The sequence below is a fragment of the Streptomyces sp. NTD91 genome (genome assembly GCF_059510455.1).
Genome location: NZ_JCAJZW010000033.1, coordinates 1 through 55,033 on the forward strand (window position 1 = coordinate 1; position 55,033 = coordinate 55,033).

At 73.0% G+C, this 55,033-nt stretch carries 51 protein-coding genes and 4 pseudogenes (1 of these 55 cut by a window edge); 26 read left to right on the forward strand and 29 right to left on the reverse strand.

All coding sequences use genetic code 11. The features are described from left to right. Window positions 1-304: 304 nt before the first annotated feature. From AC5WRT_RS27850 to AC5WRT_RS27865, 4 genes are all read right to left on the reverse strand, one after another. Complete coding sequence (locus tag AC5WRT_RS27850) at window positions 305-724, reverse strand: CBS domain-containing protein (protein WP_496097047.1); 420 nt, start codon at window positions 722-724, stop codon at window positions 305-307. A gap of 51 nt (window positions 725-775) precedes the next feature. Continuing rightward, on the reverse strand, window positions 776-1,036 hold the full coding sequence (locus tag AC5WRT_RS27855) for a DUF5133 domain-containing protein (RefSeq protein WP_496097046.1): 261 nt from the start codon (window positions 1,034-1,036) through the stop codon (window positions 776-778). 232 nt (window positions 1,037-1,268) lie between these two features. Continuing rightward, complete coding sequence (locus tag AC5WRT_RS27860; protein WP_496100716.1) at window positions 1,269-1,556, reverse strand: hypothetical protein; 288 nt, start codon at window positions 1,554-1,556, stop codon at window positions 1,269-1,271. 108 nt (window positions 1,557-1,664) lie between these two features. Continuing rightward, entirely contained in the window at window positions 1,665-2,786 is a 1,122-nt protein-coding gene (locus AC5WRT_RS27865) for a CapA family protein (protein ID WP_496097044.1), read from the reverse strand. A 241-nt stretch (window positions 2,787-3,027) separates the two neighbouring features. Here AC5WRT_RS27865 and AC5WRT_RS27870 point away from each other — a divergent pair, with 241 nt between their 5' ends. Then, window positions 3,028-4,062: a sphingomyelin phosphodiesterase gene (locus AC5WRT_RS27870; RefSeq protein WP_496100717.1), complete on the forward strand. Its 1,035-nt coding sequence runs from the start codon at window positions 3,028-3,030 to the stop codon at window positions 4,060-4,062. Between the two features lie 119 nt (window positions 4,063-4,181). Here the strand turns inward: AC5WRT_RS27870 and AC5WRT_RS27875 are convergent, their stop codons facing one another. Beyond that, window positions 4,182-5,009 carry a ZIP family metal transporter gene (locus AC5WRT_RS27875; protein WP_496097042.1) on the reverse strand — a complete coding sequence of 276 codons (828 nt, stop codon included), beginning with the start codon at window positions 5,007-5,009 and terminating at the stop codon, window positions 4,182-4,184. A 282-nt stretch (window positions 5,010-5,291) separates the two neighbouring features. Between AC5WRT_RS27875 and AC5WRT_RS27880 the strand changes: the two are divergent. Continuing rightward, window positions 5,292-5,479: pseudogene (locus tag AC5WRT_RS27880) on the forward strand (SAM-dependent methyltransferase); the annotation flags it as partial. Between the two features lie 101 nt (window positions 5,480-5,580). Here the strand turns inward: AC5WRT_RS27880 and AC5WRT_RS27885 are convergent. Then, window positions 5,581-6,258 (reverse strand): ArsR/SmtB family transcription factor, encoded by a 678-nt coding sequence (locus AC5WRT_RS27885; protein ID WP_496097041.1) that lies wholly within the window; start codon window positions 6,256-6,258, stop codon window positions 5,581-5,583. Window positions 6,259-6,336: 78 nt separating this feature from the next. Between AC5WRT_RS27885 and AC5WRT_RS27890 the strand changes: the two genes are divergently transcribed. Beyond that, window positions 6,337-6,573: a hypothetical protein gene (locus AC5WRT_RS27890; protein ID WP_496097040.1), complete on the forward strand. Its 237-nt coding sequence runs from the start codon at window positions 6,337-6,339 to the stop codon at window positions 6,571-6,573. Beyond that, complete coding sequence (locus tag AC5WRT_RS27895; protein WP_496097039.1) at window positions 6,570-7,955, forward strand: MFS transporter; 1,386 nt, start codon at window positions 6,570-6,572, stop codon at window positions 7,953-7,955. Before AC5WRT_RS27890 ends, AC5WRT_RS27895 begins: the two co-directional genes overlap by 4 nt. On the opposite strand, the gene AC5WRT_RS27900 is transcribed toward AC5WRT_RS27895, so the two are convergent. The 4 genes from AC5WRT_RS27900 to AC5WRT_RS27915 all read right to left on the reverse strand — a co-directional run bounded on the left by AC5WRT_RS27900 (window position 7,925) and on the right by AC5WRT_RS27915 (window position 14,275). Next, window positions 7,925-10,672 (reverse strand): bifunctional YncE family protein/alkaline phosphatase family protein, encoded by a 2,748-nt coding sequence (locus tag AC5WRT_RS27900; protein ID WP_496100718.1) that lies wholly within the window; start codon window positions 10,670-10,672, stop codon window positions 7,925-7,927. The two genes, AC5WRT_RS27895 and AC5WRT_RS27900, sit on opposite strands and share 31 nt — an antisense overlap. Window positions 10,673-10,679: 7 nt before the next feature. Then, on the reverse strand, window positions 10,680-12,038 hold the full coding sequence (locus tag AC5WRT_RS27905; protein ID WP_496097037.1) for an ABC-2 transporter permease family protein: 1,359 nt from the start codon (window positions 12,036-12,038) through the stop codon (window positions 10,680-10,682). Then, a complete protein-coding gene (locus AC5WRT_RS27910; protein ID WP_496097036.1) occupies window positions 12,035-13,102 on the reverse strand; it encodes an ABC transporter ATP-binding protein in 1,068 nt (355 codons plus the stop codon). Before AC5WRT_RS27910 ends, AC5WRT_RS27905 begins: the two co-directional genes overlap by 4 nt. A gap of 195 nt (window positions 13,103-13,297) precedes the next feature. Next, window positions 13,298-14,275, reverse strand: a complete 978-nt coding sequence (locus AC5WRT_RS27915; RefSeq protein ID WP_496100719.1) for an asparaginase — start codon at window positions 14,273-14,275, stop codon at window positions 13,298-13,300. A 421-nt stretch (window positions 14,276-14,696) separates the two neighbouring features. Between AC5WRT_RS27915 and AC5WRT_RS27920 the strand changes: the two genes are divergently transcribed. Continuing rightward, window positions 14,697-15,605 carry a TolB-like translocation protein gene (locus tag AC5WRT_RS27920; protein WP_496097034.1) on the forward strand — a complete coding sequence of 303 codons (909 nt, stop codon included), beginning with the start codon at window positions 14,697-14,699 and terminating at the stop codon, window positions 15,603-15,605. Between the two features lie 48 nt (window positions 15,606-15,653). Here the strand turns inward: AC5WRT_RS27920 and AC5WRT_RS27925 are convergent, their stop codons facing one another. The 4 genes from AC5WRT_RS27925 to AC5WRT_RS27940 all read right to left on the reverse strand — a co-directional run bounded on the left by AC5WRT_RS27925 (window position 15,654) and on the right by AC5WRT_RS27940 (window position 19,139). Beyond that, on the reverse strand, window positions 15,654-16,217 hold the full coding sequence (locus tag AC5WRT_RS27925; RefSeq protein ID WP_496097033.1) for a hypothetical protein: 564 nt from the start codon (window positions 16,215-16,217) through the stop codon (window positions 15,654-15,656). 671 nt (window positions 16,218-16,888) lie between these two features. Then, entirely contained in the window at window positions 16,889-17,746 is an 858-nt protein-coding gene (locus tag AC5WRT_RS27930; RefSeq protein ID WP_496097032.1) for a 5-oxoprolinase subunit C family protein, read from the reverse strand. Further along, on the reverse strand, window positions 17,743-18,390 hold the full coding sequence (locus AC5WRT_RS27935; RefSeq protein WP_496100720.1) for a 5-oxoprolinase subunit B family protein: 648 nt from the start codon (window positions 18,388-18,390) through the stop codon (window positions 17,743-17,745). The genes AC5WRT_RS27930 and AC5WRT_RS27935 overlap by 4 nt, the downstream gene beginning before the upstream one ends. Beyond that, window positions 18,387-19,139: a LamB/YcsF family protein gene (locus tag AC5WRT_RS27940; protein WP_496097030.1), complete on the reverse strand. Its 753-nt coding sequence runs from the start codon at window positions 19,137-19,139 to the stop codon at window positions 18,387-18,389. Before AC5WRT_RS27940 ends, AC5WRT_RS27935 begins: the two co-directional genes overlap by 4 nt. Before the next feature lie 168 nt (window positions 19,140-19,307). Between AC5WRT_RS27940 and AC5WRT_RS27945 the strand changes: the two genes are divergently transcribed. The 4 genes and pseudogenes from AC5WRT_RS27945 to AC5WRT_RS27960 form a co-directional block, all read left to right on the forward strand. Continuing rightward, a complete protein-coding gene (locus AC5WRT_RS27945; protein WP_496097029.1) occupies window positions 19,308-20,024 on the forward strand; it encodes a DUF969 domain-containing protein in 717 nt (238 codons plus the stop codon). After that, window positions 20,021-20,995, forward strand: coding sequence for a DUF979 domain-containing protein (locus AC5WRT_RS27950; protein WP_496100721.1), 975 nt, complete (start codon window positions 20,021-20,023; stop codon window positions 20,993-20,995). The genes AC5WRT_RS27945 and AC5WRT_RS27950 overlap by 4 nt, the downstream gene beginning before the upstream one ends. Before the next feature lie 36 nt (window positions 20,996-21,031). Next, on the forward strand, window positions 21,032-21,682 hold the full coding sequence (gene pcp / locus AC5WRT_RS27955; protein ID WP_496097027.1) for a pyroglutamyl-peptidase I: 651 nt from the start codon (window positions 21,032-21,034) through the stop codon (window positions 21,680-21,682). After that, window positions 21,682-22,530, forward strand: a pseudogene (locus tag AC5WRT_RS27960) (DUF2891 domain-containing protein); the annotation flags it as partial. The gene pcp and the pseudogene AC5WRT_RS27960, both read left to right, overlap by 1 nt. Before the next feature lie 135 nt (window positions 22,531-22,665). Here the strand turns inward: AC5WRT_RS27960 and AC5WRT_RS27965 are convergent. Then, on the reverse strand, window positions 22,666-23,658 hold the full coding sequence (locus AC5WRT_RS27965; RefSeq protein ID WP_496097026.1) for an NADPH:quinone reductase: 993 nt from the start codon (window positions 23,656-23,658) through the stop codon (window positions 22,666-22,668). Between the two features lie 131 nt (window positions 23,659-23,789). Further along, window positions 23,790-24,992, reverse strand: a complete 1,203-nt coding sequence (locus AC5WRT_RS27970) for an acyl-CoA dehydrogenase family protein (RefSeq protein WP_496097025.1) — start codon at window positions 24,990-24,992, stop codon at window positions 23,790-23,792. 290 nt (window positions 24,993-25,282) lie between these two features. On the opposite strand from AC5WRT_RS27970, the gene AC5WRT_RS27975 reads away from it, so the two are divergent. Beyond that, the gene (locus AC5WRT_RS27975) at window positions 25,283-25,669 is read left to right on the forward strand and encodes a DUF2267 domain-containing protein (protein ID WP_496097024.1); all 387 of its coding nucleotides are present in this window, start codon (window positions 25,283-25,285) and stop codon (window positions 25,667-25,669) included. 31 nt (window positions 25,670-25,700) lie between these two features. Here the strand turns inward: AC5WRT_RS27975 and AC5WRT_RS27980 are convergent, their stop codons facing one another. Further along, window positions 25,701-26,366, reverse strand: coding sequence for a dienelactone hydrolase family protein (locus AC5WRT_RS27980; protein ID WP_496097023.1), 666 nt, complete (start codon window positions 26,364-26,366; stop codon window positions 25,701-25,703). Between the two features lie 169 nt (window positions 26,367-26,535). Here AC5WRT_RS27980 and AC5WRT_RS27985 point away from each other — a divergent pair, with 169 nt between their 5' ends. Then, window positions 26,536-26,997, forward strand: a complete 462-nt coding sequence (locus AC5WRT_RS27985; RefSeq protein WP_496097022.1) for a MarR family winged helix-turn-helix transcriptional regulator — start codon at window positions 26,536-26,538, stop codon at window positions 26,995-26,997. A gap of 52 nt (window positions 26,998-27,049) precedes the next feature. Further along, entirely contained in the window at window positions 27,050-28,771 is a 1,722-nt protein-coding gene (locus AC5WRT_RS27990) for an MFS transporter (protein ID WP_496100722.1), read from the forward strand. A 181-nt stretch (window positions 28,772-28,952) separates the two neighbouring features. Here the strand turns inward: AC5WRT_RS27990 and AC5WRT_RS27995 are convergent. Then, a pseudogene (locus AC5WRT_RS27995) lies at window positions 28,953-29,042 on the reverse strand (alpha/beta hydrolase); the annotation flags it as partial. Window positions 29,043-29,165: 123 nt separating this feature from the next. Here AC5WRT_RS27995 and AC5WRT_RS28000 point away from each other — a divergent pair. Next, window positions 29,166-30,347, forward strand: a complete 1,182-nt coding sequence (locus AC5WRT_RS28000) for a putative hexosyltransferase (protein WP_496097049.1) — start codon at window positions 29,166-29,168, stop codon at window positions 30,345-30,347. Between the two features lie 638 nt (window positions 30,348-30,985). Here AC5WRT_RS28000 and AC5WRT_RS28005 read toward each other — a convergent pair. The 3 genes from AC5WRT_RS28005 to AC5WRT_RS28015 all read right to left on the reverse strand — a co-directional run bounded on the left by AC5WRT_RS28005 (window position 30,986) and on the right by AC5WRT_RS28015 (window position 34,803). Continuing rightward, the gene (locus AC5WRT_RS28005; RefSeq protein ID WP_496100723.1) at window positions 30,986-33,166 is read right to left on the reverse strand and encodes an MMPL family transporter; all 2,181 of its coding nucleotides are present in this window, start codon (window positions 33,164-33,166) and stop codon (window positions 30,986-30,988) included. Window positions 33,167-33,410: 244 nt separating this feature from the next. Continuing rightward, a complete protein-coding gene (locus AC5WRT_RS28010; protein WP_496097020.1) occupies window positions 33,411-33,776 on the reverse strand; it encodes a 5-carboxymethyl-2-hydroxymuconate Delta-isomerase in 366 nt (121 codons plus the stop codon). A 175-nt stretch (window positions 33,777-33,951) separates the two neighbouring features. Beyond that, entirely contained in the window at window positions 33,952-34,803 is an 852-nt protein-coding gene (locus tag AC5WRT_RS28015) for a helix-turn-helix transcriptional regulator (protein ID WP_496097019.1), read from the reverse strand. Window positions 34,804-34,889: 86 nt separating this feature from the next. Here AC5WRT_RS28015 and AC5WRT_RS28020 point away from each other — a divergent pair, with 86 nt between their 5' ends. Then, the gene (locus tag AC5WRT_RS28020; protein ID WP_496097018.1) at window positions 34,890-35,681 is read left to right on the forward strand and encodes an SDR family NAD(P)-dependent oxidoreductase; all 792 of its coding nucleotides are present in this window, start codon (window positions 34,890-34,892) and stop codon (window positions 35,679-35,681) included. Between the two features lie 14 nt (window positions 35,682-35,695). On the opposite strand, the pseudogene AC5WRT_RS28025 reads toward AC5WRT_RS28020, so the two are convergent. Continuing rightward, a pseudogene (locus AC5WRT_RS28025) lies at window positions 35,696-36,566 on the reverse strand (SGNH/GDSL hydrolase family protein). A 399-nt stretch (window positions 36,567-36,965) separates the two neighbouring features. On the opposite strand from AC5WRT_RS28025, the gene AC5WRT_RS28030 reads away from it, so the two are divergent. The 3 genes from AC5WRT_RS28030 (at window position 36,966) to AC5WRT_RS28040 (ending at window position 39,052) form a co-directional block, all read left to right on the forward strand. Then, on the forward strand, window positions 36,966-37,415 hold the full coding sequence (locus AC5WRT_RS28030) for an SPW repeat protein (protein ID WP_496097017.1): 450 nt from the start codon (window positions 36,966-36,968) through the stop codon (window positions 37,413-37,415). 126 nt (window positions 37,416-37,541) lie between these two features. Further along, window positions 37,542-37,976 (forward strand): hypothetical protein, encoded by a 435-nt coding sequence (locus AC5WRT_RS28035; protein WP_496097016.1) that lies wholly within the window; start codon window positions 37,542-37,544, stop codon window positions 37,974-37,976. A gap of 74 nt (window positions 37,977-38,050) precedes the next feature. Then, complete coding sequence (locus tag AC5WRT_RS28040) at window positions 38,051-39,052, forward strand: NAD-dependent epimerase/dehydratase family protein (RefSeq protein ID WP_496097015.1); 1,002 nt, start codon at window positions 38,051-38,053, stop codon at window positions 39,050-39,052. 139 nt (window positions 39,053-39,191) lie between these two features. On the opposite strand, the gene AC5WRT_RS28045 is transcribed toward AC5WRT_RS28040, so the two are convergent. Both AC5WRT_RS28045 and AC5WRT_RS28050 read right to left on the reverse strand, forming a co-directional pair. Then, window positions 39,192-40,304, reverse strand: coding sequence for a sensor histidine kinase (locus AC5WRT_RS28045; protein WP_496097014.1), 1,113 nt, complete (start codon window positions 40,302-40,304; stop codon window positions 39,192-39,194). Between the two features lie 2 nt (window positions 40,305-40,306). Then, window positions 40,307-41,074 (reverse strand): response regulator transcription factor, encoded by a 768-nt coding sequence (locus tag AC5WRT_RS28050; RefSeq protein ID WP_496097013.1) that lies wholly within the window; start codon window positions 41,072-41,074, stop codon window positions 40,307-40,309. Between the two features lie 111 nt (window positions 41,075-41,185). Here AC5WRT_RS28050 and AC5WRT_RS28055 point away from each other — a divergent pair, with 111 nt between their 5' ends. The 3 genes from AC5WRT_RS28055 to AC5WRT_RS28065 are packed head-to-tail and all read left to right on the forward strand — an operon-like array spanning window position 41,186 to window position 43,244. Next, entirely contained in the window at window positions 41,186-41,878 is a 693-nt protein-coding gene (locus AC5WRT_RS28055) for a glycosyltransferase family 2 protein (protein ID WP_496097012.1), read from the forward strand. Next, on the forward strand, window positions 41,875-42,492 hold the full coding sequence (locus tag AC5WRT_RS28060; RefSeq protein WP_496100724.1) for a TIGR04282 family arsenosugar biosynthesis glycosyltransferase: 618 nt from the start codon (window positions 41,875-41,877) through the stop codon (window positions 42,490-42,492). Before AC5WRT_RS28055 ends, AC5WRT_RS28060 begins: the two co-directional genes overlap by 4 nt. Then, a complete protein-coding gene (locus tag AC5WRT_RS28065; protein WP_496097010.1) occupies window positions 42,489-43,244 on the forward strand; it encodes a class I SAM-dependent methyltransferase in 756 nt (251 codons plus the stop codon). Before AC5WRT_RS28060 ends, AC5WRT_RS28065 begins: the two co-directional genes overlap by 4 nt. Window positions 43,245-43,557: 313 nt before the next feature. On the opposite strand, the gene AC5WRT_RS28070 is transcribed toward AC5WRT_RS28065, so the two are convergent. Next, complete coding sequence (locus tag AC5WRT_RS28070) at window positions 43,558-44,793, reverse strand: molybdopterin-dependent oxidoreductase (RefSeq protein ID WP_496100725.1); 1,236 nt, start codon at window positions 44,791-44,793, stop codon at window positions 43,558-43,560. A gap of 113 nt (window positions 44,794-44,906) precedes the next feature. Here AC5WRT_RS28070 and AC5WRT_RS28075 point away from each other — a divergent pair, with 113 nt between their 5' ends. Next, complete coding sequence (locus AC5WRT_RS28075; RefSeq protein WP_496097008.1) at window positions 44,907-46,241, forward strand: hypothetical protein; 1,335 nt, start codon at window positions 44,907-44,909, stop codon at window positions 46,239-46,241. 523 nt (window positions 46,242-46,764) lie between these two features. On the opposite strand, the gene AC5WRT_RS28080 is transcribed toward AC5WRT_RS28075, so the two are convergent. Beyond that, window positions 46,765-48,252 carry a long-chain-fatty-acid--CoA ligase gene (locus AC5WRT_RS28080; RefSeq protein ID WP_496100726.1) on the reverse strand — a complete coding sequence of 496 codons (1,488 nt, stop codon included), beginning with the start codon at window positions 48,250-48,252 and terminating at the stop codon, window positions 46,765-46,767. A 159-nt stretch (window positions 48,253-48,411) separates the two neighbouring features. Here AC5WRT_RS28080 and AC5WRT_RS28085 point away from each other — a divergent pair, with 159 nt between their 5' ends. Continuing rightward, window positions 48,412-49,578, forward strand: coding sequence for a PucR family transcriptional regulator (locus AC5WRT_RS28085; protein WP_496097006.1), 1,167 nt, complete (start codon window positions 48,412-48,414; stop codon window positions 49,576-49,578). On the opposite strand, the gene AC5WRT_RS28090 is transcribed toward AC5WRT_RS28085, so the two are convergent. Then, the gene (locus AC5WRT_RS28090) at window positions 49,551-50,351 is read right to left on the reverse strand and encodes a class I SAM-dependent methyltransferase (protein WP_496097005.1); all 801 of its coding nucleotides are present in this window, start codon (window positions 50,349-50,351) and stop codon (window positions 49,551-49,553) included. The genes AC5WRT_RS28085 and AC5WRT_RS28090 overlap by 28 nt on opposite strands. 213 nt (window positions 50,352-50,564) lie before the next feature. Next, window positions 50,565-51,413 carry a class I SAM-dependent methyltransferase gene (locus AC5WRT_RS28095; protein ID WP_496097004.1) on the reverse strand — a complete coding sequence of 283 codons (849 nt, stop codon included), beginning with the start codon at window positions 51,411-51,413 and terminating at the stop codon, window positions 50,565-50,567. 93 nt (window positions 51,414-51,506) lie between these two features. Here AC5WRT_RS28095 and AC5WRT_RS28100 point away from each other — a divergent pair, with 93 nt between their 5' ends. The 4 genes from AC5WRT_RS28100 to AC5WRT_RS28115 all read left to right on the forward strand — a co-directional run bounded on the left by AC5WRT_RS28100 (window position 51,507) and on the right by AC5WRT_RS28115 (window position 54,792). Further along, window positions 51,507-52,451, forward strand: coding sequence for a TIGR01777 family oxidoreductase (locus AC5WRT_RS28100; protein ID WP_496100727.1), 945 nt, complete (start codon window positions 51,507-51,509; stop codon window positions 52,449-52,451). Window positions 52,452-52,538: 87 nt separating this feature from the next. Then, window positions 52,539-53,453, forward strand: coding sequence for a TIGR01777 family oxidoreductase (locus tag AC5WRT_RS28105; protein ID WP_496100728.1), 915 nt, complete (start codon window positions 52,539-52,541; stop codon window positions 53,451-53,453). A 152-nt stretch (window positions 53,454-53,605) separates the two neighbouring features. Then, window positions 53,606-54,475, forward strand: a complete 870-nt coding sequence (locus AC5WRT_RS28110; RefSeq protein WP_496097001.1) for a class II glutamine amidotransferase — start codon at window positions 53,606-53,608, stop codon at window positions 54,473-54,475. Window positions 54,476-54,558: 83 nt separating this feature from the next. Continuing rightward, window positions 54,559-54,792, forward strand: coding sequence for a hypothetical protein (locus AC5WRT_RS28115; protein WP_496097000.1), 234 nt, complete (start codon window positions 54,559-54,561; stop codon window positions 54,790-54,792). A gap of 25 nt (window positions 54,793-54,817) precedes the next feature. On the opposite strand, the gene AC5WRT_RS28120 is transcribed toward AC5WRT_RS28115, so the two are convergent. After that, window positions 54,818-55,033, reverse strand: partial view of an LCP family protein gene (locus AC5WRT_RS28120; RefSeq protein ID WP_496100729.1) — the final stretch only. The gene runs 1,497 nt beyond the window's last position; 216 of the gene's 1,713 nt are visible here — the last part of the coding sequence; its start codon lies beyond the right edge, outside the window; the stop codon is at window positions 54,818-54,820.

Below are 55,033 nucleotides of genomic sequence, written 5' to 3' on the forward strand. Positions count from 1 at the left end.
CGATCTTGACCAGCGCCTCGCCCGGACCCGGGTCGGGCACGATGATCGTCTCCAGGCTGACAGGGGCGCCCTTGCTCCGCGCGACGACACCGCGGACCTGCTGAGTCATGGCCACTCCTCGGCTCACAGAGGGGCGAGACGTTGCCTATTACGGCACACCTCTCACGTTTCGCAACACAGCATCGCGGAGCCCGAAGCAGCGGTCAAGGATCCGGCACGAGTGAGCAGCCGGCCTCTTCCGGCAGACACGCAAGGGCAGCGCCGGCCGGAGCTGTCCGGCTCGGGCGCTGCCCCTGAGGCGTGGTCAGGCGTAGACGTGCTGGACGAACTCCGCGAGCTGACCTTCGTTGAGGTGCCGGGCGATGTCGGTCTCGCTGATCATGCCGATCATGCGCTTGTTCTCCACGACAGGGAGGCGCTTGATCTGGTGGCCCTCCATCTCCCGCAGGGCCTCCGAGATGTCGGCGCCGGCATCGATCCAGCGCGGCGTACCCTCGCACAGGTCGGCGCAGGTCATCCGCGCCGGGTCGTGACCCGATGCGACGCACTTCACCACGATGTCGCGGTCGGTGATGATGCCGACCATGCGGTCGCCGTTGTCCGGGTCACTGACCGGAAGCGCGCCGACCCGGTGGTCCCGCATCATCTGCGCGGCGCGGTCCAGCGTCTCGTACCGGGGTATCCACTGGGCGCCGGGGTGCATGATGTCCTTGGCAGTCGTCATCGCTCGTCCTTCCATGTGGAGCGCGCGCAGGTGTCGGGAGCGCGGATGCCGTCAACGTGTCGCGCGCGTACGCCGGTTCCGCTCGCGCAGATAGGTGACCAGATCGGTGCGCAGGTACCGACGGGCGGCTTCGGCCGCCTCCGGCGGGGTGCGTTCGCCCATCAGCACACACAGCGTGTAGCCGCAGTCCTCGAAAGCGGCGCGGGAAGCCAGGTCGGCCGGTGCCGCGACCGCGGCATGCCGGCACACCAGATAGCGTCGCAGCTGACGGAATACTTCGGATCTGGACGGTAGCAGCATGATCCAGGTCACCGCCCCAGGGACTCGGCGGACTCTCCGACAGTGGTGACGCCGCTGCCACGGCGCAACGGCGCGCATCCTCGCCCCGAACAAGGCCCTCCAGCCATGGTGCACGAGCCGAACGCCGATGTCTTGTTGGGCTTTCAATCGACAGTCCGGCGAGCACCGGAGAAGCGCACGAGGCACCGGAGGAGCGCCGCCACGGCCGAGCCGGCCTCCCGGCGCCCGGGGCTCTCGTCCCGGGTCAGGCGGGTCCGAGCGTGCTCGTGTCCCGCGCCCTGCGCCCCCAGGGGCCGCGCGGGCGGCGGTGACGGCGGCGGTGGGCGGCGCTCGTCGTCATCATCGCCAGACCGAGACAGAAGATCAGCGCCAGCGCGAGGCCCGAGCTGAACAGCGCGAGCCCGTTCATGGTGGCGATGTCCTGACCGAGGACGGAAACGGTGTACTCGGGCCCGCCGGACAGGTTGCCGAGGATCGCCAGGGCCGTGAAGGCACCCGTGCCCGCGAGCAGGAGCAGTCCGAGGAACAGCATGCGAGTCATCTCCTCAGGAAACGTATGCCGACGTCTCGGGTACCCGCGGCGCTCCGCCCGTAGCGCAGCGGCGCCACCGGCCGCCCGGCGCGGGGAACGGTCCGGGCCCTACGCCGGCCCGCCCGCGCCGCCTGCCGCGAGAGCGAGGGTGCCGTCGGCCGCCATGCCGATGTGGACGCCGTGGCTGACACGGTCGAGGGTCGAGCGCAGCCAGGCGCGGTCCTGCTCGTCGGCGGGCTCCAGCCGCATCCGCCGCGCCCGCAGCGGGAACATCCGCATCCCGGCCAGGCGGCCCGTGTCCGCCTCCACCGAGACGAGGTATCCGAGCCGCAGGTCGTCGCGGTACTCCTCGTAGCCCGAGATGCCCTCGTAGTCGTCGATGAAGTCCCCGCAGCCGTAGAGGATCAGCCGCCCCCGGTACACCTCGACGGGGCGGACATGGTGCGAGGAATGCCCGTGGACGATGTCGACGCCACCGTCGACGAGCGTGCGCGCGAAGCGGATCTGCTCGCGGGTGACGCCGTAGCCCCAGTTGGATCCCCAGTGCACGGACACCACCGCGAGGTCGCCCGGCTGCCTCGCCCGCCGTACCCGCTGGGCGCAGGCCTCGGCCGCCGCCGCGGACAGGTCACGGACGAAGGCGACGCCCGACCGGTCCGCGGTGGCGGCCCAGCCCGGCGGGATGCCGCTGGACAGGGCGCCCAGGGCGAAGACCAGGACGCGGCGGCCGGGGCCGACGGGGACCGCCGCGGGCGCGAAGGCCTGGTCGGCGTCGCGTCCCGCGCCGGCGGCCCGCAGTCCCGCGCCGGCGAGCGCGTCCAGCGTTTCCTCAAGGCCCGGCCGTCCGAAGTCCAGCACATGGTTGTTGGCCAGCACGCACACGTCGGGCCGGGCGACCGTCAGCGCGGGCAGGTTGGCCGGGTGCATGCGGTAGTGCACCGCCTTGCCCGGCGCGAACGCGTCAGCGCGGGTGACGGCCGTCTCCAGGTTCACGATCCGGGCGTCCGGGTCGGCCTCGTCCAGCAGCCGCAGCGCCTCTCCCCACGGCCAGGCGGGCCCGACCGGTGCGGGGACCGGGCCGTTGACCGCTTCGGCCAGCTCCACGTACCCGCGGGCGTCCGTCACGTAGCCCTCGCACAGCACCGGGTCACCGGGGTGCGGAAGGATCTGGTCGACGCCGCGCCCGAGCATCACATCACCGCACAGAAACAGCGTCAGCACGCCGCCCATGTCCCCACCCTAGACGCTCGGCCGAGAGCCGGGTCCGTGTGAACAGGGGCGAGGGCAGTGGAGCGCGCTCGCAGCAGGATTCGACGTCGACTTCGCGAACTTGTCCAGACACCTTCTCTCCATGAGGGGATCGCAAGAAGTTCCCCCGGCCGTACCGGCGAGCACCCTAGAGTCGAGCTGTCATGTACGCGACTCGTCAACGACGGCGGGTCCGCGGTCACCGGACTCACCAGGAGAGCGCATGGTCTCGCGTCGCACAGCTACCGCCCTCACCTCCGCAGCGGCAGCGATGCTGCTCGGCCTCAGCGGCTACGCGGCCCCCGCCGCGAGCGCGGGCACCGGCACGGAACTCGCCGTGTTCGCCTGGAACGTCGATCTCGGCACGGCGATCGTCGACAGCACCCAGAACGAGAAGGCGGCGCAGCGCACCCCGGTCGTCGAGAACGTCATCCGCGGGCACGACGCGGACGTCGTGGTGCTGGACGAGGACTTCAACAACAGCTCCGCGGCCGACATCGTGGCCGAGCTCGCCGACCTCTACCCGTACCACACCCCGCTCGTCGGCCAGACCTGCTCCGGCGGCGGCTGGACGGGCATCAGCGGGGACTGCTCCAACTCGTTGTTCGTCATCAACGGCGGCACGATGATCCTCTCCAAGTACCCGATCACCGCCCAGTACGCCCACGTCTTCAGCAACTCGACCCGCGGCACCTGGGACTACCACGCCAACAAGGGCGCGGCACTGGTGCGGATCGAGAAGGACGGCGTGCCGAGCTGGGTGGTCGGCACCCATCTGCAGGCCGACGAGTCGGGGACCTCCACGGACACCACACAGACCACCCGGCTCGCACAGCTCGGCGAGATCCGCGACTGGACGGACGGCATCGTCGGCTCCACAGCGCCGGTACTGATCGGCGGGGACATGAACGTGGAGTACTACGGCGGCCGGTCGCGAGGGGACTACGACCACGCCCAGGACGCGGTGAACGGTGTGCTCGGCACCCCGGCCACCGACTCCGGCCAGACCCTGCGGACCATGGACTGCCCGCTCTCCGCCTGGTGCCAGTACATGTCCGACGTCGAGTCCTTCCCGAAGGACTACCGTGACGACCTCGACTACATCGGGTATCTGAATGCGCCGGGCCGCCCGGCGCCGGCCGCCATGTCCACGGTGAAGGTCGACTTGGACCCCCAGCCCGGCTGGACCACCGGACAGCTGGACACCAACGCCCCCAGCGACCACTACCCGGTCGAGGCGACCTTCCGGCTCGGCTGACCCGCCGGGACGGAGGGAGCAGCGAGACAACCCCCGGGCCCCTGGCCCGGGGGTTGGTCTGTGCGGCGCAGGCCGGGGGCGGTGACGGCTCGCCGGCCGCCCGCCGGGCCGAGCACGGATCAGGCGCCCGCGGCCGTGACGACCGCGTCCGTGGCGAAGCCGAGCAGCAGGCCGAGCAGGATGCACCAGGTGGTCAGGGTCTTCGGACCGGTCTTCCGGGCGACGGCCAGCAGTTCGATGACGACATAGAGGATCGAGCCGGCGGCGAGGCCGAGGAAGGCGATGGACAGCGTGTCGTCGACCAGGTGCTGGCCCACGAGCGTGCCGACGAAGGTGGGGCCGCCGCCGATCAGGCCGAGCACGAGCAGCGAGCGCCAGGAGGGGCGCTCGCCCTCGGCGGCCAGCGGGGCGACGATACCGAAGCCCTCGGTGGCGTTGTGCAGGCCGAAGCCGATGATGAGCAGCAGGGCGAGGGAGATCTCGCCGTTGGCGGCGGAGTTGCCGATGGCCAGTCCCTCGGCGAAGTTGTGCAGGCCGATGCCGGTGGCGATCATCAGGGCGAGCGAGCCGGCCTGGCTGCGGGTCCTCGGGGCCAGCTCGGCGGTGGCGGCGGCTCCGGGTCCCGAAGGACGCGCGGCGGCCGCCCGGCGACGGGCCAGCCAGGCGTCGTAGTGCACGAGTCCGGCGAGGCCGATGGCCAGGCCCACGGCCAGCGTGACACCGCCGGAGGCGACCGTCCCCCACGCGTGCTTGCCCAGCGCCTCGTCGACCGGCTCCCAGGCGTGGGCCAGCACGTCCCAGACGAGGAAGACCAGGATGCCGATGGCGACGGCGTTCAGGCCGGCCCTGAGCCGGGGGGTGGGGGTGCGGAGACGGCCGAGGGGAAGGCCGAGGTAGATGGTGAAGCCTGCGATGGCGCCGAGCAGGGCGATATGGCCGCTGGACATGGGGACTCCGGTTGGTCGTGCACAAGAAGCGCATCGACCGTAAGCCAGGCAAGCCTTACCTAACAAGTTGGAAGGGCGATCTTCACCCAGGCTTGAGCAAGTCGTTACCGGGCACGGGGCGCGCCGCGTCGCTCTGCTGACCGCCGTCTCCGCCCGGGCCACGACTGCCGTCCTCCTGCCGTCGGCGACACTCTGCGCGAGGGACGACGGACGGGACATGCGCCTGATCGCGCGACGGCCGGCCACCGGGTCCCCGGCGACCGGGCTCCCGAACTCACCGGCGAGGACGGCTACCACAGCAGCGGCGCCGTCCCGTACCACCTCCGCACCGTCGACGAGATCACCGCGTACTTCGACGGCCTGGAACTCGTCGGTCCCGGCGTCGTCCCGGTCACGCATGGGCGCCCGGACCCGGGTTCCCCCACCCCGGAGATCATCCGGAACACGGAGGCCCCGCCCGGAAGCCGTAGCCGCGAGCGCGCCGACCACGCGCGTTCCGATCGGACGGGACGAGGACGCCTCGGACACCGGCCGCCCCGCCCCGGGCGCGGACTCGAGGAGAGGACGTCGGTCAGGCCGGCTCCACCGTGTCCACGGGCAGCCCCGCCAGGCGCCATTCGAGCATGCCGTCGTTGAGCCGGACGGTCCGGCGCCCGTGGCCGGTCAACAGGCGGACCGCGTCGTGGGCGAGGACGCAGTACTCGCCGCGGCAGTACACGACGATCTCGGTGTCCTCCGGCAACTCATCGATGCGGCCGGCCAGTTCGCCGACCGGGATGGAGATCGCGCCGGGGATGTGCCCGGCCCGGTACTCCTGGGCCGGGCGCACGTCGAGCAGCGTCACCACGCCCGCAGCGACGCGGGCCTGGAGTTCGTCGCGGCCCATCTCCACCGCGCCGTCGTCACGGAGGTAGGCGTCACGGGCGGCCGGGACGGCGGCCTGGTACTTCTCGGTGACCTTGCGGAGCAGCGCGAAGAGCCGGGCGACGTCGTCCCCGGCGAGCCGGTAGTGGATGCGCACACCGTCGCGGCGTGCGGCCACGAATCCGGCCCGCTTCAGTGTCTGCAGGTGCGCCGACGCGGTCGTCAGGTTCAGCCCGGCCGCCTTGGCGAGGGCGTCGACGGTCCGTTCGCCCTGGGCCAGCAGATCCAGCAGTTCCAGACGCTTTCCGCTGGCCAGCGCCTTGCCGCCGACCGCGAACGCGTCGTACAGCCGCGCCTTCGATCCGGCTTCCGTGGTCTGCGTCATATGAATCCTCCATACATCCATGGAATATCGTAGAGGACGGAGCGGGGGATGCGGACACCTGACCTTGGGAGAACTGCGGTGGGCCTCGCCGACGACGATCTGAAGGCGCTGGTCGACGAGGCGGCCGACGGCGTCCGCCTCGTCGACCCGGGCGGCGGCCACGCCCCGGTCGTGGACGCGAGCCGCGATCCGCGCGCCATGACCGCCGCCGGCCTCCTGGAGCGCGCCGGGCACGCCGGCCCGAGTCTGCTGAACGGCTCCGGTGACCACGCCGCCGCGCACGGCCGGCAGCTCATCGGGGGCGGTGCCGGATGACCGCCGCCACCGAGTCCGCGGCCCCGGTCCGGCTGGGGCTGCGCGAGAACTGGGCGCAGTTCACGCTGCTCGTCATCGTGAACATCTGCGTCGGCGGACTGGTCGGCCTGGAACGCACGACCGTGCCCCTCATCGGCGCCCGCACCTTCGGGCTGACCAGTGACCTGGCCGTCTTCTCCTTCATCATCGCCTTCGGCCTGACCAAGGCCCTCACCAACCTCGCCGCCGGCGCGCTCACGGCCCGCTTCCGCCGAAAGCGACTCCTGGTCGCGGGATGGCTCACCGGCATCCCCGTGCCATTCGCCCTCGCCTGGGCGCCGTCCTGGGGCTGGATCGTCGCCGCGAACGTCCTGCTCGGTCTCAACCAGGGTCTGACCTGGTCGATGACCGTGAACATGAAGATCGACCTCGTCGGTCCCGCCCGGCGGGGACTGGCCACCGGACTGAACGAGGCCGCCGGTTACACCGCCGTCGGCACCACCGCCCTCGTCACCGGCTATCTCGCCACCGCGTACGGCCTGCGTCCCGTGCCGGAACTCATCGGTGTCGTGTTCGTCGCCGCCGGTCTCGCACTCGCCCTGACCGTGCGGGACACCGCCGCGCACGTCGCCCTCGAGCTCTCCCGGCACGCCGTGCCCCTGCCGTCCGGTGAGAGCACCGCGCCGGCCGCCGTCTTCGCCCGGACGTCCTGGCGGCACCGGTCCCTGCGCGGGGCCAGCCAGGCCGGCCTGGTCAACAACCTCAACGACGGCCTCACCTGGGGCGTGTTCCCACTGCTCTTCACCGACCACGGTCTCGGCATCGCGGCCGTCGGCCTCATCAAGGGGCTGTACCCGATCCTCTGGGGACTCGGTCAGGTCCCCACCGGCCATCTCTGCGACCGGATCGGCCGCAAGCCGCTCATCGTCACCGGCATGCTCGTCCAGGCCGCCGGATTCGTCCTCGCCCTCGGCCTGCTGGACGTCCCCCTGCTGGCCGGCGTCCTCTCCGCGATCGCGCTCGGGCTGGGCACCGCCATGGTCTATCCGGCCCTGATCGCCTCGGTCTCCGACCACGCGCACCCCGCGTGGCGGGCCAACGCGCTGGGCACCTACCGGTTCTGGCGCGACGTGGGCTATGCCGCGGGCGCCCTGGTCGCCGGCGTCCTCGCCGACACCCTCGGCCTGAACGCCACGGTCATCGCCGCCGCCGCTCTCACGGCCGGCTCCGGCCTGCTCGCCGCCCGCTGGATCAGCGAACCGGACACCGGCGGCCGACCGAGGCGCCGGGCGAGCGCCCGTCGGTGTCGCACCGGCGAGGACCCCCGGCGGCCGGGTGGCCGGGCCAGGGGTCCTCGGCGCATCAGGGTGCGTCAGCCGTCGGACTCCGACGACGGGATGTAGGCACCCGGCACGTCGTTCGGTGCGTAGATCTTCTTCTCACCGGGGTACGGCGTCTTCCAGTTGTGCGTCAGGTACCAGGTGTAGTGGTTCATCTGGGCGGGGTTGGCGAAGTCGGGGATGGCATGGGAGCCGGTCAGGTGCTGCTTCGACTTCCAGCGGTCCCACTCGGAGGCGAGCTTCTGCATGTCCGCCGGGACCTTCGTCGCCGGCACGGCCGCCGCCTTCGGGTCCTGCGCCGCCGGGGTGTCCACACCGCAGGAGGGCGGCGTCTTCAGGCCGTCGGTCAGCGAGGTCCGGTTGGGCAGCGCCGTGAACGGCGTGTAGTCCGGGCGCCGGGTGAAGGCCCCGCGCATCGGAGTGGCCGCGCTGTCCTTCTGGTTCATCGGGTGGATCCCGAGGATCTGCTCGATGGTGCGGATCATCGTGATCTGCGAGTAGTAGTGGCTGTCGACGGTGCGGTGCTGGGCCCAGGGGCTGATGATCTGGATCGGTGCACGGTGGCCGTCGACGTGGTCGAGACCGGCCTGGGAGTCGTCCTCGACGACGAAGATCGCCGAGTCCTTCCAGTACTTGCTGTGCGAGATCTCGTCGACCATCTTGCCGACCGCGAGGTCGTTGTCCGCCACCTCGGCCGCCGGGCTCGCCGGACCACCGGTGTGGTCGTTGGAGAGCCAGAACATGTTGAGGTTCGCCGGACCGTTCTTCTCGAAGTCCTGCTTCCAGATCTGGTACTTGTAGACGTCCGGGACGTCGAGGTCGAACATCGGGAAGCCGGGCACCGACACCGAGTTGAGCGACGGTATCGCCGAACCGGTCTGGATGGGGTAGTCGGTGGGCTGCCCCGTCGCGTCCATGTTCTTGGCGTCGCAGTACAGGTTCTGCCAGGTCGCGCCGGCCGGCTTGCTCTCGGCCGACTGGAACTCGCCGAAGTCCCGCACCGTCTTCCCGGCCGCCTGCGCACCGGTCCAGATGAACCCGGACTTCTGGTGGCCGAGGGCGTCGTTCTCCGTGTCGTAGCTGCGCTGGTACTCACCCGCCGAGGACTCGGTGTACTCCGGGTCGTCGGCCTGCATCAGCCAGTTGTGGCCCTCGGCGGAGTTCGTGCCGATGTCGTACGTGTTGTCGTACAGGCCGAACTGCCTGGCCAGCGCGTGCTGGTTCGGCGTGACGTTCTCGCCGAACTGCGTCACCGACGGATCGCCGTTGCCCTGCGGCATGTCGCCGAGGACCTGGTCGTAGGTCCGGTTCTCCTTGACGATCAGGAAGACGTGCTTGATCGTCGAGGGGTCGCCGAGCCGCTGCGGGACCGGCACCGGCCGCGCCTTGCTCCCGCCCTTGGCGAGCGAGACGGAGTCGCGGGTCCAGCCGTTCTGCTGGAAGACCTTGGCCGTCTCGGACCTGATGACGCTGTCGTCCGGCAGCGTGAACCGCGTCAGGCTCGAGGTCGTGTCGTGCGTACCGTGCCCACCGGCGGTGGTGGGACGACGGGCGTCGATGCCGCGGGTGTTGGAGACCAGCACCTGGTCGCCGACGGTCGTGATCTCCGAGGGGAAGTAGTCCGTCGGGAGCAGGCCGACGTAACTCACCGGCTCCAGCGGGCTCTTGTACCGGTACACGGCGACCGCGTCGGCACGGCCGAGGGTCACCAGCAGGCGGCCGTCGTCGGTGAGGGTCACCGCGTTGGGCTCGTAACCCACCGACGCCTCCGGCCACGGCTGGGTGCTGATGGTCTGCACGACCTTGTCCTTGCCGGTGTCGATGACCGACACGGTGTTGCTGGCCGTGTTGGTGACGAACAGCGCCTTGCCCTTGGCGTACAGGGCCGTCGGGTGCAGGCCGACGTCGATGCTGGACGGGGCCGCGCCCGGGTTCGCCAGGTCGATGACGCTGACCGTGCCGGTGGTGGTGGCACCGGTCCTCGGGTCGGCCGGCACCTGGGTGCCGTACGAGTTGATGGTGGTGTCGCCGGCCTTGGCCGGACGGCCGCCCTCGTTGCTGACGTAGAGCTTGTCGCCGACCTGGACCATGTCGCGCGGGGCGTTGCCCACGCTCCAGCTCTGCTTGACGGCGCCGGTCGCCGTGTCGATGGCGACCACCCGGTTCTGGCCGTTGACCGCCGAGTACACGGTGGAGCCGTCGGCGGAGAACACCGCCTGGCCGACGAGGGCGCGCTTGGAGCCGTCCGCCGGGATCGTGACCGACGTCGGGTTGCCGACGGTGCCGTCGGGGTTGACGGTGAACTTGGTGTAGCCGTCGGTCTGGCCGAACCACAGCTGCTTGCCGTCGGGCGAGTACGTGGGACCTTCCTGGCCCACGGAGTTGCTGCTCAGGCGCGGGGCCGAGGTGGCGGCGGTGCCGACGACCTGCTGGACCTTCCAGTTCTTGACGTCGACGATGGCCAGCGCCGCACCACCGTCGGTGACCGCGGCCGCGAGGTGGGTGCCGTCCGGGCTGGGCGAGGACGACATGATCTTGCCGTTGTCGATGACGAGGCGGTCGCCGTACGGGGCGATGTACTGGTCGCTGGAGATCACCTGGCCCCGGTCGGTCGTCTGGCCGACCTGGTCGGTGCCGAACTGGTGCGTCTGGGCGTAACCGACGCCTGCCGTCACGGCGAGGACCACGGCCGTGGCGCCCACCGTGAGGGCGCCGCGGCGCCCCACTCGTCTGCCGCGGAACTCCGTCTCCACCGGTCGGCGGTTGCGGGTTACCTGCATGGGAAAGTCATCCCTTCGAGGTGCTGAGAAGTTCGACATTGCCGTCGAACTGCCAAAGGGGGTTCGGTGCGTCGCCGGTCGGGGTCCGCACCAGGAAGTAGCCGTTCACTTCCTTCGGCCCGTCGCCGTCGGCGACGTACCGCCCGTCTGAGGTGACGTCGAGTTGGTAGACGGCCGTCCCCGTCGCCTCGACGCCGGGCAGATGCCAGGACACGACGCAGCGCCAGTCGTTGCCGGGGCCCTCGGCGGCGGCCCGGACGCTGCCCTTGTCGCACGCCGCCGTGGCCTCCAGCCGCGCTTCGGTGACATCGGGACGGTTCAGCTCCTTGGTCTGCAGGCGGTAGAGGTGGGCGAACTCCGTGGCCAGGGAGCGCTGCACCTTGTCCTGCGAGATGCCGGAGCCGGTGGCCCCGGTCGACGGGGCGACGACGGCGACGGTCACGCCGGTCAGCGCGAGGAGCGGCAGGAGACCGACGGTGACCGCGCGGCGCCCCGAGCCGTCGGCGGTGAGATCGGTGAAGTCGCGCCGCAGGAACAGCAGGTAGGCCAGCGTTGTCGCCACCAGGGCCCACACCAGGCCGACCGCGACGCCGATCAGGAGCGGGCCGAGCTGTGCCGGGCTGGTGAACAGACCGTTCCAGGCGATGAAGGCGTAGCCGGGCAGGGCGAGGCGTACGGCGACGGGGAGCGGCAGCATCTGGGCGAGCTGCATCGCGAGCGCGACGATCGCGGGCAGTAGCAGCCCCATCGGGGACCGCCCCAGCACGACGGAGCCGAGGAGCCCGATCCCGGCGAGGGCCAGCGCCGGGGCGAGGACGCACAGCCAGGCGAGGGCGACCTTGCCGGCGGCTTCCGAAGGCGCCAGCTGGTGACCGTCGAGGCCGACCAGCGGCCGGTTGCCGACACTCGCCAGGCCTCCGGCCACGCTGGAACAGGCCAGCCCGGCCACGAGCAGCAGGATGACGGTGAGGCTGGCCAGCGCCTTCGCGGCGAAGACCCGCCGGGGCGAGCGGACCGCCACGAGCAGGTGCCGCCAGGTGCCGAGCCGGTCCTCGGAGGCGAACACGTCGCCGGCGACCACCGAGGTCAGCAGCGGAAGTGCCCAGGTGCCCGCGAAGCCGAGCACCACCAGGGGTCCGGCCCATCCGGTGGCGAGCATCCAGCGGCCGAAGAGGGTGTCCGAGGGGAGCGTGCTCTGCCGGCTCACCGCCGCGACGAAGAGCGCCGGGGCGATCCAGCAGGCGAGCACCAGCAGGCGGATCCGCCATTGCGAGACGAGCTTGACCAGTTCGAAGCGATAGCCGCGGGCGACCGGGACCCGTGAGGGGGCCGTGGTCCGGGCGGGTGCGGTCGCGGTGGCGGTCATCGGCCGGCCTCCTGCTGCTGGGCGTGGGTGTCCTGCGGCCGGTCGCCGGCTTCCTGTCGCGGTACGACGGCGGATGCGGGCCGGCTCGTGCCGGGCTCCGGTTGCCCGGAGCCGGAGCCCGCCTGTTCCGTGTCGGGTCCCTGATGCTCGGTCAGGGCCAGGAAGGCGGCCTCCAGCGGGGAGACGACGGGGGCGAGTCCACGCACGGCCACGCCCGACCGGACGAGCCCCGCCACCAGTGCGTCGAGGGCCGGCACCAGGCCCCGCACGACGAGCACCTCGTCCCCACCGGGGCGTCCGTCGTCGGCGAGGTGGATCCCGGGCGTGCCGGCAGCGATTCGACGGGCGCTGTGCGGGTCGGAGGCGACCAGCCGGTAGTCGAGTTCACGGTTCTCGGCGGCCAGTTTGCGCAGCGGGCCGGAGAACACGACCCGCCCGGTGGCGAGGATGGTGACCTCGGAACACAGCGCCTCGAGGTCGTCCATGCGATGGCTCGACAGCACGACACCGGTCCCCTCCGCCGCGAGGCGGGCCAGGACACCGTGAACGTGTTTCTTTCCGGCCGGGTCGAGGCCGTTGGACGGCTCGTCGAGCACGAGCAACCGGGGCTTGGTGAGCAGGGCGGCGGCGAGCCCGAGCCGTTGCCGCATGCCCAGGGAGAAGCCGCGGATCCGGTCGTCGGCGACATCGGTGAGTCCGACCTGGCCGAGGACGTCGTCGATGCCCGCCGTGCGCGCGTCCCCGCCGCGCAGGGCCGCCAGGGCGGCGAGGTTCTGCCTGGCGGTCAGCGACGGGTACAGGCCGGGGCCGTCGACGAACCCGGCCACCCCGTCAGGGACGGCGAACGTCCTGCCCACCGGCGCACCGAGGATCTCCAGACGGCCGTTGTCGGCCACGGCGAGCCCGAGCAGGAGCCCGAGAAGCGTCGTCTTGCCCGCGCCGTTCGGGCCGACCAGGCCGTGGATCCGTCCCTGCGCCACATCCAGATCGATGCCGTCGAGTGCGACGACATCACCGAAACACTTGGTGATCCGGCGAGCCCGGATAGCGAGCGGTGCGTCCATGAGCCCCTTCTTTCGAAAGCCTCATGGACCCTAGGGAGAGCACACCGTACGCGCAGGAATGGTCAGTTGAACGCTCACGGAACGGAAGACAACAGCCGTCCGCCGCGTCCGAGCCGGCACGGCCGGCCGGCTCCCCTGCCCCGACAGTCGGGGGACCGGCCGGCTCCCTTGCCCCGACAGTCGGGTGACCGGCCGTCAGAAGACGGCGCGCACCTCTCCCACCTCCTCGCCCCTGCCCAGCACCGGCGCACGGCCGACGCGCTCCAGCACGGGTGCCGTGACCGCCATCAGGCGCAGCGCACGGGCCAGCACGGGGCCGAGAGCGCGGACTCCCCCGTCCTCGATCTTGACGGCCATGGCACGGCCGTCGGGCAGGGCGAGGCCCTGCACGGCTTCGGCTCCCACCTTGGACAGGACGCCCGGTATCTCCCGCATGAGCCAGGTGTCGTGGCGACGGGTGCCGGCGACGTACTCGGGATGGGCGCGCATGGCATCGGCGACCCGCCGTTCGGGGGTGCCGGGGGCGGCGAGCACGAATGAGCGGAAGGCGCGCGCGAGGCCGGTCGGGCTGATCGCCATCAGCGGCGCACCGCAGCCGTCCACGCCCACGGCGGCCACCGATTCACCGGCCGCCTCCTCCACGACCGTGCGGATGACGCGCTGGAGGGGATGCTCGGGGTCGAGGTAGGACTCCAGCGGCCAGTTCCGCAGCGCGGCGGCGGCCAGCATCGCCGTGTGTTTGCCGGAGCAGTTCATGGCCACGCGGTCGCGCCGTCCGCCCGACGCCAGGCAGGCCTCCTGCTCCTGCGGGTCCAGCGGGAGTGCGGGCGGGCACTTAAGGTGATCCGCGGTCAGCCCGTGCTCCTTCAGCATCGTGCGTACGAGGTCGCGGTGGAACGGCTCGCCGGAGTGGCTCGCCGCGGCCAGGGCCAGCCGTTCGCCCGCGAGGTCGAGGCCGGCCCGCAGCGTTCCCGCCGCCTGCATCGGCTTGTTGGCGGACCGCGGGAACACGGGGGACGTGACATCACCGATCGCCCACTCCACCGAGCCGTCCGCGGCGAGCACCACCAGGCTGCCCCGGTGGCGCCCTTCGACGAATCCTGAGCGGACGACCTCGGCGAGGACCGGGGCACTCGGTGTGCTCGTGGTGGGGGTCGTGGCGGACAGCGGCATCGGGTCACCTTCCTGACGGGAACCAGGAGCCTGACGGGCGCGACCCGTCCGGCCGTCCCCGGGATCGCCGGGCACATGATCGCAGGAGCGGGTCTCCCCGCACGCTACTCGCGACCGGGTCACCCGCCGCCCGCAGGCCCAGCGATCCCGCCACCGCCACCGTCCGCCGACGGTCGTGCGCGCCCGCGCGACGCCGCCGAAGTCCTGCGGCCGGAAGGAGCACCCGGCACCACTCCCGCCGGTCGTGTTACGCCCCTGTGACGCCGAACGGACGGTTCGAAGATCCGGATCTGTCAGGCTCGGGTTCGAACAGAGCGGCAGACGGTCGCGTGGCCTTCAGCGACCAGGGCGACGGCCGGGCGGCTCTGGCGCATGCGTACCGCACGACCCGACCAGTCGACGTTCCTGGGGGAATGCACTCATGACCACCCGTACCCGCACCATGGCGGCCGCCATCGCCGTGGCCGCCGCCGTCACCGGCTCCGCGCTGCTGGGCGCCTCCGGCGCCGCCTCGGCCGCCACCGGCGCCTCCCACGGCACCCTCACCATCAGCAACGGCACCCGGTACGTGCTGATCAACGGCCACAAGGTCGACTTCAAGGTTGCCGTCCGGGACCTCGCCTGGTCCCCGGACGGCAAGAAGGCCGCCTTCGTGGACGGCTCCGGCAACCTGGACATCGCCAACCCCGACGGCAGCGGGCGTGTGGTGGTCGCCAAGAACCCCGGCGACCAGAACTGGTCCCACCCGACCTGGCAGGTGGCTGCGAAGGACACCCGCTACAACATCCCCGCCAAGGACAACCTCGTCTTCGCCGCCCGCGCCAAGGGCGTCTCCCGGCTGAAGTACATCTCCGCCAAGGCCGTCCACGGCACTCCCAAGACGCTCTCCCTGTACGGCGACCCGGGTCCGGGCGGGCAGCTGCCGCAGACCGGCAACGTCTGGCCGAACGCGGCGGGGCACTACGGCACTTCGGTCTATGCCAACGTAGACACCGGCGCCGTCTACATCCGCGACGACTACCTGCGCCAGCAGGGCGGCAAGCTCACCAAGGGCTCCCAGCCGGCCCTGGCCCCGAACGAGGAGGAGGTCGTCTTCGTGCGCTCGGTCGCCGGACACGACCACGTGCTCGTCGAGGACTTCATGCACGGCAACCACGTCAAGGACCTCACCCCGCACGCCACGACCGACTACACCGAACCGGCCTGGTCCCCCGACGGCAGGACTCTCGCGGTGCGCACCCCGTCCGGCACGGTGACCCTGCCGGCCGACGGCTCGGGGCATCCGGCCAAGGTCACCTCGACGGTCGGCCTGGCGGCGTACCGCCCCTGACCTCGTGTCGGACGACGGGCCGGGCGCGCCCGGGGCGCGAAGTGGGGGTCACTTCGCGGTCCGGGCGAGCTCGGCCCGCAGTTCGTCCAGATGCGCGTCGGCGGTGTCGTGCGGCAGGAACTCGACGACGTCGAGGAACCGGAAGAGCACCCGGCTGGCGGTGACGGCGTACTCGTACTCGCCGAAGCCCACGACCGCGCCCATGGTGCCGCGCACCGCGCCCCGCACCACGTGCGAGGTCATGCCGTCGGGTTCCGTCGCCGACATGCCGCGCCGGGCGTTGGGCCGGGCCAGATACGGGCACACCATCGACGCGTACAGCATGCATGCGCGGTGCCCCGGTCCCTCGAGCGTCGGCGCGAGATTGCGGTAGGGCCGCCCCGCGGCCAGCGCCTCACCGATCGCCGCGCTCTCCGCGGCCCCCACCACCCGCCACACCGGTCCCTGGGGCATGCCCTGATCGCACACCGAGCACAGGCGCTTGCGGGCGCACGCGGCGCTGCGCTCGTAGTCGGTGAGCGCGAACCGGGGCTCGTCCCCTTCCCAGGGGGTGATCGCCGGTACGGGGTACCCGCGAGCGTCACGGGGCCGTGCCTCGACCGCCGCCGGCATGGGAACACTCTCGAATCGCACAGGCCATGCCTACCAGCAGCAACGGCTTGTGGCCAAGGTCATGGGGGCGGTCGGCGGGAAACGGAGGCCGGGGTGGACCGCCCTGGTTGACTGGGCCGCATGGACCTCGCCGACGACATGCCCGTCGGGACCGGGCCCGTCCCGACGACCCGGGCAACGCCTGCGCTCGACCCTGAACTGGCCGCGGTTCTCGAACGTCCAGAGCCGCCACCGGCGCGTCGCTCAGCATCGTGGCCAGGGCTCCGGTCTGCACGGCGCCGAGGCAGGGGTGCGACCGCAGACCGGCGCGGTCGAGCAGGGCCACGACGACGCCGGTCCCGACTCCGACGGCGATGCCCGCGAGCGTCCCGAACCCGGTGAGCCGGTTGTCGCGGTCCTCCCCGTCCGGCACCGGGTGCCCCGCCTGGTGGTGATCTTGTCCACCACGGCCTGCGGGGCGCCGCTCGACGGCCGCCCGCGCAGCGCCATGTCCAGATGGGTGACGGCGTCGAGCGCCGTGGTACCGGCGGCTCCCGCCACGCAGCCCCGCGCGATGCTTCGGAACACGTTGCTCCGGGTCCCCGGGCGTCACGTGCGTCGAACGGTACCGCCGGCCGCGTTCTTCCGGCGGCGGGGTCGCCGGGGGCGAATCCAGGTCGCCGGCGTTGCCGTCACCCCGGGGTGAAGCGGATCGGTGTGCCCGCCGCGGCCTGCGCGGCAGCGGCGAGGGCGCCCTCGGGCACGACGCCGATCACCGGATAGCCCCCGGTGGTGGGGTGGTCGTGCAGGAACACCACCGGGCGGCCGTCCGGGGGCACCTGCACGGCGCCGAGCACCATGCCCTCGCTGGGCAGCTCGCCGCTCGACACGCGCTCCAGCGCCGGCCCTTCGGTCCGCAGGCCGATGCGGTTGCTGTGCTGCGACACGCGGTAGGTCGCCGAGGTGAGGGTGCGCAGCGCGGTCGGTGTGAACCAGTCGGCACGCGGCCCGAGCCGGACCGGCAGGGTGAGTTCGGTGGGCGGCGCCGGCCAGGGAGCGGTGTCGGTGAGCGCCGGCACCGGGGCGGGGGTGCCGAGCGGCAGGACGTCGCCCTCACGCACAGGCGCCGGTCCGAGTCCGGAGAGCAGGTCCGTCGAGCGGCTGCCGAGAACCGGGTCGACGGCGATGCCACCGGCCACGGCCACGTAAGAGCGCACGCCCGCGGTCACCCCGGCCACGTTCAGGACGGCGCCCGCGGGCACCCGCACGGGCACGCCCCAGGCCACCGGCCGGCGGTCGACCGTCACCGGGCAGGGCGCGCCGCCCACGACGACGGTGAGGGCACGGTCGGGGCGCAGGGCGCAGCCGGTCAGGGTGGTCTCCAGGACTGCGGCGTCGGGGGTGTTGCCGAGGAGCCGGTTGGCCAGTCGCACGGCGGGGGCGTCCAGGGCGCCGGAGCGGGGCACACCCAGGTGGGCGTGGCCGCGCCGGCCACGGTCCTGCACGGTGGTCAGGGCGCCGGAGCGCACGACGGTGAGCTCGACGGTCATGGCATGCGGTCCTCTGCCACGAACCGTACCCGCGTGCCCGGCGTGAGCAGGGCCGGCGCCTCCCGGCCGAGGTCCCACAGGGCGCTCGGGTCCGGCATGGTTCCGATCAGCTGCCAGCCACCGGGCGTCGCACGGGGGTAGACCGCGCTGTACGGGCCGGCGAGCGCCAACGCGCCGGCCGGAACACGGGTGCGGGGTGTGGCGCGGCGCGGCACGTGCAGCTCCGCGGGCAGACCGGTGAGGTAGCCGAAGCCGGGCGAGAAGCCGCAGAAGGCGACGCGGAACGTGCAGGAGGAGTGCCGGGTGGCGACCTCGTGGACACCGACGCCCCAGACGGAGGCCACATGGGCCAGGTCGGGACCGTCGTAGCGTACGACGATCTCCACGGCGCCCTTGTCGTCGTCGGCCCGGTCGGGGACGTCCCAGTCGGCGATCCGCCGCGCCAGCTCCTCCGGGTGTGTGACACCGTCCAGCAGCACGGTCCGCGCGCCCGGCACGATGTCCGCGACGGGCGGCAGAAGGCCCGCCGCGCGCCGTCGCAGGAGTTCGCCGTGGAAGGCCCCCGCCTGCTCGGCGTCCGGCAGTTCGACGAGCAGTGCGTGGCGCCCGGCGGGGTGCACCCGCAGCGGCCGGCTCTCCGTCATGCGAACGCACCGACCTCGATCCCGGCCGCCTCCAGTGCCTCACGCACCCGTGCCGCGATCCGGGCGGCGCCCGGGGTGTCACCGTGGACGCACAGGGAGCGAGCGGCCACCACGACCGTCGTACCGTCAACGGCCTCGACCGCACCGTCCACGGCGAACGCCAGGGCGCGCCGCACCACCGCGTCCTCGTCGACCACCACGGCGTTCGTCTCGCGCCGTGGCACGAGCGTGCCCGCCCGGGTGTAGGCACGGTCCGCGAAGGCCTCCGACACGGCGGTGAGGCCCGCCTGCTCCGCGGCGGCGAGCAGTTCCGACCCCGGCAGGCCGAGCACCGACAGCGCCCCACCCGCCAGTTTCACGCCCTCGACCACGGCAGCGGCCTGCTCCGCGTCGTGCACGGTGCGGTTGTAGAGCGCGCCGTGCGGCTTGACGTAGGCCACCTCGGTCCCGGCGGCCTGCGCGAAGACCCGCAGGGCCCCGATCTGGTAGGCCGTCTCGGCCGCCAGCTCGTCGGCCGGTACGTCCATGGCCCGACGGCCGAAGCCGGCCAGGTCGCGGTAGGACACCTGCGCGCCGATCCGCACGCCGCGTTCGGCGGCGAGGTCGCATACGCGGCGCATCACCGAAGGGTCGCCCGCGTGGAAGCTGCACGCGACGTTGGCGCTGGTCACGACGGAGAGCAGGGCGTCGTCGTCGGTGAGGGTCCAGCGGCCGAAGCCTTCACCGAGGTCTGCGTTGAGGTCGATCACGCCTTCAACCTAAGGGATTGTTGAACGATCCGACAAGAGATGGATTTACCGAACGCCCCCTTGTTCGATCGTTGAACGATCCCCTAGGGTCCGTGCGTCCCTCACGGATCCGGACCCCCGGATCCGCGCCGCTCGGGCGTCCCGCCCGCACACCCCAAAGGCCACCGCATGATCGTTCTCCTCGGCGTCGTCGTGGTGATCCTCGGATTCGTCACGCGCCGCAATCCCGTCCTCGTGGTCGGCGTCGCCGGTGTCTTCACCGGACTGATCGGCGGAATGAACCCGCTGGAAGTCCTGGCGGCCTTCGGCCGGTCCTTCGCCGACAGCCGCTCGGTCACCGTCTTCGCCATCGTCCTGCCCGTGATCGGTCTGCTGGAGCGCTACGGCCTGCGCGAACAGGCCCGCAGGCTCATCGCCCGGCTCGGGGCTCTCAGCACCGGACGGTTCCTCACCGTCTACCTGCTGGCCCGTCAGATCACCGCGGCCTTCGGCCTCACCAGCATCGGCGGTCCCGCGCAGACGGTGCGGCCGCTCGTCGCCCCCATGGCCGAGGCCGCCGCCGAACGCTCGGCGGGTGCGGCGCTGCCCGAGCGTCTGCGGGAGAAGGTGCGGTCCTACTCCGCGTCCGCCGACACCGTCGGCGTCTTCTTCGGTGAGGACTGCTTCGTCGCGATCGGCTCGATCCTTCTGATCACCGGCTTCGTCAACTCGACGTACCACCAGAACCTCGAGCCGACCCAGCTGGCCCTGTGGGCGATCCCCGTCGCCGCCTGCGCCTTCCTGATCCACGGTGCCCGCCTGCTGCTCCTGGACCGGCAGTTGCAGCGCGAGATGGCGCTCGCCGCCGAACACGACCTGCCGCTGCCGAAGGAGAGCAACAAGTGATCAAGGTCGAATGGCTCTACTGGCTGGTGGGCCTCGTCTTCGTCGTCATGGCCGTGCAGATGGCGGCCGACCGCAGCAACCCCAGGCGATGGACGTCCGCCGCGTTCTGGGGCCTGCTCGGGCTCACCTTCCCCTACGGCACCGGGGTCGCCAACGCCACCGCGAAGAACGGCGGCTGGACCCTGCCCGCCGAACCGCTCGGCGCCGCGGTGCTGGCCCTGATCGTGCTCGCCGGCTTCAACTTCCTCGGCAAGGGCGTCCCGGTCACCGGCACCGCCGAGGAGCGCGAGGCCGCCGCCGGCCGTCTCGGCAGCAGGATCTTCGTCCCCGCCCTGACGATCCCGCTCGTCGCCATCGTCTGCGCCTCGCTCCTCGACACCTCGGGCCTGTTCGAGACCGGCAAGGCCACCCTCATCGGTCTCGGCATCGGGTGTCTCGTCGCTCTTGGCGTCGGCATGCTGGTCACCGGCGAGCGGAAGCCGTCCGTGCCGCTGCACGCCGGCCGTTCCATGCTGGAGGCGATGGGCTCGGCCCTGTTGCTGCCCCAACTCCTCGCAGTCCTCGGCTCCATCTTCGCGCTCGCGGGCGTCGGCACCCAGGTCGGCAGGATCGTGCACGACGTCCTGCCGGACCACTCGAAGTACCTCGCCGTTCTCGCCTACTGCGTCGGCATGTTCCTGTTCACCGTGATCATGGGCAACGCGTTCGCGGCGTTCCCCGTGATGACCGCGGCGATCGGCTGGCCCGTCCTCATCCAGCAGATGCACGGCGACCCGCCGGCCGTCCTCGCCGTCGGCATGCTGGCCGGCTTCTGCGGCACGCTGTGCACCCCGATGGCCGCCAACTTCAACATCGTCCCGGCCACCCTGCTCGAGCTGAAGGACCAGTACGGTCCCATCAAGGCGCAGATCCCGACGGCCCTTCCGCTCCTGGTCTGCTGCACCGCGATCATGGCGCTCTTCGCGTTCTGACCGGTTCCGGCTCCCGCACCCGATGAAGGAAGTGCCATGACCCGCGTGCTCATCACCGGCTTCGCCCCCTTCGACGGCCAGCAGGTCAACCCGTCCTGGCAGGCGGCCTGCCTCGTGGCCGCCGAGCCGCCCGCCGGGCTCACCGTCACCGCCGCCGAACTCCCCTGTGTCTTCGGCGAGTCCATAGCCGCCCTGCGCGCCGCCGTCCGCGCCACGGAGCCCGATCTGATCCTGTGCCTGGGCCAGGCGGGCGGGCGCCCCGGCGTGACCGTCGAACGCGTCGCCGTCAACGTCGACGACGCGCGCATCCCCGACAACGCGGGCAACCAGCCCATCGACGAGCCCGTGGTCCCCGGCGGCCCCGCCGCCTACTTCTCCACGCTCCCGGTGAAGGCCTGCGTCGCCGCCCTGCGCGCGGCGGGCGTGCCGGCGGCGGTGTCCAACACGGCCGGCACGTTCGTCTGCAACCATGTCGCCTACGGCCTCGGCCACCTGATCGCCACCGAATTCCCGCGCGTCCGCGGCGGTTTCGTGCATGTGCCCTGGGCCCCGGAGCAGGTCACGGACGGCACCGCGCCCGCCCTGGAACCCACCACGGTCGCCCGCGGCCTGCGCGCGCTGCTGCCGACCGCGGCCGCCGCCCCCGCGGAGGACGACCTGAAGGTCGCCGAGGGGGCCACCCACTGATGCCGCTCACCGCGCACGCGGCCGGGTTCGCCCGGCTCGCCCTGGCCAACATCACCCGGGAGTAACCCAACTCCCCCGCGCATCTGACGACGTCACCGGACGAGGAGGTACGGTCGAGCGCCCTTCATTCCGCCTTCCACGGCTCCTACGACTGGCACTCGGCGGTCCACATGCACTGGCTGCTGGTCCGCCTCCTGCGCCGGTGCGGCGACACGCCCGCCCTGCCGGACACGGCACCGGTCGTCGACGTGCTCGACAGGCACCTCACGCCCGGAAACATCGCCGTCGAAGCCGCCTATCTCCTCGGCCACCCCTCCTTCGAGCGGCCCTACGGCTGGGCCTGGCTCGTGACACTCGCCGCCGAATGCCGGGCGTACGGGGGTGCGGCCGGACTCCGCTGGGCCGAGGCTCTGGCGCCGGCGGTCGCCGCCGTCGACACCCTGCTGACCGAGTGGCTGCCGAAGGCCACCTATCCGGTGCGCCACGGCAACCACCCCAACAGCGCCTTCGCTCTGGGCCTCCTGCTCGACGCGGGCAACCTGCCCGCCGCGACCACCGAGGCCGTACGACAGCGGCTGCTGGCCTGGTTCACCGACGACCACGACGCGCCCGCGCACTGGGAACCGTCGGGCCAGGACTTCCTGTCCCCGGCGCTGACCGAGGCCGACGCGATGCGCAGGGTGCTCGGCAGGGAGCAGTTCGCGCGGTGGCTCGACCGCTTCCTGCCCGCGCTGGGCTCCGGCGCCCCCTGCCCGTTGCTTGAGGTGCCCGTCGTCTCCGACCGTGCCGATCCGCAGATCGGCCATCTGCTGGGGCTCGCCCTCAGCCGGGCCGCCGCCCTGCGCTCGCCGAGCTGGAAGGTGATGGTGGTACGGCCGTAGGGCGATCCTCCCCCGGCGGTCGCGGCCCTGCTGCGGCGCATCACCTGACACCGGGCGCGTACGGCCGGCTCGCAGGGCGGCCGGCGCCTGCATCCCCCGGAGTCAGCCGCCGACGATGAGGTCCGTGCGCAGGACGGCGCGGCGGCCGTGCAGTTCGCCCTTCTCCATCCGGGCGTGCACGTCGGCCGCCGCGCTCAGCGGGAGGACCTCGATCGTGCGGGGCCGGAGTGCACCCCGGCCGAGCAGGTCGTTGATGTACGCGGCGGCCTCGGCGAGTTCGCCGGGTGTCGCGTGCGAGATCACGAACCCCACGACGGAGCGGTCGTTCATGTACAGCGCCCCGGCGGGCAGCACCGGACGGGTCCGGAGGCCGGCCAGCAGCACCACGCGGCCCCTGAGGGCGAGCAGTCCGAGCGAGGTCTCCAGGTCGTTGGCGCCCGCCGTGTCCAGGTACAGGTCCAGCCCGGACGGCGCCGCCGCGCGGATCTTCTCCGTCAGGTGCGGATCCCGGTAGTCGAACACCTCGGCCGCGCCCAGCTCCGCGCAGTACCGGGCGTCCCGCGCGCCGGCCGTGGCGAGGACGCGGGCACCGGCCCGCACCGCCATCGTCACCAGGGCGCTGCCGACGTTGCCGGCGGCGCCCGCGACGAGCACGCTCTCGCCCACGCGGAGCCGCCCGTGGACGAACAGCGCCAGATAGGCGGTCGCGGCCGGGTGGAGCACCGCCACAGCGGCGCACGCATCGACGCCCTCGGGCAGCCGGTACAGCCGGTCGGCCGCCACCACCGCCTGTTCCGCCGCCGCGCCCTGCCGCCCGCCGTGCCCGAGGCTGTTGCACCACACCCGGTCACCGACCCGGAAGCCGGTGACACCGGGGCCCGAGTCGGCGACCGTGCCGACCAGGTCGCGACCGACGACGAAGGGGAAGTCCACGTGTGTGGGGAACTGCCCCGACCGCACGAAGGCGTCCACCGGGTTGACCGCGGTGGCCAGGACGTCCACCAGTACGTCGGTGGGTCCCGGCCGGGGTGCGGCGACCTCGCCGTACCGGATGACCTCCGGGGAGCCGAGCTCCTCGATGTACGCAGCGCGCATGGCACCCCATGGTTCCGTCTCCGCCGGGAACTCGGCCCGACCGGTCCGGCCACCCCGCGTCGCGTGCGCCGGGGCGCCGATCGACGCGAGGCCGACGGCGACGTCTCCCTCGACGACCCGGCCCGGGCAGGTCAGCGTCTCGGCTCCGTGCTCTCCACGCCCAGCGCCCAGGCGCCGTAGGCCGACCCGGCGATCTCGAACGAGAAGATCACGTGGGAGGCGGCGGTGTTGACGTCGCGCCAGAAGCGCTGGAGGGGGTCGGAGTCGAAATGGCCGGTCGTCCCGGTGCCGCGGAAGAGCCGTTCGACGGCCGACACCGACAACTCGACCGCGAGCGCCAGGTCCCGGGGACCGCGCACCGCCGGCTCACCGTCCTCCGTCGCCTCGACGCCGTCTGCGACCCGTGCGGCCCGCTGGACGAGGAGTTCCGCGGCGTCCACCTCGGCGGCCGAACGCGCGAGACCGATCTGGACCGACGGCTTCTCGCGCAGCGGGGCGCCCCGCCGGTCGGTCCGCCGGACGTTCTGCTCGGCCGCGGTCCGCACCGCCCCGCGCGCGGCGCCCACGACCGGAACGGCGAGCGGCAGCCCGTTCACCTCGTTCACGGGCACCGTGTGGCAGCGGGCCGTGGAGGCCGTGGCCCGCCCCGCGTTGAGGTCGAGCCGCGACAGGGTCAGATGGTCGGGCACGAAGACGTCGTCCAGGACCATCGTGTCGCTGCCGGTCCCGCGCATGCCCAGCGTGAACCAGGTGTCCTTCACGGTGATGTCGGCCCGCGGCACCGCGAAGAACCGCACCTCCCCCCGCCCGTCCGGCCCCACCGCGCCGGGTACGGCGGAGCAGGCGAAGACCCAGTCGGCGAACCGAACCCCGCTGATGTACTTCCACTCACCGCTCAGCCGCCAGCCGCCGGAGACCCGGTCCGCCTTCCCGGCCGGCATGAGCGCGCCCGCCATCAGGGTGTCCGGCCCGTCGGCCCAGAGCACCTGCTGGCCCTCCGGGGGAAGGTACGCCCCGTACCTGGCCGCGTGGGCGGACAGCGAGGCGGCCCAGGCAGCCGAGGCGCAGCCCTCGCCGACCAGGGCCACCGCCGAGGTCATGTCCGCGAAACGGCCCTCCGTACCGCCGAAGGCGGCGGGGACGAAGTGCCGGGCGAATCCGGCCTCCCGCACCGCCTCGACCACCTCCGGCGCAAGCCGCCGGGCGGCCTCCGTCTCCTCGCTGCACCGCGCCGCGATCTGCGCGACACGAGGAGCACCGGCGACGACCGCCGCCACGCCCGGCTTCTCGGCAAGGATCGTCGCCGTCGCCGTCGCTGTGCTGTCGCTGAGCATGTGTACGCCACCTCCGTCGGGATGACGGCAGTCTCTCCGCCCCGGCCCGCGACGGGCCGCACCCGAGCCGGGACCTGCCCGTCAATCACCCGACCGGCTTCGCGCCACCGCGCCACCGGCCACGGCTCCCGTCCGCGAGCGGGCACACGGCACCGGTCGGGCCTCCCACGTCGGGGGCCCGAACCTACAATGACGACATCAGCCTGTCCGCCGTCCGCCCGACCGGGCCCACGGCGGAGGGGAAGGGGGTGGCTCGCCGTGATGGCCTGAGACGGCAGTGGGAGGCCGCCGTGCAACTGGAAGAATTCCTGACCCAGGTCCGCGACCGCGGGGAGTACCGCAGCCGCGAGGAGGCCGAGCACGTCTGCGAGGCGGTCCTGTGGGCGCTCGCGACCCGGATCGCCCCCGAGGCGGCCGAGGAACTGGCCGCTCGGCTGCCCGCCCCGCTGGACGAGGCCCTGCATCTGGACCGTGGGCGTCCCGAGGCGTTCGACTGCGACGAGTTCCTGCGCCGGGTGTCCGTGCAGACCGGCGCCCGGCCCCGCACCGCCGAGTGGGACGCGGACGCCGTGCTGTCCACGGTCGCCGACGCGGTGCCGGACCGGCAGCTCGACGATCTGCTGTCCCGGCTGCCGGCCCGTTACGCCGAGTTCTTCGGCCGCTCCGGTCCGGGCTGACGGGCGACGTCGCGACCGGTGCGAGCGCTGGTCAGGCGTGCTGCACGGTCTGCCCGGTCATCCGCTCCTGGCACCACCGCCTGGCCACCTCGGCGACCTCCTCCAGGGCGCCGGGTTCGCCGAACAGGTGGGTCGCCCCCGGAACGACGTGCAGGGTGCGCGGGACCCGCAAGTACCCGGCCGCTTCCTCGTTCAGCTCCAGCACCTGCTGGTCCTGGCCGCCGACGATGAGCAGCACGGGGGCCCGCACCCTCCCGAGGGTGTCGCCCGCCAGATCGGGCCGGCCGCCGCGCGACACCACGGTCAGCACCCGGTCCGGGCGCTCGGCCGCGGCCACCAGCGCCGCGGCGGCACCCGTGCTGGCGCCGAACAGGACGACCGGGAGGCCACGGGTGTCCGGCTGGGTGTCCAGCCAGTCGATCGCGGCCACGAGCCGTCGGCCCAGCAGCGGGATGTCGAAGCGGTGCTCGCCGGTCACCGCGTCGTGCCGCTCCTCCCGCTCGCTGAGCAGGTCCATCAGCAGGGTGCCGAGCCCGGCGGTGCGCAGTTCGGCGGCCACCATCCGATTGCGCGGACTGTGCCGGGAACTGCCGCTGCCGTGGGCGAAGAGCACCACGGCGCGCGCCGCCGAGGGAACGACGAGATCACCGGAGAGAGTGGCGTCGCTGGTGGGCACCAGAACCATGTCGGAGATCATCGGGATCACTTCTTCCACGCCGCCGACCCAGCGGATCGCGACAGTTCGGGTGTCCCCCGCGTATCCACCATATCCAGCGCCACGAATCCCGTCCTGCCCGGAAATCGCTGATCCGTGACCGCGAGACACCGATATTGATGCGTCGTACAGGTACATGCATAATGGGCTTATGCATAAGCGGGTTATGGACCCTGCCGACCCGGCGGACACGTCGGCCGAGCACCTGATGCTCGCCATGGAGGAGATCGTCCGGTACGTGCGCCGCAGCGCCACGACCGGCGGACTCAGTACCGCGGCCTCGTCCGCGCTCAGCCGCCTGGGGCGCGAGGGACCCCAGCGGCTGACCGAACTGGCCCGCGCGGAGAACGCCTCCCAGCCCAACATGACCCAGCTCGTCACCCGCCTGGAACGGGCAGGGCTGGTGCGCCGCACCGCCGATCGCACCGACGGCCGCGGAGTGCTGGTGGAGGCGACCCCCGCCGGCCTCGACGTCTTCCGGCGGCGCCGGAGCGAGCGCGCCGACGCCCTGGCGGAGCTCATGGAGGAGCTGACCGGGCCGGAGCGGCACGCCGTGGCCGTCGCGCTCCCCGCGCTGGCCCAGGTCATCCGGGACCGCCGGCCCCGTTCCTGAACCTGCCCGTCCCCTCGCACCGTCCCCGCCGAGAACTGGAGTTGAAGCGGTCATGAGCGCACCGCACGAAAGGACCACCGGCCCCTTCCGGCAGCCCAAGGCCGTCTGGGCCGTGGCGTTCGCCTGCGTGATCTCGTTCATGGGCATCGGCCTGGTCGACCCGATCCTGCCCGCCCTCGCCAAGAGCCTGCACGCCTCGCCCAGCCAGGTCTCCCTGCTGTTCAGCAGTTACCTGATCGTCACCGCGGTGGCCATGCTGGTGGTGGGCTGGTTCTCCAGCCGGTTCGGCGCCAAGCGCACCCTGGTCATCGGCCTGGCCGTCATCGTGGTGTTCTCCGCCCTGGCCGGCTCCTCGGACTCCATCAACGGCATCGTCGGCTTCCGCGCGGGCTGGGGCCTGGGCAACGCCCTCTTCATCGCCACCTCGCTCGCGGTCATCGTCGCCTCGGCCAGCGGCGGCTTCGGCGGTGCGATCATCCTCTACGAGACCGCGCTGGGCCTCGGCATCGCCGTAGGCCCCCTGCTGGGCGGTGAGTTGGGCGCCATCAGCTGGCGCGGCCCGTTCTTCGGCGTCGCCGTCCTCATGTCCGTAGCCCTCGTCGCGACCCTCGCGTTCGTGCCGTCACTGCCCAGGCCCGCCCGGCGCACCTCCCCGGTGGCACCGCTCGGGGCCCTGCGCCACCGCGGTCTGCTGACCATGGGCATCATGGCCCTGCTCTACAACTGGGGCTTCTTCACCATGCTCGGCTACGCCCCCTACCCGATGAAGCTGAACGCCCACGAGCTGGGCCTCGTCTTCACCGGCTGGGGACTGCTGGTGGCGGCGTTCAGCGTGTTCTTCGCCCCGCGTCTGCAGGCCCGGTTCGGCACCGCCCCGGTCCTGTACGTCAACCTGGCCTGCCTCGGCGCGGTGATGGCCGTGATCGCCGCCGGTGTGCAGACGCCGGCCGTGGTCGTCGTCGCCGTCATAGCCAGCGGTGCCTTCATCGGCATCAACAACACCCTCACCACCCAGGCCGTCATGCTCGTCTCCCCGGTGGAGCGTCCGGTGGCCTCCTCCGCGTACGGCTTCCTGCGCTTCATCGGCGGCGGTCTGGCGCCGTACGTCGCCGGCAAGCTCGCCGACGCCACCGACCTGAGCGTCCCCTTCTACCTCGGCGCCGCCACCTTCGTCCTGGCCATCCCCGTGCTGGCCAGTGGACACGGCCTGCTGCGCCGGGCCGAGACGGACCCCGGCGAGGGGGTACCGATGACGCCCTCGCTGATCCCCGTGGGCGGCCCGGCCGGCACGGACACACCGCGGGTCATCGTCGCCGTGGGCGGTCACGACCGGGCCGCCGCCATCGTGGACGCCGCGGCGCGCCTCGCCCGGGACACCGGCAGCCCGCTGGAGGTCGTCCACGTCCAGCAGACCGCGGTGGTCGAGGAACAGGCCGTCGAGACGGAGACCATCGAGCACGCCCGGGCCGCCGTGGCCGCCCACCTGGACCGGCTCGCCGGCCGGGGCATCGTCGCCACCGGCCAGATCCTCACCAGCGTCGGCGATCACGCGGCCGCCGGCCGTGCGCTGGCCCGGCACGCGGCGGAGGTGGGCGCCCGCGCGATCGCGGTCGGCCGTTCGCCGCGCGGTCCGCTCGCCCAGTTCGCCGACGGCAGCCTCACCACCACGCTCACCCACAGCGCCCGGTGCACGGTCGTCCTCGTCGACGCCGAGCACACCCCCCGGCCGCTGACCCCGGCCACCCTGGCGGCACTGCGCGGTACGGCGGCCTGACGTCCCTTCGCTGCCGCCCCGCCATCGAGGGAGCCCTCCGGGAACGGCCCTGTCCTCAGGGCCGTTCCGGCTTCGGGGCCATCGGTGCCCCGGCTCCGCACCGCACCCGGGAACTGATCCACCGGGAGGGGCGCCGGCCGAGGTGCGTCAGGCCGTCGACACGGCCGTCTGTCGACACGGCCGTCCTGCCGAGGTGCCGGGCGAAGAACCTGACCGCGCTCTCCGCCTCGAACCGGGGCAGTTCCCTGTGCCTGCCCGGATTGACGTGCACCGGCCCAACGCCTTTTCTTCCGCCCCTGGCGTGTGCCGTGCGGCGCATCGGTCCCCCGCGCGGCCATGCGGCGGGTTCCGGTTTGCGCTCGGGTGCGCCGCCACACATGGTCGGAGGGTGAGCATGTCCTCCGCGCTGCGGCCGCCCGACAGTCCCCGCGAGACCGGCCGCGGGCGGGTGGAGGGTCCTCCGGGGGCGCTGCGGGCCCTCGGGGTCTTCGCCGCCGTCCGGCTCGCCGGGGTCGTGCTGCTGGTCATCGTCGACGCCGTGGCCGGCCGCCCGTTCGGCAAGAGCCTGGTCCACGCGTGGGACTCGGTCTGGTACCTGCACATCGCCGAACACGGCTACGGAACCCAGTTACGGATCACCTCCACGGGTGCGGTCCAGACCGACTGGGCGTTCTTCCCGCTGTACCCGGGTCTCGTCCGGGCCCTGCGCGGCTTGCTCCCCGTCTCGACGGGGGCAGCCGGTCTGCTCGTCGCCTGGGCTTCCGCAGCCCTCGCCGTGTACGGCATCTACACGATCGGCCATCACCTCCACGGACGGCAGGTCGCCACCGCCCTGGTCGCCCTGTGGGCCGTGATGCCGCCGTCGGTCGCCCTCGCCCTGGCCTACACCGAACCGCTGTTCACCGCGTGTGCCGCCTGGTCCCTGTACGCCGTGCTGCGCCGCCGCTGGCTGGCCGCGGGCGCGCTGGCGATGCTCGCCGGGCTCACCCGTCCCAACGGCATCGCGGTCGCCGTGGCCGTCGCCGCAGCGGCCGGGCACGAGGTCGTACGGCAGCATGGGCGCGCCTCGCCGGGTCTTCTGGCCGGCGTCGTCCTCGGCCCGCTGGGCTGGGCCGGTTACGTGCTGTGGGTGGGACGGCAGACCGGTGACCTGGTGCGCGGCTATCTGCATGTGCAGAGTGCCTGGAACTCCCGTCTGGATCTCACGGTCGGACCCCTGCGGTTTCTGGCGTCGATGCCGTTGCAGGGCAGTTGGGTGACCTATCCGGTGGCCCTGGTCCTCGTCGTGGCCGGGGTCGTGTCGTTCTGCGTGCTGTGCCTGGACCGCACTCCGCTGCCGCTCGTGGTGTTCGCGGGCGTCCTGCTCCTGCTGGTCGTCGCGGTGTCCGGCCCCTTCTCCTGCAAGCCGCGCTTCCTGCTCCCGGCGTTCCCCCTGCTCGTCCCGCCGGCCCGCGTCCTGGCACGGGCCTGGCACGCGGGGCCGTCCCCCCGCGTCCGCCTGGTGTGCGGCACCCTCACGGCCCTGTCCGTGCTCTACGGCGCCTACCTGGCGTCTCTCGCCGGCCAACCGCTGTGACCGCGCCGACGCCGGGACACCTGGGGCCGCGCGTCGCGCGGACGGCCCCGCTGTCCTCACCGGGCAGCAGTCCGCGCGGCGGCCGGGCCCACCGGCCGTCGGCCTTCCCGGCTGCAGCGCCGCCGCCGCGGCAGCCGTCCGGAGGCCACCGGGACCGGGTCGGACGGACGCCCGGCGGCCGGCCGGTGCCGTACCCGCCTGGTAGCCCTCGCGTGGTGCTCAGGCAGTCGGTGGCCCGGGAGTCCGGACGACCGTCCCCGCGGCCCGGTCCTCCGTCGGGTGGCGGCGCGGGGCTGGTGCCGCGGTGCCGGACGCGCCGGGACACCATGGCCGGCCTGACGGACGGCGCGCGCGGCACATCCGCGCAAAGTGCCCGGGCCGGCCCCGCGCCACGGTGTCCCGGCCACGCCGGGTGCCTGAGCCGACCGCACGGACGGCCCCCGCACCGCCGAGTCGACCTCGAACGACGACGGGGAGTCCCGCCGGGCCGTCATCGCCCGGCGGGACTCCCCGTCACCACGCGCGCCGCAGCCAGCGCCCCAACAGGCAACGGTCGCCCCGTCGGGCTTCCGGCCGGCACGCCGACAGCACGCGCCGGACGCCGCTCCTTGACGGTCAAACGTCGCCCTGCCGGGGCACTAGCCGCGGCGCCCCGCTGGGTCGTGGGCGGCGGAGCGGGGGTCGGCTCCGGGCCCGGGGACGGAAGCGCCGGCACCGGCCGGTGCCGTCTCGGAGCGGTCGCCGTGCCCCGGCCACCACGCGGCGTGGCCGATCAGCGCGGTGAGGCTCGGGGTGAAGAACATCGCCATGACGAAGGCGGCGACGGCGATGCCGAAGGAGACCGCGAAACCCATCTCCGTGAGCAGCGAGTTGCCCGCCAGCATCATCGTGGCGAAGGTCGCCGCCAGGATGAAGCCGGCCGCGGCGACGGTCGGCCCGGCGTGCCGCAGTGCCATGCCGGCCGCCTCGCGCGGCTCACGGCCCTCGCGGGCCTCCTCCCGCAGCCGGGCGATCATGAGGATGTTGTAGTCGGTGCCGATGGCGACCACGAACAGATACATGATCACCGGGAGCATGAACATCAACCCCGAGTGTCCCTCGCCCTTCTGGAAGATCCACACGGTGGCGCCGAGGGTGGCACCGAACCCGAGACCCACCGAGGCCATCAGGTACCAGGGTGCCACCGCGCTGCGCAGCAGCAGGCCTAGGATGATCATGATGAGGACGGCGGCCACCGGGAAGACCGTCTTGTAGTCGTGGTTCACCGCGGTGTTGATGTCCTTGTAGATCGAGGACATGCCGCCGACGACCGCCCTGGCGCCGTCCGGGGCGTCGGCATGGGCGACGTCGCGCACCTTGCCCACGGTGTCGATCGCCTTGTCCGTCGACGCCTCGTACTTGAGGGTGACGGTGAAGTCCGCGGTGGTGCCGTCCTGGTTCACCTGGGTCATCCTGGCGTTGGCGACGCCGTTCACGGCCCCGAGCTTCCGCACGTAGGCGGCGAAGCCGGACTTGTCCAGCGGCTTGCCGTCGGTGCTGGACAGGTAGACGTCGGTGGGTGCCGCGGCGCCCGCGGAGTACGCCTTCTGCATCTGGTCCTGCACGACCATGGACTCCTTGGTCTTCGGCATGGAGCCCGAGGCCAGGTCGAACGTGGCGTGGTAACCGAAGATGCCGAGCGACAGCGCGACCAGGACGAGACCGGACAACCCGGCGGTCAGCGCGGGGCGGCGCTGCACCCCGCGGCCGAGGGCGGCGAAGCGGGCGTTCTCCGGTTCCTTCTGCCAGGACTTGGACGGCCAGAAGACCTTCGGCCCGATCAGCGAGACCACGGCCGGAATCAGGGTCAGACCCGCCACGAGGGTCGCGCCGACCGCGATGGCGAGCGCCGGGCCCATCTGCTTGAGGAAGCCGAGGGTGGACAGCACCAGCGCGAGGAAGGCGATGATGACGGCCCCGGCCGCGGAGGCGATGGCCTCGCCCACCCTGCCGACCGCGTTGACCATGGCCTCCTTGGCCTCGTCACCGGCCCGCAGGCGTTCGCGGTAGCGGAACATCAGGAACAGGAAGTAGTCCGTGCCCACACCGAAGAGCACGACGATCAGGATCGACGAGATCGAGCTGTTCGCCTGGAGGTCGAACAGCTTGGTCGCGTAGGCGATCAGGCCGTTGGCGACGGCGGACACCAGGCCGATGAGCACCAGGGGCAGCACGGCCAGGATCGGCGCCCGGAAGATGATCAGCAGGGTCACCAGGATGATCGCGAAGGTGCCGAAGCCGATCAGAGCCTGGCCCCGCTTGGACGAGTCCTGCTGGTCGAGGGCCTGGGCGGCGGAACCGCCGAGCTTGACGTCGAGATGGCTGCCCTTGGCCAGTTGCTTGACGTCGTCGCGCAACACCTTGGCCGCGTCGGCCTGTTTCGGCTGACCGGCGTTCTTGCTGTCCATCTGGACCAGGGTGAGGGCGTACCTGCCGTCCTTGGACGGCGGGCCGGGGACGACCTTCTGCACCTGGTCGATGTGCTTGCCGCCCAGTTCGGTGGTGATCCGGGCGATGTCCTGCTTGTCGGCGGCGGTCAGCCTGCCGCCGTCCGTGCGCTGGTACAACGCGATCGCGGACGGCGTGAAGGCGCTGGGGAACGCCTTCTGCTGGAGAGCCGCCGCTTTGATGGACTCGTAACTCTTGGGCAGGAAGCTGCTCTCGTCACTGTTCGAGGGCAGACCTGGAGCGGTGGCGACGATCGCCACCGCGGCGATCAGCCATGCCACGATCGTCCACACGGGATGTCGGACGACTGTGCTGCCAATTCGTCGGAACATGCGGAAGGTCCTCCTGGGCAGGAAGATCACCGCAGCCCGGGGAGCGGTCCCTGGCATCGGCGACCCAGAACGGCACGTGGGTAACGGACCGGTTGGATGGTTGTCTTGTGGCCACATGGTAGTGACCGGGTGCGAAGATCATCTCATCGGATCGCCCCGGGCTCGAGCGAGTTTCGAGCGCTCGGGAGGCGGGGGCGGCCGGTGAAACGCGCCGGCCTCCGTCCTACCGGCTCTCACCGTCGGCTCATCGCGCCGACGGGGAGAGCCGGTAGGAGGCGGCGAGGTCACGTACCTCCACCGAGAGGAACACCTGCTGCTCGTCGCCGGCGACGGCGGGCAGATGCTTGGCGAGCAGAGCGAGCACGCTCTCGGACAGCCGCGCCTTCTGCGCCTCGGGGCGGCCGGGCATGAGGCCGACTTCCACGTGGGCGAAGACGGCCTCCGTGCCCGGTCCCTCGCCGACGTACGTCTCCGCCGGCCGCAGCAGCGTCTTGCACACCCCCGAGGTACCCGACTCCTCGACCACGAGCGGGTGCAACTCCTCCACCAGGGCGCGGGCGTCGAAGGCTCCGGCCAGCCGGGAGGAGTAGTCGATGGTGAGGTGCGGCATGGAGGGCGGCCTTTCACACGTTCCCCGTAGTTTCATTGCGCAACTATTTTCCCTCATGCCGCGGCCGGGCCTCACCCCGCCCCTCGGTGCAGGCTCGCGCCGTCCACGCCGGTTCGCCGTGATGCGGGACGCCCCCGAGCTCGACGGTGCAGGGCCGCCGTACGGCGGGTCCGGCTCAGCGGACGGCGTCCATGCGCTGGGTGCCGAGCACCGACAGCAGCCGTAGCGCCTCCTCGGACGGCGTGCCGGGGACGGCGGTGTAGATCACGACCTGCTGGTCGCGGTCGGTGATGTCGAGGGCGTCGCAGTCGACGGTGACCGGCCCCACCAGGGGGTGCCGGAACGCCTTGCGGTGCGCGGGTCCCGCGTCCACGTCATGGGAGTCCCACAGGCGTGCGAACTCCTCGCTGCCGGACCGGAGTTCGCGGATCAGCCCGGTCACCTCGGGATCGTCGGGGTAACGGGCGGCGGCCGTGCGCAGCCGGCGCACCGCATGCCGGGAGAACGCCTCCACGTCGGACACGCCGTACAGCCGCTGCTCTCCGGAGCGCGGCCCGAGAAAGGCACGGCGCGCGAGGTTGCGGTCGCGGCGCGGGAGTGCCGAGAAGTCCTCCATGAGGGCGGCGGCCAGCTCGTTCCAGGCCAGCACCTCCAGGGTGGCCGAGGTGACGAAGGCGGCGGACTGCGGCAGCCGGTGCACCAGGTCGAGGATGCTCTGCCGTACCTCGCGGCAGGGGCCGGGAGCCGGGGCCGGCGGGGCCCCGGCGAGAAGGTGCAGATGCTCGCGCTCGGCGTCCGACAGCCGCAGGGCGCGGGCCAGCCCGGCCAGTACCTCGCGTGACGGGCGCGGACCGCGGGCCTGCTCCAGCCGGGTGTAGTACTCGGTGGAGATGAACGCCAGGTGCGCCACCTCCTCGCGCCGCAAGCCCGGCGTGCGGCGGCGCGGCCCCGCGGCCATGCCCACGTCGGCGGGGCTGATCCGCTCGCGCCTGCTGCGCAGGAAGCCCGCCAGTTCTGCTCGGTCCACGCCCTCAGTGTGCGCGCGGGCCCGCGGGTGATCCAGGTACTGGCGGTGCCTGGATGGCTCCCGCTCACGGACGCAGGCTCGCTGCCATGGACAACACACCGAGCAGGGACACACTCCCGCAGGGCCTGCTGGCCGGCAAGGCCGCCTTCATCACCGGTGCCGGACGCGGCATCGGTGCCGCCGCCGCACGGCTGTTCGCCCGGGAGGGGGCCCGGGTACTGCTGGCGGCCCGCACAAAGGCGCAGCTGAAGGCGGTCACGGAGGAGGTGCGGGCCGCGGGCGGCACCGCGGACTACGTGGTGTGCGACCTCGCCGACACCGCGAGCGTGCGGGCCGCCGTGGATCGTGCCGTCGACCTCTACGGCCGTCTGGACATCGCCTTCAACAACGGGGCGACCATCCAGCCGCCCGGCCCCATGGACCAGTTGCCGGAGGCCGCGTTCGACCATCTGTACACGGTGAATCTCAAGAGCGTCTGGCTGGCCATGGTCGCCGAGGTCGCCGCCATCCGCGCCACCGCCGGCACCGGCGCCATCGTCAACAACTCCTCCATCGGCAGCCTGCGCGGCAACCCCGAACTCCCGGCGTACGGCGCGATGAAGCGGGCGGTGAACAGCCTGACCGAGTCGGCCGCCGTGACCTACGGCCCCGAGGGCATCCGCGTCAACGCGATCGCGCCGGGCAACACGCTGACCGAGATGATCCTGGCCTGGGAGGCCCGGTCCCCCGGGCTCCAGGAGCGGCTCGAGGCGATGACCCCGCTGCGCCGCGGAGCCGCACCGGAGGAGATCGCCGAGGCTGCCGCCTGGCTGCTGAGCGACCGGTCCTCCTTCGTGACCGGGACGGTGCTCTCGGTCGACGGCGGTGCGCAGGCCTGATCACCCCGCGGGGGTCAGCCGAGACCGAGCACGTTCATGGCGCGCTCCGCCATGCGCTGCTCACCGAGCGCGTTGGGTGGACCGGGACGAGGTTCTGCCCGAACAGGAGCGGCTCGATCCACCGGGTGCCGACGGCCTGGCACGCGTCATGGCCCTCGGACACCCGGGAGAAGTCCACGAACGTGGCGCCGGTCTCCTCGGCGGCGCGCTGCACGACCGCGTTGAGATGGGCCTGCAGGGCGTGCAGGTAGGGCACGTCGCCGGAGGCGATCGGCAGCTTCGCGAGGCAGGACGGGTCGGCCTTGGCCGGCGTGATCCACGGGTAACCGAGTACGGCCACCCGCGCGTCCGGGGCCTTGGCGCGTACGGCGCGCAGCGCGTTCTTCAGCGCCGGGTAGATCTTGGCGTCGATGGCGTCGTCGAAGGAGCTCCCGTGGGTGTCCTTGCAGGGGCTGCCCTGGCCCGCGCCGAGGATGCCCGCACTGCCGCACACCAGCATGGCGCCCACGATGGTGCCGTTGTCGTTACCGCCGATCGTCAGCGTGACCAGGTCGGTGTCCGCGGTGACCGCGTCCGCCTGCGGGGCGAGCCCGGGGTACTGCGACTCGATGAAGTCCTTGGTCTGGGGGGCGCCGCAGGTGACGTCCGTCAGCCGGGCCCCGGTGCGGGCCGCCAGGACGTGCGGATAGTCGGCAGTGGAGCACAGGCAGACCGGATTGCTCGTGTCAACGGGCAGCACACCGGAGCCGGCGCTGCAGCTGTCGCCGAGGGCGGCGTAGTCGAGGGGGTGGAGGCCTGGGCGGGGGCGGCGGTGAGACCGAGGGCCAGCGCGCCGGTGAGCGCGGACCTCGCAGCCATGACACGGCGCAGAGCAGGCTTGGGCATGGGCGTGGGACTCTCTCTTCTCGGGAGGCGGACACCGCCACCGGCGGGCGTGGCGGTGCCCGCGCGGGTGCCGGTGCGTGAGATCACGGCGGCGCGGAGCGCGGGGAGGTGCCGGCCGTCGGGGCGTGGGCGTGGGGCCGCGCGCGCCACAACGGTCGTGAAGTGCTGATTCCCGGGGTTACCGCTGGTACTACCGATAGGTGATGTGCGGGCACCACGAAAGGCGCACCCGTCCGCTCGCACACCGACGGGAGCGGGGCTCGGCGGCGGACGAGAACTCGCCCAGCCACTGTGACCCACATCACTAAGCAAATAGCACCAAAGACTGCTATTTCACCGGCGTATGGGAACGCGGCGTCGCACAAGGACAACTACGGACATGGAGAGGAGGCGGCAGCGATGTCGTATCCGCAGCACTCCACCGGGATGTCCGGGCACCCCGAGATCGCGGAGATGCGGGAACGGCTCGAGCGTACGGCGTCCAGCAGCCAGGCGATCATGGTTGAGGGCTTGATCCTCCTGGCCGGCGTGTACGCGGCCATCTCGCCCTGGGTCGTGCACTTCGCGGCAACCGAACCGAACATCACTGTCAGCAACCTGATCGTCGGCATCACCGTCGGCCTCGTCGGCCTGGGTCTGACCCTGGCCCCGGAACGGATGTTCCGCATGGCCTGGGTGCTTCCACCGCTCGGCGTGTGGCTGCTGATCTCTCCCTGGGTGGTGACGGCCGCCCACGGCGCACGCGCCGGCATCATCTGGAACAACTGCTGGCTCGGCGCCATCACCTTCCTGCTGGGCTGCGCGGCCATGGGACTGACGGTGGGTCTCAGCCGTCGCGCCCCACGGTGACCGGCTGAACACCCACAGCGTGCCGCGGCGGCGGACACCGCCACGCGGCACGCCCGGCCCGGAGGCCACCCGTCGGCAGGGTCGCAGCGAGCGAGGGGGGTGGAACCGTTGAGGCCGCCTCGGAGCGTGCGGGTCCGCGGATGGCGGTGGCGCCGGAACCCGCTCCGCCGACGCAGCGACGTCGTCGAGGCCTGGCTGCTTCTCGCGGCCTGGACCGTCACCCTGGTGACCGGCCTCATTGTGGGGCTGCTGGCGGCGGACGCGGTCGGCCATGTGACGCCCCAGCCGCGTCCGTCCCGCCCCGCAGCGACGTCGGTGCCGGACCCGGACACCGTGCAGTCCCCTGGCCCACGGTCCGCGGACGGCGCACCGAGGCGGAGTCACCCCGTAGCCCAGCAGTCGCCCGGCGCGAAGGCCGTCGTCGCCATGATGGCCGCAGTGGCGACGGGCGGCCTGGTCTGGGCCGGAAGCCGAGCGGTACGCAGCCGGACCGACGAAATGGAGCAGTGGGCCGTCGAGTGGGAACGGTTCGACACCCACCGGGGGCCACGGACGGGCTGAGCGGCACCTTACGGAGTCATGACACGGCGGCCACGCCGCCCGCCGCCGATGCCGTCCGCGTCTAGCGTGGCCGTATGCGTGTACTGGTCACCGGCGGTGCCGGGTTCATCGGGTCCCATGTCGTCGAGGCGCTGCGGGCGAGCGGGCACGAGCCCCTCGTGTACGACGTCCGCGCGGATCCCGCCGCCGACGTCCGGGCCCCGGCGTCGATCGCCCGCGCCCTGGCCGGGGTTGACGTCGTGTGTCACCAGGCGGCGATGGTCGGGCTCGGCGACGGTGTCGCCGACGCGGCGGAATACGTCTCACGCAACGATCTCGGCACGGCCGTCCTGGTCGCGGCCATGGCGCGGGCGGGCGTCCGGCGTCTGGTGCTCGCGGGGTCGATGGTGGTGTACGGGGAGGGACGGTACGAGTGCGCGCGGCACGGGGCCGTCCGGCCGGGCCCCAGGGCCGTGGCCGATCTGGACGCGGGCCGGTTCGAGCCCTCCTGCCCGCGCTGCGGCGCGGACTTGGCCCCCGGACTGGTCGGCGAGGACGCTCCGGTCGATCCCCGCAACGTGTACGCCGCGACCAAGCTGACCCAGGAGCACCTGGCCGCCGCCTGGGCCCGCAGCACGGGCGGCTCCGCCGTGTCGTTGCGCTACCACAACGTGTACGGGCCCCGGATGCCCCGCAACACCCCGTACGCCGGTGTCGCGTCCTTCTTCCGCTCCGCGCTCGCCCGCGGCGAGGCCCCCCGGGTCTTCGAGGACGGCCGTCAGCGACGGGACTTCGTCCACGTCCGGGACGTGGCCGCGGCCAATGTGGCGGCCCTGGAGGCGGCGGCGGCACCGGGCTTGCTCACGGCGTACAACACCGGTAGCGGCGAGCCGCGCACGGTCGGCGAGCTGGCGCGGGCACTGGCGGGCGCGTGCGGCGGGCCGGAGCCCGTGGTCACCGGCGAGTACCGGCTGGGGGACGTGCGGCACATCACCGCGGACTCGTCGCGGCTGCGGGCCGACCTCGGCTGGAAGCCGCAGGTCGGGTTCGCGGAGGGCATGCGGGAGTTCGCGCAGGCCGTACCGCGCGAGACCTGAGCGGCGTCGGCCGAGGACCTGCCGTCACATTCTCGCCGTCGCCCGGAGGGCCGCCCCGCGGCGTGTGGTGCGTGCCGGACGTCGCGGGGCGGACGGGAATGTGACGACAGGTCCTGGCGCAACCGGCGGGCACCGGGGGTCAGGACGCCGGAACAGGCAGGGTCACCTCGAAGCGGCAGCCGCCGGGGATGTTGTGGACGGTGGCCCGGCCCTGGTGGGCTTCCACGATGCCCCGCACGATGGCCAGGCCGAGGCCCGCGCCCGCCGGAGGGGTTCGGGCGTCGGTGCCTCGCCAGCCGGTGTCGAAGACGCGCGGCAGGTCCTCCTCGGGGATGCCGCCGCAGCCGTCGGTGACGGACAGGACCACCCCGTCGGGGGTGCGCTGGGCGGCGATCGCGACCGTTCCGTCGGGAGGAGTCCGGCGGATGGCGTTGACCAGGAGATTGCCGAGCACCCGGGTCATCTCCTTGCCGTCCACCTCGACCGGCACGGGTTCCACGCGGTCGCCCACGAGACGTACGCCGTGCTCCCGGGCGAGCGGGTCGGCGCCCGCGAGTGCGTCGCCGACCAGGTCGTACAGGGAGATCCGGGAGGGGCTGAGCGGGAGGGTGCCCGCGTGGATGCGGGAGAGTTCGAAGAGGTCGCCGACCATGTCGTTGAGCCGTTCGACCTCGGTGCGGATCTGCTTGAGGTAGCGGCCGGGGTCGGCGGCCACGCCGTCCTCCAGCGCCTCGGACATGGCGCGCAGTCCGGCCAGCGGGGTGCGCAGGTCGTGCGAGATCCAGGCGACCAGCTCGCGCCGGGACTTCTCCAAGGCCCGCTCCCGCTCCCGGGACTCGGCGAGCCGCGCGCTGGTGGCCGCCAGCTCGCGGCTGAGGGCGTCCAGTTCGGCGGTGGCCGGCCCGTGCGGGGCGGCGAAGGCACCGGCATCACCGAACGAGCGGGCCGCGTCGGCCAGTTCGCGGCTGCGGGCGGCCACCCAGCGCCCCAGGAGCAGTGCGGTGGCCAGCGAGACCACGGCCGCCATGGCCACGACGGTCGTGACCACGCTCAGGTCGTGCGAGGACAGGAACATGGCCCAGGCGACGGCGAGCGTGCCCGCCAGCATGGCGACGACGCCGACGGCCGCGACCACGGCGATGGAGGCGGTGAGCGAGCGGCGCCGGAGCAGACGCAGGACGCACGCTCCGCCGGCGCCCGCTGCCGCGGCGCCGGCGAAGGCGTACAGGACGATGAGGAGGGTGTCGCGCATGGTCAGTGCACCGCCTCGCCGGGACCGGAGCCGGGCTCGGAGCCGGATCCGCCGCCCGGCTCGAAGCGGTAGCCCACGCCCCACACCGTCTGGATCAGCCGGGGCCGGGCCGGGTCGTCCTCCACCTTGCCGCGCAGCCGCCGGACATGCACGGTGACGGTGGACAGGTCACCGAAGTCCCAGCCCCACACCTCGCGCATCAGGTCCTCGCGGCTCAAGGCGCGGCCCGGGTGCCGCAGGAAGAAGGCGAGCAGGTCGAACTCCCGCAGGGTGAGCGCGAGTTCCTGGCCGTTCTTGGTGGCCCGGCGGGCGTCGGGGTCGACGCGGAGCCCGGCCGCGGCCAGCCGGTGCCCGGTGACGGCCGGCCGGCTGCGGCGCAGCACCGACTCCACGCGCAGGACCAGTTCGCGCGGGCTGAAGGGTTTGGTGACGTAGTCGTCGGCGCCGACCTCCAGGCCGAGGATGCGGTCGTCCTCGTCGCCGCGAGCGGTGAGCATGATGACCGGCACCGGCCCGCCGTCCCGCATCCGCCGGCACACCTCGAGGCCGTCCATACCGGGCAGCATCAGGTCGAGCACCACGAGGTCGGGCCGGTGCGCGGCGGCACGGGTGAGAGCGGTCGGGCCGTCGTCGGCGCGGTCGACCACATACCCGGCGCGGTGCAGATATCCGGTGACGACCTCGGCGACGGTCGGATCGTCGTCCACGACCAGGATCCGGGCCGTCGCGCCGTCGACGTCGGTCCCTCGGGACTCGTACGGGAAGTGCATGCCTCCAGCCTCGCACCGCGCGCCCACCGCCGTGGTGCCGAGGGCCGGGCGTCCGTGTTTCGTAAGGACCATGAGTCCGATTTGCCCGATCGGCGTTCGTAGGGTGAAACCGTGACGACCACTTCTGCGGACGTCGACGTGGTGCTGCCCTGCCTGGACGAGGCCGAGGCCCTGCCCTGGGTGCTCGGCCGGATCCCGGCCGGTTGGCGCGCCCTCGTCGTCGACAACGGTTCCACCGACGGCTCGCCCCACATCGCCCGCGCACTCGGCGCGACGGTGGTGCACGAGCCGCGCCGCGGCTTCGGCGCCGCCTGCCACGCCGGACTGACCGCGGCCACCGGCGACATCGTGTGCTTCTGCGACTGCGACGCCTCCCTCGACCCCGCGCTGCTCGTGCCCTTCGTGCAGGAGATCCGGGAGGGCGCGGCCGACCTCGTCCTCGGCCGGCGGCGGCCCGAGGGCCGGGGCGCCTGGCCCCCGCACGCCCGCGCGGGCAACCTCGCCCTCGCCCGGATGCTGCGCCGCCGTACCGGTCTGCGCCTGCACGACCTGGGCCCGTTGCGCGCCGCCCGCCGTGAGCCACTGCTCGCGCTCGGTCTCACCGACCGGCGCAGCGGCTATCCGTTGCAGATGGTCGTCCGCGCGGCCGACGCCGGCTGGCGCGTCACCGAACACGACGTGCCCTACCGGCCGCGCACCGGCGCCTCCAAGGTCACGGGCACCTGGCGCGGCACCTGGCAGGCCGTGCGGGACATGAGCCGCGTGCTGGCGGAGACCCCGGCCGACGGGGGGCTCGTACGGTGACCACGCTGCTCGTCATCGCCAAGGAACCGCTGCCGGGGCGGGTCAAGACCCGGCTCACCCCTCCGTTCACCCCGCGGCAGGCGGCACGGCTCGCCCTGGCGGCGCTCGTGGACACCCTGCACGCGGTGGCGGCGGCCCCCGCGACCCGGCGTGTGCTCGTCCTCGACGGCACGCCGGGGCCGTGGCTGCCTCCCGGCTTCGAGGTACTGCCGCAGTGCGCGGGCGGGCTGGACGAACGCCTGGCGGACGCCTTCGCGCACTGCACCGGCCCGGCGCTTCTCATCGGCATGGACACCCCCCAGGTGACGCCCGAGCTGCTCACCGTCGACTTCGCGACCTGCGACGCGTACTTCGGCCCGGCCGAGGACGGCGGCTTCTGGGGACTGGGGCTGGCCCGCCCCGACCCGGCGCTGCTGCGGGGCGTGCCCATGTCGACGCCGGTGACCGGGGCCGTGCAGCGGGGGCGGCTGCTGGCCGCCGGGCTGCGGGTGCGGGAGCTGCCCCGGCTGCGGGACGTCGACACCGCCGACGACGCCCGCGCCGTCGCCGCACTGGCCCCGCACGGCCGGTTCGCGGCCCAGCTCGCCGGCCGTGCACCGGTCGGTCCGCGATGAGGGGCGCCACCGTCGCCTGGGCGGCCGCCGACCCCTACTCCGCCGCGCTGCGCAGCGGCCGCGGCCCGCTGTTCCTGCGTCGTACCGACGGCTGGCTGCTGCCGCTGGAGGTGGAACGCTGGTGCGCCCGCGCGGACGCCGTGGACCGGGCGGTGCTCGACCGCTGCGAGGGCGCCGTCCTGGACGTCGGCTGCGGGCCGGGCCGACTGGTGGCGGAACTCGCCGCCCGGGGCCGTACCGTGCTCGGCATCGACGTCAGCGAGGCCGCCGTGGACCACACCGTCCGGCTCGGCGGACAGGCCCTGCGGCGCTCGGTGTTCGAGCCGCTGCCCGGCGAGGGCCGCTGGGACACCGTGCTGCTGATGGACGGCAACATCGGCATCGGCGGGGAGCCGTCCGCCCTGCTGGAGCGGACGGCCGCGCTGCTGCGCCCGGGCGGCCTGCTGATCGCCGAGACGGTGCCGGAAGACGTCGACGAACGCGCCCGGGTGCAGGTGGTCGACACGGTCGTCGGCGCCCGGGCCGACGGTGCCCCGTTCCCCTGGGCGCGCCTGGGCACCCCGGCCCTGCTGCGGTACACGCACAGGGCCGGGTGGCGTGCGGTCGCTCAGTGGTCCGCGGGCGGCCGGTGCTTCGCCGCCCTGCGCACGCGCCACCCGAGCAACAACGCCGAGCCGCCGAAGAGCACGGCGGTGATCAGCAGCCAGCGGGTGAGGAAGCCGTCCGGGGACAGGCCCGTCGCCGACCGGTAGCGCCGGTCCACCATGCCGCTGATCAGCGGGAACCAGACGAGCAGGAGCAGCCCGGACAGCATCGCGGGGACGCGCACGTACGACGTCCAGCCCCGTCGCCCGGCCGCACCGAGGCCGCCGACGACGGCCCGGTCGGCCACCGTGTACAGCGGCAGCAGCACGAGGTCGTGCAGCAGGGCGGCGCCCACGATCCACAGCGCGACCCCGAACCAGTCACCGGCGAACAGCCGGACGCCGGCGTACGCGGCGAGCGCGAACGAGCAGGCGAGCAGCAGCAGCGAGAAGGGACTGCCGAGGCGTACGCGGCGCTGCATCACAGGTCTCCGAAGGTCAGCCGGGCCACCCATTTGGTGTTGAGCACACCGGGTGCCGCCGGGACGACGATCCGGGCCGGGTGGCCGTGGTCGAGGGACAGTTCCTCACCGTTGACGAACAGGGCGAGCAGGGAGCGTCCGTCGGCCACCTGGTTGGCGCGCAGGGCCGCGCGGCGGAAGGCGCCGTGCCGTTGCAGGGACTCCACCAGGACGTCCGGCGGATCGCCGTCGTAGCCGACGAGCGCCGCGAGGTCGCGCAGCCTCACCCCGCGCCACCACTGGTCGGCGGTGGACCAGCCCTCCACGCAGGCGATGGGCAACGACGCGCTGTGCTGCGGCAGTCGGAGCAACTGGTCGCGGTCGAGCCGGACGGTTCCGGTGCGGCCGGTGACGACGAGCCGCCAGGCGTCGTGGTGCGTGTCGGCCGTCGTGATGCCGGCGTAGGCGGCGGTCTTGTTGATCTGGAAGCCGTTCGGGCCGCCGCCGGGATCGGCCGTGCCGTGCGGCGCGAGCAGGGCCGTACGGCGGAACGGTCCGCCCAGGCTCTGCCCGACCGTGGTCAGGAGCAGCAGCAGGGAGCCACCGCCGACCAGCCCCAGCGCGCCGCGCCGGGAGACGGTGGGCGCCGCCGGGCGCGGGGCGACCAGGTCGCTGTCCTCCTGCCGTCGCCTGCCGCGTACGGTGCGCACCGCCGCCGGTGTCTTGAGCGCCGCGTGGGCCAGGAACGCGGCGAAGAACACCCAGGCGCCGTAGAAGTGCAGCGGGTAGAAGGAGCCGGGAAAGACGTAGTCCAGCTGGACGTTGAGGACTCCGGTGGTGAACTCGAACAGTCCTCCCCCGACCAGCAGCACCAGGGAGAGCCGCTCCAGGGCGTGGGTGAGGGAGCGGGCCGGCGGCAGGGTGAAGAGCCTCGGCACCACCGACCACAGCTTGGCCAGCAGGACGGGGATCAGGGTGATGCCGAGCGTCACGTGGACGCCCTGGGTGAGCCGGTACAGCCACACGGGGTCGGTGGGCCAGGCGAAGAGGTAGAAGCCCAGGACGCCCTTGTCCGGTGTCTGGTCGTTCACCCGGGACAGGCCCGGGTTGTACGCGGCGTACGACACGAGGCCGGTCACGAACAGCACGGTGATGCCGGCGAGCAGGACGAGGCCGAGCACCGAGGTGAGCCAGGGGCCGCGCAGCGGGCTGCGCCAAAAGCCTGGGGAAGTGGGAAGCCGGTGATGATCGCGCATGTCCCGACCGTAGGCCGCGAACCGCGTGGACAAGGGTCCGCGACCGGTGACGAAACGCTGACGTCCGGCCCGCACGGCGGCCGCGTGCCTCTCCCCCGGCCTAGCGTGCCGGTGTGACCCGATCTCTCCGCCGTGACCTGTACGCCGCGTGTGCCGCCGCCCTCCTCGTGACGGCGGCCGTCCTGGTCGGCCGACACGTCCAGGACACCCGCCACACCCTGTTCGTGCACTGGCCGCCGCTGTTCGCCGACTGGGACCCGCACCTCGGCCCCGGCACCCCGGCGGCCCTGACGGTGGCGGCGCTCACTGTCGCGTGCGGCCCTGCCGTCGCGGCCCGGCTTCCCTGGCGGGGGCTGCTCGCAGCGGCCTGGGCGAGCGCCCTGGCGTGGATTCTGTCCCTCGCCCTGGTCGACGGCTGGCAGCAGGGCGTCGCGGGCCGGCTGACCACCCGCAACGAATACCTCCGGGTCATCGGCCGCTTCCACGACATCCCGGCCACGCTGCGGGACTTCACGCGCCACATCGTCAGCGGCACCCCCGCCCCCTGGCCGGCCCATGTCGCCGGCCATCCGCCGGCCGCGACGCTCACCTTCGTCCTGCTGGACCGGATCGGACTGCGGGGCGGCGGCTGGGCCGGGATGTGGTGCATCACCGTCGGTGCGACGGGGTGTGTGGCCGTACTGATCGCGCTGCGCGCGCTGGCCGACGAGGCGCTCGCGCGCCGTGCCGCGCCGTTCCTGGTGCTGGCCCCGGCCGCGGTGTGGCAGGGCACCTCCGCCGACGGCTACTTCGCAGCCGTCGCCGCCTGGTCCCTGGCGCTGCTCGCCCTCGCCCTGACCCGGCGGTCCCACGCGGCTGCGGCGGCATCGGGACTGCTCTTCGGGCTGACCTGCTACCTCTCCTACGGCCTCACGCTGTTCGCGCTGATCGGCGCGGTGATCGTCGTAGGCGCGCGCGGCGGACTGCGGGAACGCCCCGCCCTCGTCCTGTCCCTGCTCGCCGGGCTGGCCGTGTTTCCCGTGGTGTTCACGCTGGCCGGCTTCGACTGGTGGCACGCGTACCACCTCCTCGTCACGCGCTACTACCAGGGCGTCGGCGGCACCCGCCCCTACGGTTACTGGGTCTGGGCCAACCTCGCCTGCGCCGCCGTGATCACCGGCCCGGCCACGGCGGCGGGCCTGCGCCGGACGGCCACGGCCCTGCTTTCCGGGTCCGGCCCCCGACGCCTTCCGGAGACACGTCTCGCCGTCCTGGTCACCGCCGCGCTGCTCGCCCTGCTCATCGCCGACCTGTCCGGCATGAGCAAGGCGGAGACGGAGCGCATCTGGCTGCCCTTCGCCCTCTGGCTCCTCCCCGCCTGCGCCCTCCTCCCCCGCCCCCGCCCCTGGCTGACCGCGCAGGCGGTCCTGGCCCTGCTCCTCAACCACCTGCTGCTGACGGGCTGGTGAGCCTCCCGGCCGGGCCGGCGGCGGGAGTGACGCCCCGTGACCGCCGTCCGTCCCCGGCGTTGCCGGACGCCGGTGCGGACCCAGGACGGGCGCAGCCTGCTGTCGGCACGGGGGCAGCACCACGTGGGGGGCGGCGCGGCGCCGTCCCGGAGACCGCCGAGGTCGTCCCACAGGGTGTCGAGCACGGGCCCGACGACGGCGTCCCGGAGCGGGGCGGGGCCGGTGCGCGGGGAGCGCCCGACCAGGCTCGGCGAGCCGCGACGACCCCGGTGGCGCGGGCCCGGTGCGGCGCCGCTCGAGCAGATCCCGCGGCCGAGGGCGGTTCCTCGGGCCCCGGCACCGCCGCAGCGGCGAGAAGCGCACGGATCCGGTCGGCCCGCCGTACGTCCCGCTCCCCCCGGCGAAGGCTGCCTCGCTCCGGTCCCGCGTCGTCCCGCCACGGTGCGCGAGGTGCCGCCTCGTGCGGCTGCCGCCGGCGGCCGATGACGTTCTGGACGTCGAACCTCTGCGGGGCGAACCGGTCTCAGGGTGCGGCGATCTCCCGCTTGAGAATCTTGCCGCTCGGGCCCATCGGCAGCGCGTCCGTCAGCCAGAGTCGGCGCGGGTACTTGTAGGCGGCGACCCGGTCCCGGACGAACTTCTGCAGTTCCCCGGCGTCCGCCCGGGCTCCAGGGCGCAGGACGACCGCGGCGGCCACCTCCTCGCCGAGCCGCTCGTCGGGCACGCCGAGTACCGCGGCGAGCGCGACGGCGGGGTGCTCGTGCAGCACCTCCTCGATCTCGCGCGGATAGACGTTGTAACCACCGCGGATGATGAGGTCCTTCTTGCGGTCCACGATGTACAGGTAGCCGTCCTCGTCCTGACGGGCCAGGTCGCCGGTACGCAGCCAGCCGTCGGGGATGGCGGTGGCCGTCTCGTCGGGGCGCTGCCAGTACTCCTTCATCACATTGGGTCCGCGCACCGCCAGTTCGCCGACCTCACCCGGGGCGACGTCCCGGCCGGTGTCGTCGAGCAGCCGCACCTCGACGTCGCGGACGGGGGTGCCGATGGAGCCGGGCTTGCGCGGGCGGTCGGGGTGGTTGAAGGAGACTACGGGGCTGGTCTCGGACATGCCGAAGCCCTCCAGCACCATGCAGCCGAAGCGCCGCTCGAAGCCGTGCAGGATCTCCACCGGCAGGGACGCGCCGCCGGAGACGCACATGCGCAGGCTGGACACGTCGGCCGCGGTGGCGCCCGGGTGCTGGAGCAGCGCCGCGTACATGGTGGGGACGCCCTCGAAGACGGTCGCCCGGTCCCGGGCGATGGCGTCGAACACGGTCTGCGGGTCGAAGCGGGGGACGAGGGTGAGGGAAGCACCGCTGCGGACGGCGACGTTCATGGTGCAGGTCTGCCCGAAGATGTGGAACAGCGGCAGGCAGCCGACGATCACGTCGTCGCAGGTCAGCCGCTGCACCTCGGTGACGTTGACCTCGGTGTTGTGGCGGAGCCCGGCGTGGGTGAGCGCGGCGCCCTTGGGCCGGCCGGTGGTGCCCGAGGTGTAGAGCAGCACGGCGATGTCGTCGCCGGCGGCGGCCGTCACCCCGAAGTCCGGTTCCAGCCGGCTCATTTCGGCGGCGAAGGCGGCCGGCTCGATCGTCAGGTGCCGCACCCCGGCGGCGGCCGCGCCCGCGGCGCCCTCACCGGGTGCCAGGTGCCACTCGAAGAGCAGCACGGCGCCGGAGTCCCGCAGGTGGTACTCGGTCTCGCGCTCCTTCAGCAGCGGGTTCATCGGCACCACGATGCCGCCGGCGCGCAGCACGGCGTAGTACAGGACGACGAACTCGGGCACGTTCGGGAGCATCAGCGCGACCCGGTCGCCGGTGCGCAGGCCCTCGGCGCGCAGCAGCGCGGCGGCCTGGGCGCTCAGCCGGTCCAGTTCGGCGTAGCCGATGGTCGCCGACCCGAGCCGCAGCGCCGGGCGCCGTGGCAGCCGTCGCGCCGTGTCCACCAGGAATTCCGCCAGATTGGCCATGATGCCTCCTCGCACGCATGCTCCGCCGCGCTCACGGGTCCCGCCGCGAACGCTCCCGGCATGGTCGCGTGCGCCTTCAGGGCCGTCCATGGTGACGCCGACAGTTCGCCCCCGCCGAAGTTGTTCCTGGGAACAAACGGATGGCCGTAAGCTGGGCGTATGGGTCTGTCGAACGTGGGCGCGGCGCTGCGTGGGCGCCTTCCGGAGCTGGGTGAGCGGATGGTCGGGCGCATCCGTGCGGAGGTCGCGTCGTACGCGGACGACTCGCTCATCGCCTTCGCGTCGCTCAGGGAGTCGTGCGAGGGAAACGCCGATCAGCTCCTGGGACATTTCGCCTACGGCGCCGACCCGGGCGTCGGAGCGGCGCGGCGCACCGGACGGCTGCGGGCCGAGCAGGGCGTGCCGCTCGCGGACACACTGCACGCCTACCGGGTCGGTTTCGAGCTGCTGTGGTCGGAGATGGTCGACGAGGCGCACAGGCACCCGGAGGTGACGGACGCCGAGCTGGTGGCCGGCTCCTCGGAGATCTGGGCGCTGTTCGGCCGGTACGCGGAAGCAGTCGCCGCCGCGTACCGCGAGGCCAGCGCGGAGCTCGCGCTGCAGCGCGAGGCCCGCCGCTCGGCTCTGGCCGAGGCGCTGTTCACGGGCGCCCTCGCGGACCGTACGACACCGTGGGAGGCGGCGGGTCAGCTCGGCCTGCCGGAGCGCGGCCCGTACGCCGTCGTGGCCGCGTCGGTGCCGGATCCGGGCCAGGAGCCGCTTCCCGGGATCGAGGCGGCGCTGCGCCGCTCCGGGGTGCCCTCGGTGTGGCGACTGCTGCCGGACCAGCAGATCGGGCTGGTGTCGCTGGGGCACCGGGACGCGGAGACGGTGACGCTGCGGGCGCTGCGCCGCCGAGGTGCCCGGGTGGGCGTCAGTCCCCGTTTCGACTCGCTGCGGGACACCCCGCAGGCGCTGCGGTTCGCCCGGCTGGCCCTGGCGGGCCCGCCGGGTGAGGGGCCGGGGGTGACCCGGTTCGACGACAGCCCGCTGGCGATGCTGGTGGCCGCGGCCCCGGCGGAGGCGAGCCGGCTGGTCGCGGTCGCGCTCGGCCCGCTCCTGGGCCTGCCGGAGGCGGAGCGGGCGCGGCTGCTGCAGACCCTCGCGCACTGGTTCGCCGCGGGCGGTGCGGCGGCCGGCGCCGCGGAACGGCTCTTCGTCCACCCCAACACCGTCCGCTACCGGCTGCGCCGCGTCGAGGAGCTGACCGGCCGCCCGCTCACGGACCCGGTGGCCGTCGCCGACCTGGGCGCCGCGCTCTACGCACTGCGGTTGCTGCCCTCCTGAGCTTCGCCGGCCTCGGTCCTCGGCTGGGCCTGCGGCAGCCGGTACACGGACACATGCGAACGCGACTCGGCGGTGAACTCGGCGCCGGACCAGTCGGCATGCCTGGACTCCAGCTCGAATCCGGCCAGTTGGGCCATGAGGTCGAGTTCGGACGGCCAGATGTAGCGATGCGGGCTGCGGTACAGCCGGGCCTTGTGGGTGCCGCCGGCGCCGTCGAAGTGGAAGTGGTGCGACACGACCCGCTGGCGGAGGATGTCGTAGGTGTCCAGCCCGACGTACCCGGCGTCGGCGCGCCACACGGTGGCCTCCATGCCCGGGGGCAGCGTGCGCAGCTCGGGCACCCACAGTTCGATCACGAACCGGCCGCCTGGTACGAGATGGCGGGCGGCGTTGCGGAAGCACTCGACCTGCTCGGCCTGCGTGAGGAGATTGGAGATCGTGTTGTAGACGAGGTACACCAGGCTGTACGCCCCCGGGGCGCGAGTCGTCGCCATGTCGCCCATGACCACGGGGATCGTGCCTTCGTCGGCCTTGGCCCGCAGGTGCTCCACCATCGGCCCGGACAGCTCGATGCCGGTGACGGGAACGCCCCGCTCGGCGAGCGGGACCGCGACCCGGCCGGTTCCGATCGCGAACTCCAGTGCCGCTCCGCCCTCCGCCAGCCCGGCGAGGCGGGTCACCGTGGGCGTCAGAACCTCGGGCGCGAACATGCCGGTGCCGGGCGTGTCGTACCGCTGGGCCGCGGCGGCGTCCCAGATCCCCTCCTGCTCCATGGTCACAACGCTCGCCGCCGACGGGCGAGTTGTCCAGTGAATTACCGCCGGACCCGCCGCCCCCTGCGCCGTCGACGCCGCAGGGCGGTTCCTCTGCCGCGGCTGCCCGCACAGCATGCCGCACACCTTTCCGACGGCCTCGCCGCCGCCCGCGTTCGCCCCGCCGGTGCGGCGGCGGGTGACATCGCCAGGCGCACCGGGGCGACGGCGTGCCTACGTCCGTCCTGCTGCCGGTCGCCGCCAGACGAACACCTCGGTGCTGGGGACGCGTTCGGAGAACAGACCCTGTGCCGAGGCACGGGTGAGCAGGCGGCGCAGGTCCGCCTCGAAGGCCTCGAGGCGGGGACCGAACAGGTGAGGGGCCGAGAAGGACATCGAGAAGGTCCAGGCGACCACGTCGTCCACCGTGCGCCGCAGCGCCCGTCCACCGGGGACCACATGACGCTCGGGTCCGAGGAAACCGGCACCGGACAGGAGCTCGGCCTCGTCACCGGGCGTGCCCCGCGGGAGCAGGCCCCGCCCTGCGCGGCGGACCGGCCCGAGGTAGCGCTTGACCAGGTGCTCGATGGCCTCGTACGGCGCGGCGGGGTAGGGCAGCCCCTCGACCGTCCGGGTCTCCGTCTTCAGGTCGGACACATGAACCAGCGCCCCGCCGGGACGCAGCATGCCCCGCACGGTCCCGGCCACCCGTTCCCGGTCCATCCAGTGGAAGGACTGGGCGAAGACCGCCACGTCGAACCGGCCCAGGTCCGCCGGGAGTTCCTCGGCGCGCATCCGCACCCAGCGCGTCCGGCCGGCCAGCCCCGCGGCGGCGGCCCGGCTCGCGGCCGCGGCGATCATTCCGGCGTCCGGGTCGACGCCGACGCTCTCACGGAACAGCGGCGCCAGCGGGACGGCGACGGTCCCCGGCCCGCAGCCCACATCGAGGAGCCGTCCTCGTCCGTCGGCCGCCAGTACTTCGCCCAAGAGCGCCACCAGCCCCGGTGCGTACGGCAGCCGGCCCTGCTCGTAGTAGGTGGCCGCCCCTTCGAAGAGGGTCTCGTCCCACTCCCACCGGTCCATCGCGGTTCCCGTCCTCTCGCTCCGCCCCGCCCCCCGCTTTTGAACACGTTCAAAAGCGGGGGTACTCTGGGTGCACCGGACCCAGGGGGCCCGATGAAGGTGATTCTGCCCGGAGGCACGGGACAGGTCGGCACGATTCTCGACCGCGCGCTGACGGCAGCGGGCCATGAGGTGACCGTCCTCACCCGGCATCCGACCGGTGAACGGCAGGTCGGCTGGGACGGCGCCACGCTCGGCCGCTGGGCCGGTGTGATCGACGGCAGCGACGTCGTCGTCAACCTGGCCGGCGCCAGCGTCTCCTGCCGCTACACCCCCGAGAACCTGCGCGCCATGATGGATTCGCGGGTGGAGTCGGCGCGCGTGGTCGGGCAGGCGATCGCCGCCGCCGCACGCCCGCCGCGGGTCTGGCTGCAGATGAGCACGGCGACGATCTACGCCCATCGCTTCGACGCGGCGAACGACGAGGAGACCGGCGTGATCGGCGGCTTCGAGGCCGACGTTCCCGGCTACTGGGGCTTCAGCGTCGACCTCGCCAGGAACTGGGAAGAGGCCCAGGCAACGGCGCCGACGCCGGCGACACGGAAGGTGGCCCTGCGCACCGCGATGGTGATGAGCCCGGATCGGGGCGGCGTCTTCGACGTCCTGCTGGGGCTGGTACGGCTCGGCCTGGGCGGGCCCGTCGCGGGCGGGGCGCAGTACGTCTCCTGGATCCACGACACCGACTTCGTACGGGCGGTGGAGTTCCTGATCGACCGGAAGGACATCGACGGTCCGGTCAACCTCGCCTCCCCCGGCCCGCTCCCGCAGCGGGAGTTCATGCGGGCGCTGCGCGCGGCGCGGGGCGTTCCCGTGGGCCTGCCGGCGACCCGGTGGATGGCGGAGCTGGGGGCGTTCGCGCTGCGCTCGGACACGGAGCTGCTGTTCAAGAGCCGCCGGGTGGTCCCGGGCCGGCTCCGCGCGGCCGGGTTCGACTTCGCGTACCCCTCATGGGGACCGGCCGCCGTGGACCTCGTTCGCCGGGTGAAGACGTCCCGGTGACCCGGGCGCCTTTACTTGAACTTACAAGCAAGCGGGTATCGTGCGACACGGTTCGCAGTTGAAGCCCGCACTGCTCTGGAGGACGCCATGCGCGTCGCGATCACGGGATCCACCGGACTCATCGGCTCCGCCCTCGCCCGTTCCCTCCTCGCGGACGGCCACCAGGTGGTGCGCCTGGTCCGTGGCCGCTCCGCCGCCGCTCCGCGTGACGGCAGTACAAGCGCCCTCTGGGATCCGATCGCGGGCCGGGTCGAGCCCGGTGCGTTGGACGGCGTCGACGCGGTGGTCCATCTCGCCGGCGCCGGAGTCGGAGACAAGCGGTGGACGGCCGCCTACAAGCGGGAGATCCGCGACAGCCGGGTGCGCGGCACCAACACGGTCGCGCGGGCCTGCGCCGCGTGCGACGACCCGCCGCGTGTCCTGGTCTCCGCGTCCGCGACCGGCTACTACGGCGACACCGGCGAACGCGTCGTGGACGAGAGCGAGCCGGCCGGCCACGACTTCCTGTCCGCCGTCTGCGTCGCCTGGGAGGCGGCCGCCGACCCTGCCCGGCAGGCCGGCATCCGGGTGGTGCACCCGCGCACCGGCCTCGTCGTCTCCGCCGAGGGCGGTGCCTTCGGCCGGCTCTTCCCCCTCTTCCGCCTCGGTCTGGGCGGTCGGCTCGGCTCGGGCGACCAGTACTGGCCGTTCATCTCGCTGACGGACCACATCGCGGCGCTCCGCTTCGCGCTCGACGTCGAGGAACTCTCCGGGCCGGCCAACTTCACGGCGCCCGAGCCCGTCACGAACCGCGAGGTGACCCTGGCCCTGAGCCGTGCCCTGCGCCGGCCCGCCCTCGCCGCCGTGCCCGCCTTCGCCCTGCGCGCGGCTCTCGGCGGATTCGCCGAGAGCGTCACCTGCAGCGCGCGCGTCGTGCCGGCGGCCTTGCAGAGAGCGGGCTTCGCCTTCGCCCACCCGACGATCGACAGCGCGCTCGACTCCGTGCTGCGACCGGCCGGTTGACGCGGTCCCGACGGGAGCCGAGGAAGCCGCACGCGAGACCGGACTCCGGCCGTGGCAGCGCGTGCGCGAACGTCCGGCGCGCGGGACCATGGTCGCCCGGGCGGGGCTCCGGCGACGGGGCCCGGCGCAAGACGGGTGACGAGGAGAACGCCGTGTGCCGACTGTTCGGGCTGACCAGCTCCCCGCTCCGCACGCACGCCACGTTCTGGCTGCTGGACGCGCCCGACAGCCTCAGCGCGCAGAGTCACCGCGAACCCGACGGCACCGGCCTCGGGTTCTTCGCGGCGGACGGCACCCCGGAGGTGCACAAGGCGCCGATCGCCGCCTACGAGGACCGCGCCTTCGCCCGGGAGGCCCGGGAGGTGGAGTCGGCCACCTTCCTCGCGCATCTCCGGTACGCGTCCACCGGGGGGCTGGACATGCGGAACACGCATCCCTTCGAGCAGCACGGGCGGCTGTTCGCGCACAACGGTGTGATCGAGGGGCTGGACGAACTGGACCGCCATCTGGGCGAGGACCGCGCCCTGGTGCACGGGGACACCGACTCCGAGCGGTTCTTCGCCCTGGTCACGCGGGAGACCGCGGCGCACGGCGGGGACGTGTCCGCCGGCCTCGTGGCCGCGGCACGCTGGGTCGCCGGGAACCTGCCCCTCTACGCCCTCAACGTCGTCCTCGTCAGCACCCGGGAGCTGTGGGCGCTGCGTTATCCCGCCACCCACGAGCTGTACGCGCTGCGGCGCCCGGCCGGCGGCCACCATGGGACACGACAGCTGGACCACGCAGGCCGGGACGGTCATCTGCGAGTGCGTTCGGCGCACCTGGCCGGCCGTCCCTCGGTCGTCGTGGCGAGCGAGTGCCTGGACGAGAACGCCGGCTGGCGGCTCCTCGCGTCGGGCGAACTGCTGCACGTCGGCCCCGACCTGCGCGTGACCACCCGCATCGCCCTGCCCGATGCCCCGGCCCACCCCCTCGCCCTGTCCGACCTGCACCCCGCCGCGGCCGCCTCCCAGCTGCCCGTGTAGGGACTCGCACGGACCGCGTGCGGCCTGGGCCCCGTGACCCGGCTCACGAGCCCGAAACTTGCGCAACCCTTAAACTCTCCGCCGTGGAGACTACCGAAGTGACGGGTTGGGAAACCGCTGTGCTCGAGGGAGGGCCGGCGGACGGGCTGCGGATGAAGGTCTCCGGCCGGCCGCGCGTGATCCAGGTGACGTATCCCTGCCCGATCGAGGCGGCACCGCCCGGCGGCGTACGCGTCGAGGCGGTCCATCTGTACCGGCGCGACTACAGCGTGACCAGCGAGCCCCTGCGGTACGGCTTCGACATCGCCAGCCCCTGACCGGCGTGGCGGGCGCCGCCGCCGGTCAGGCGTCGGAGTCGGGCTTGCCGCGCGCCGCCGCGTAGGCCTGGGACGGCGTCATGGCGATGCCGTTGATGCTGACCGTCTTGTACGGGCTGACCTTGGCGCACGTCTTGGCCTGGTCGGCGGTCGAGGCGTGGGCGCCGCCCACGGCCGCATTGGTGTCGGCCGGCGCGGGCGAGGAGCTGCCGCCCGGGTAGCCGGTGCCGCTGGGCCAGTC

Excerpts from the sequence above, each read along its gene's own strand:
- AC5WRT_RS27850 (WP_496097047.1), bottom strand. The coding sequence starts at position 724 with ATGACGACTGCCAAGGACATCATGCACCCCGGCGCCCAGTGGATACCC.
- AC5WRT_RS27860 (WP_496100716.1), bottom strand. The coding sequence starts at position 1,556 with ATGCTGTTCCTCGGACTGCTCCTGCTCGCGGGCACGGGTGCCTTCACG.
- AC5WRT_RS27865 (WP_496097044.1), bottom strand. The coding sequence starts at position 2,786 with ATGGGCGGCGTGCTGACGCTGTTTCTGTGCGGTGATGTGATGCTCGGG.
- AC5WRT_RS27870 (WP_496100717.1), top strand. The coding sequence starts at position 3,028 with ATGGTCTCGCGTCGCACAGCTACCGCCCTCACCTCCGCAGCGGCAGCG.
- AC5WRT_RS27875 (WP_496097042.1), bottom strand. The coding sequence starts at position 5,009 with ATGTCCAGCGGCCATATCGCCCTGCTCGGCGCCATCGCAGGCTTCACC.
- AC5WRT_RS27885 (WP_496097041.1), bottom strand. The coding sequence starts at position 6,258 with ATGACGCAGACCACGGAAGCCGGATCGAAGGCGCGGCTGTACGACGCG.
- AC5WRT_RS27895 (WP_496097039.1), top strand. The coding sequence starts at position 6,570 with ATGACCGCCGCCACCGAGTCCGCGGCCCCGGTCCGGCTGGGGCTGCGC.
- AC5WRT_RS27900 (WP_496100718.1), bottom strand. The coding sequence starts at position 10,672 with ATGCAGGTAACCCGCAACCGCCGACCGGTGGAGACGGAGTTCCGCGGC.
- AC5WRT_RS27905 (WP_496097037.1), bottom strand. The coding sequence starts at position 12,038 with ATGACCGCCACCGCGACCGCACCCGCCCGGACCACGGCCCCCTCACGG.
- AC5WRT_RS27910 (WP_496097036.1), bottom strand. The coding sequence starts at position 13,102 with ATGGACGCACCGCTCGCTATCCGGGCTCGCCGGATCACCAAGTGTTTC.
- AC5WRT_RS27915 (WP_496100719.1), bottom strand. The coding sequence starts at position 14,275 with ATGCCGCTGTCCGCCACGACCCCCACCACGAGCACACCGAGTGCCCCG.
- AC5WRT_RS27920 (WP_496097034.1), top strand. The coding sequence starts at position 14,697 with ATGACCACCCGTACCCGCACCATGGCGGCCGCCATCGCCGTGGCCGCC.
- AC5WRT_RS27925 (WP_496097033.1), bottom strand. The coding sequence starts at position 16,217 with ATGCCGGCGGCGGTCGAGGCACGGCCCCGTGACGCTCGCGGGTACCCC.
- AC5WRT_RS27930 (WP_496097032.1), bottom strand. The coding sequence starts at position 17,746 with ATGACCGTCGAGCTCACCGTCGTGCGCTCCGGCGCCCTGACCACCGTG.
- AC5WRT_RS27935 (WP_496100720.1), bottom strand. The coding sequence starts at position 18,390 with ATGACGGAGAGCCGGCCGCTGCGGGTGCACCCCGCCGGGCGCCACGCA.
- AC5WRT_RS27945 (WP_496097029.1), top strand. The coding sequence starts at position 19,308 with ATGATCGTTCTCCTCGGCGTCGTCGTGGTGATCCTCGGATTCGTCACG.
- pcp (WP_496097027.1), top strand. The coding sequence starts at position 21,032 with ATGACCCGCGTGCTCATCACCGGCTTCGCCCCCTTCGACGGCCAGCAG.
- AC5WRT_RS27965 (WP_496097026.1), bottom strand. The coding sequence starts at position 23,658 with ATGCGCGCTGCGTACATCGAGGAGCTCGGCTCCCCGGAGGTCATCCGG.
- AC5WRT_RS27970 (WP_496097025.1), bottom strand. The coding sequence starts at position 24,992 with ATGCTCAGCGACAGCACAGCGACGGCGACGGCGACGATCCTTGCCGAG.
- AC5WRT_RS27980 (WP_496097023.1), bottom strand. The coding sequence starts at position 26,366 with ATGATCTCCGACATGGTTCTGGTGCCCACCAGCGACGCCACTCTCTCC.
- AC5WRT_RS27985 (WP_496097022.1), top strand. The coding sequence starts at position 26,536 with ATGCATAAGCGGGTTATGGACCCTGCCGACCCGGCGGACACGTCGGCC.
- AC5WRT_RS27990 (WP_496100722.1), top strand. The coding sequence starts at position 27,050 with ATGAGCGCACCGCACGAAAGGACCACCGGCCCCTTCCGGCAGCCCAAG.
- AC5WRT_RS28000 (WP_496097049.1), top strand. The coding sequence starts at position 29,166 with ATGTCCTCCGCGCTGCGGCCGCCCGACAGTCCCCGCGAGACCGGCCGC.
- AC5WRT_RS28005 (WP_496100723.1), bottom strand. The coding sequence starts at position 33,166 with ATGTTCCGACGAATTGGCAGCACAGTCGTCCGACATCCCGTGTGGACG.
- AC5WRT_RS28010 (WP_496097020.1), bottom strand. The coding sequence starts at position 33,776 with ATGCCGCACCTCACCATCGACTACTCCTCCCGGCTGGCCGGAGCCTTC.
- AC5WRT_RS28020 (WP_496097018.1), top strand. The coding sequence starts at position 34,890 with ATGGACAACACACCGAGCAGGGACACACTCCCGCAGGGCCTGCTGGCC.
- AC5WRT_RS28030 (WP_496097017.1), top strand. The coding sequence starts at position 36,966 with ATGTCGTATCCGCAGCACTCCACCGGGATGTCCGGGCACCCCGAGATC.
- AC5WRT_RS28040 (WP_496097015.1), top strand. The coding sequence starts at position 38,051 with ATGCGTGTACTGGTCACCGGCGGTGCCGGGTTCATCGGGTCCCATGTC.
- AC5WRT_RS28045 (WP_496097014.1), bottom strand. The coding sequence starts at position 40,304 with ATGCGCGACACCCTCCTCATCGTCCTGTACGCCTTCGCCGGCGCCGCG.
- AC5WRT_RS28050 (WP_496097013.1), bottom strand. The coding sequence starts at position 41,074 with ATGCACTTCCCGTACGAGTCCCGAGGGACCGACGTCGACGGCGCGACG.
- AC5WRT_RS28065 (WP_496097010.1), top strand. The coding sequence starts at position 42,489 with ATGAGGGGCGCCACCGTCGCCTGGGCGGCCGCCGACCCCTACTCCGCC.
- AC5WRT_RS28070 (WP_496100725.1), bottom strand. The coding sequence starts at position 44,793 with ATGCGCGATCATCACCGGCTTCCCACTTCCCCAGGCTTTTGGCGCAGC.
- AC5WRT_RS28080 (WP_496100726.1), bottom strand. The coding sequence starts at position 48,252 with ATGGCCAATCTGGCGGAATTCCTGGTGGACACGGCGCGACGGCTGCCA.
- AC5WRT_RS28085 (WP_496097006.1), top strand. The coding sequence starts at position 48,412 with ATGGGTCTGTCGAACGTGGGCGCGGCGCTGCGTGGGCGCCTTCCGGAG.
- AC5WRT_RS28090 (WP_496097005.1), bottom strand. The coding sequence starts at position 50,351 with ATGGAGCAGGAGGGGATCTGGGACGCCGCCGCGGCCCAGCGGTACGAC.
- AC5WRT_RS28095 (WP_496097004.1), bottom strand. The coding sequence starts at position 51,413 with ATGGACCGGTGGGAGTGGGACGAGACCCTCTTCGAAGGGGCGGCCACC.
- AC5WRT_RS28100 (WP_496100727.1), top strand. The coding sequence starts at position 51,507 with ATGAAGGTGATTCTGCCCGGAGGCACGGGACAGGTCGGCACGATTCTC.
- AC5WRT_RS28105 (WP_496100728.1), top strand. The coding sequence starts at position 52,539 with ATGCGCGTCGCGATCACGGGATCCACCGGACTCATCGGCTCCGCCCTC.